The following is a 49,832-nucleotide window of genomic DNA, read 5'->3' as shown; positions in this document are numbered from 1 at the left end:
CAGCAACGCCGCACCGCCATCGACCGTCAGCAGGCTGCCCGCGCCCAGGGCGATGTCGCCAGTGCCGCGCAGGGTCACGCTGCCGCCGTCGAGCCAGGGCGATACCTGCACGGCGTTGACATTGACGCCATCCTGGCGCCGCCCACTGGCATCGACGCGCACGCCTGTGGCGATGTCCAGGCCGACCGGCAACGCCGCATTGCCCACCACCAGTGTCTGCGAGCCGACCTGCAGGTTACCCAGGGTGATGCTGCCACCGTGGCTGGTCAGGTCGGCGTTCACCTTCACCTGCGGTGCCAGCAAGCTCATGCCGGCACCGTCAGCCAAGGCCAGTGCTTGGTCTACCTGGATGCTTTCGTAAGCGGCGACGTGCAGGCCACCGAGGGCAAAGCCCTGCAGCCGCTCGGCATCGAGCAGCAGCAGGCCCTCGCGCTGTGGCGCTACGCCGGTGTCGAGCGCCATCCCGGTCTCGGCGGCGGCCTGGCGGCCGATCACCACGTTCTTCAGGTTGCCCCCGGCAGCGGTCAGGGTGCTGCCGTTGGCCGTCGGCACGTAGTAGCCAACGATCAACTGCGCCCCACGCGCCTGGCTGAATTGCGGCAGGCGGTAGCCATCGACGCTGGCCTTGGGGGCGTCGAGTTGCCGATCACCCTGGAACGTTTCGCCGAGGACCTCGCCGTGCAACTGCGCGTTGGCCGTGCCCACCACCAGCCGCCCGGCGTCGCGCCCGACCGTGTAGCCATTGGCCAGGCGTTCACGCGGGGCGATCAGCGGATTGTAGAAGAATGCGGTCTGCCCCCAGCGCTCGCTGTGGTGCTCGTAGCCCTGATAGACGCCCTGGTACAGCAGATCGCCGGGGGCGCGGTTGATGTCGTACAGGCGCCCGTCGGCGCCCTTGAGCCAGGACATCTTCAGCATGCCGCTCTGCACATCGAGCGTGCCGCCGGAGAGATTGATCAGCGAACCGCGCTCGCTGACCAGATCGCCGCCGCTGAAATTCACCGTGCCGCCCTGGGCCAGCCACTCGCCCAGGCTGTGGCTGCGCGTGCCGAGGTAGCCACCTACTTCGAGCAGGCCACCGCCGGTGTACCAGCGCTCGCCGGCGTAGCCGTTGACCCCGCCCGCCACGTGCACCAGGTCGCGGACATCGATCCACACATCGGTACTTTTCAGCGTACCCACGTCACGGTTACCGGCAGCGTCGCGCAGCTCGTTGCCCTGGATATTGACCTTGACGTTGTTGCTGTCCATCGCCAGCTGCACGCCGACAGCGCCCGCCACGTCCACCACCGCCCCGCTGCGCAGCAGGCTGCGCTGGGCGGCGCTCACGGCCACCTGGCCGCCAGTGGCCAGGGTCAGCGAGCCGTTCTGGAATTCCACCGTGCCGCCGCTGACGATCTCCACCCGCGACAGCGTGCGGTCGTCGGCCACGCCGCTGAGGTTGTCGAACACGCCGGTGCGCTGGTTGACCTGGCCGCCCAGGTCCTTGCGCAGGGCGTCGCGCTGGCTGTCCAGGGCGCTGCCAGCCTCGGCATCGATGACGATGGCGGTGGTGCTGCCCTGGGCCAGGGTGACGCTGCCGCTGGTATCGCTTATCGAATTGAGCAGGTGCACGGTGCCGCGGTTGTCCACCGAGCTGCTGGCCACCGCCACGCCCGCCTGCACGACGCTGTGCCCGGTCAGGGTGATATCGCCCTGGCCGGCCTGGATCAGGCCACTGTTGCGCACCAGGCCGGCACTGCTGCCAGGCTTGAGACGCGTGGCCACCTCGTTGCCGCGGGTGGTGGCGTACGGGTTGCCGACGGTACTGACGCCCTTGCGGATGTAGAAGTTGTCACCTGCGGCCAGGGTCGCCTGGCCCTTGGGGTTGACCAGGGTCCCGGCGTTCTCCACCTCGCTGCCCAGCAACAGGGTATAGCCACCGCCCTGGGTGGAGCCGCTCGGGGCCTTGGTCTGCAGCACCGCGCCTTGCTGCACCAGCACCTTGCCAGCGGCGTCGGTGAAGGTCGGCTGGCTGCCGGCACTGTCGACATACAACCCCCGCTCACGGAACTGCTGGTCGGTGATGTTCGCCGCCGCCGCCACCAGGTTGCGCACGTTGACCTGGCTGCTGCCACTGAAGACGATGCCGTTCTGGTTGACGATCATGACCGTGCCGTCGGCCTTGATCGTGCCCTGGATCTGGCTGGGCGCCACGCTGTTGCCCACGCGGTTGAGCAGTGCCCAGTCGGCGTTCTGCTGGAAGCTCAGCTGGGTATCGCGGCCGACGTTGAAAGTGTCCCAGTTGAGGATGGCCTTGTCGGCGGTCTGGCGGATCGACACCTGGGTGCTGCCACCCTGCTGGCTCTGCACCGGGCCGTCGGCGTTGACGAACAGCGGTTGGCCGTTGGCGTCGAGCATCGGGTTCAGGCCATTGCCGCCCAAACCGTTGTGGATCGTCTGCGACGCGGCCAGGGCCGCCGCCCTGCCTGCCGCCTGGGCGGCCTGCTGGGCGGCGATGGCGCTGACGGTGTTGTTGAGGTTCTGCAACGAGCGCTGCAACTGCGCGTTGGCACGCTGTTGCTGGGCCAGCGGTGGCGGCAGCCCCGGCAGCCGCGCCGCGCCCTGCCCGCCGGCACCGCCTGCCACGGGCGCGTTGCCCTTGGCCGCGAACCAGGCTGAGCTGAACGCCTGGGGCGCTGCCTGCACGCCACTGGCCAGGACCATCAGGGCAATCACCTGGGCCAGNGGCTTGAGCCGCGGCAGCGTGGTGTCGCCCTGTCGGGCGGAACGGGAACGGAGCGAAGCAGCGGTGCCGAGACGCATTGCAATAAGTCCTTTTTCTGGCCAATCGCGAAGTGGGTAGCGCAGCCTGCTGGCTGTATGCGTTAGGCGGTTGCGAAGGCTTCGGACCGAACCTTTGTCACGCAAAGTTCATCCATGCTCAACGGCCCTGAAACGCAAAAGTCGGTAACGGCGCGAGCCGTTACCGACAGGTTGCAGCGACAGCTTGAAGCGAGGCTTACAGCGGACGACCCTGGGCGTTGCAGACGCTGGTGTTGTTCACGCCCAGCGCGCCGGACTGGTTGGCGAACTGCAGGCGCACGGCGTTTTTCCAGGCGTTGTTCAGCGGGATCAGCTTCATCGCGGTGATGGCGGCGTCGTTGTTGGCGGTCAGGCCGTAGTGACGGGTCAGGAAGTCACGCACGCTGGAGCCGTCGGTGGCGTCCTGGTAGCACTGGCCGAAGATCAGGTTGGTGTAGGCAACCATGGCATAGCCGCTGGCCGGGTTTGGCAGGACAGGTGCCCACTTGGTCGGATCGGCACGGTCGGCCGCGTTAGCTGGCGGGGTGACCGACGACAGCGCGGTGACCACGTTGCCTACGGTCGGCAGCAGGCCATTGACGCGTGCGACCTTGGCGTTGTTGGTGGCGTCGACGTCCTCAGGGCCAACGTAGCCGATACCGCCTTCGGTGCTGTTGGCGGCAGTGGCCATGGCCGAGCTGCTGGCCACAGCGGTGAAGGTGGCAGGCTCGGCGCCGACCTGGGCGGTGGTGAAGGTGCTGCTGACACCGAACTGGCTTGGGCAGATGCTGTTCAGGTGGCGGGAGAGGATTTCCGAGGTGCCGCTGCTGCCGCTGCGGTAGAACACCTTGATGTCGGTGGCTGGGTAGTTGCTGTTGATGTCGCTCCACTTGGTGGCGGCGCCGGAGAAGATCGAGCACAGCTGGGCGCTGGTCAGGTTCAGGTCGGTCACGGCGTTGCCGTCGGTGCCGGTCAGTTTGTAGGGCACGGTGACCGAGGTGGCGGCCGATGGGATCTGGATCAGTGGGCCCCACTTGTTGGCGGCGTCATTGCCGGCGCTGTTGTGGGCGGCGTTGTAGGCGCTCAGTTCAGCGACGGACAGTACCGAGTCGCTGCCGGCGAAGTCGACGGTCACGCCGGACTTGTTGATGTCGGCGGCGACGTTGTTGAGGAAGGCCGATTTGCCCTTGCCGCTGCCGACGCCGGTGTAGGTGTCGAAGCCGGCGCCCAGTACGCCCGGGGTGGTGTACAGGCCTTGCGGCAGAGTGGCGCCGCCACCCACGACCGCTGCCATCGATTGAGCCGAAGCCAGTGCGGCAACAGCCATGGAGGCTGCGATCATAGTGCGCTTGAACATGAAGAATCTCCTTTCATCGTGTCGTTACGGTGAGTGTCAACCACGTTTGCATGACGCCTGGGGGCCGGGCCAACCCTCGATCCAGAGGGGCTGGTGGTCGGTCCACGAAAGATACGTTCGCAGCTTGCGGTGACAGGGAAAGGAAAAAATCACGGGAGGTTGGGTGGGGATTTGCTCAGGAGTCGGGAGGGGGTTTCGTGGGTGGCTCGCTGCCATTCAGGTTGCGCGCGGTTCGCCAATATCGGCGCAGGTGGCTGTGGGTGGGGGGGTACCCGTGAATGATCCGGTGCGGGTGTGTGTCTGTGGTATGACATCCACTCCCGTAGACCTTGGGGGGTTCACTCGGGAGGCTGATGCAGTCGACGAATTGAGGTCGAGGTCGAGGTCGAGGTCGAGGTCGAGGTCGAGGTCGAGCATCTAGTGTGTGGGTGTTGGTATTGCGTGAATATCCTTTGGCGATGGAGACGCTGATTCACCTTTCCGCCCTTACGGCGGCCTACTTTTTTCTTGGAAAAAGTAGGCAAAACCGCCTGCTCCCATCATCCGGCCCCTACGCTGCGCTTCGGGGTTCCCTCACTCCGGCCTTGCTCCCGCGTGGACGCACCGAAGGGCCATCCATGGCCCATCGGTGCTCGATGGGCATCCATGCCCATCGCCCCGCTCCGCAAGTCCTCCGTTCGGCCTCCTGAAGTCGCGTTTGGCGGTGACTGGACTATCGCGCGCTTAGAAGCAAGAGCAAGAGCAGATAGTGTTTAACCGTTATTGATATGTTGTTTGTAATGGCCTGTTCGCCGGCAAGCCGGCTCCTACGGACGGGGTGTGCAATTAAAAGTTTGTACACGCGTAGGAGCCGGCTTGCCGGCGAATGCAATTTGATATCCAACACAACAATCAACTAGCGACAGCTGCGCCAACACAGGCGCCGCCCCTAACTTCGCGACTTCAGGAGGCCGATCGGAGGGCTTGCGGAGGGAGGCGACGGGCATGGATGCCCGTCGAGCACCGATGGGCCATGGATGGCCCTTCGGTGCGTACTCCCGGGAGCAAGACCGGAGTGAGGGAACCCCGGAGCGCAGCGCAGGGGCCGTATGAATGGAGCGAGCATTTTTTGGTTACTTTTTGATGCTTCAAAAAGTGACCCGCCGTAAGGGCGGAAAGGTGAATAAGCGTCACCCCCGCACATGGATATGCCAACAATTTTAAAAACCAACCAACCAACCAACCAACTAACTAACCAACTAACTAACCAGCCAGCTGGATCACTGCACCAACTGGTTAATCTCGATAATCGGCAACAACACCGCCATGACGATCAGCAACACCACCGCCCCCATCACCACGATCATCAATGGCTCCAGCAACGCCGTCATCCCCATGGCCCGCCGCTCGATATCCTTGGCCAAACTCTGCGCAGCCCGGTCCAGCATCGGCGGCAGGTTGCCGGTCTTCTCGCCACTGGCAATCAGGTGAATCAGCAACGGCGGGAAGGTCTTCTGCGCAGCCAGCGCCGAAGCCAGCCCAACCCCCTCGCGCACCCGCGCCGTGGCCTGCGCGACGGCCTGGTCCAGGCAGTCGTTGCCCAAGGTCTGCCGCGCAGCTTCAAGCGCCCGCAACAGCGGCACCCCCGCACTACCAAGGATCGCCAGGGTAGACGCGAACCGCGCCGTGTTCAGCCCCAACACGAAACGCCCGAACAACGGCAGGCGCAACAAGCGCCGATGCCAGGCCAGGCGCGCCACCGGCTGGCGCAGGTACATACGCCAGCCCCAGAACCCCGCGGCCAACCCGGCGAAACACAAGCCCCCCCAAGCCCGCACGAAGTCACTGGCATTGAGCATGGCCAAGGTCAGCCCCGGCAGGTCCTGCCGCGCCTGGGTGAAGGCACTGACCACCTGCGGCACCACATAACTGAGCAGGAAAATGACGATACCGATCGACACCAACCCCACCACACCCGGGTAGATGAACGCCGTGAGGATCTTGCCGCGCAAGGTGTTGCGGTCTTCGATGTAGTCAGCCAGGCGCTCCATCACCTGGGCCAGGTCACCCGACTCCTCCCCCGCCGCCACCAGCGCCCGGTAGATCTCGGGGAAGTCCCGTGGCCGCGTGGCCAGGGCATCGGCCAGGCGCATGCCGCTGCGCACATCGCTGCGCACGGCACCGAGCACCTGGGCGATATGCTTGCGTTCGGCCTGCTCCAGGGTCGCGCCCAGGGCCGCCTCCAGCGGCAGGCCGGCGGCGAGCAGGCTGGCCAGCTGGCGGGTGAGCCAGGCCAGGTCGCCATCGTTCAACTTCGCGCCGAACAGCCCAGCGGCCGCCGCCGGGCGCTGCTGCTCCACGCGCAAGGCCACCAGGCCCATGCTGCGCAGCTGCTGCATCACCGCAGCGGGGCTGTCGCCCTCCAGTACACCACTGGCCAGGCGGCCCTGGGCGTCGGCGGCTTCGTAGTGGTAACGGTTCATCAGGCGTCCCGGGTGACACGGAGGATTTCTTCGGTACAGGTACTGCCGCTGTCGACCCAGCGCTGGCCGTCCTCGCGCATGCTCAGCATGCCCGCCAGCCGCGCCTGGGCGCGCAACGCCTGCTCGTCGGCGCCCTGGTGGATCAGGCTGCGAATCGCATCGTCGAGGCAGAACAGCTCATGGATGCCGGTGCGCCCGCTGTAACCACTGTGGTTGCACGCCGCGCAACCCACCGCGCGGTACTGCCCCGGCAATAGCGGATCGGGCTGGCGGCAGTGCACGCACAGGCGCCGCACCAGGCGCTGGGCCAGCACCCCCAGCAGCGCCGAGGCCAGCAGGAACGGCTCGACGCCCATGTCGATCAGGCGGTTGACCGCCGACACCGCGTCGTTGGTGTGCAGCGTGGCCAGCACCAGGTGCCCGGTGAGCGAGGCTTGCACGGCGATCTGCGCGGTTTCCAGGTCGCGGATCTCGCCGATCATGATCACGTCCGGGTCCTGGCGCAGGATCGCCCGCAGGGCCACGGCGAAAGTCATGTCGATGCGCGCGTTGACCTGGATCTGGCTGATGCCCGGCAGGTCGTACTCCACCGGGTCCTCGACGGTGAGGATGTTGCTGACGCTGGCATCCAGCCGCGCCAGGGCGGCGTACAGGCTGGTGGTCTTGCCGCTGCCGGTGGGGCCGGTGACCAGCACGATGCCGTGGGGCTGGCGGATCAGGCCATCGAGGCGGGCCAGCAAGGCCGGAGCCATGCCCAGGGTTTCCAGTTGCAGGCGCCCGGCCTGCTTGTCCAACAGGCGCATCACCACCCGCTCGCCATGCCCGGTGGGCACGGTGGACACGCGGATATCGATCGGCCGGCCGGCCACCCGCAGGGCGATACGGCCGTCCTGGGGCAGGCGTTTTTCGGCGATGTCCAGCTGGGCCATGATCTTGATCCGCGACACCAGCGCCGCGTGCAGGCCCTTGCGCGGCGAGACCACGTCGCGCAGGGTGCCGTCGACCCGGTAGCGCACCACCGAATGGTGCTCGAACGGCTCGATATGGATATCGCTGGCCTCATCCCCGGCCGCCTGGGTCAGCAGCGCGTTGATCATGCGGATCACCGGCGCGCCGTCCTGGGTGTCGAGCAGGTCGGTGACCTCGGGCATGTCTTGCATCAGGCGGTCGAGATCGACCTCGTTTTCTGCAGCGCCCACCACCGCGGCAGCACTGCCGGTTTCGGCGTAGGCGCTGGTGAGCAACCGTTCGAAGGCGTCTTCGCTCAGCTGCACATGGGCCTGTTCGCCGAACTGGCGGCGCACCTCGGCCAACGCCCAGGCGGGGGTCGCGGGGCAACTGTGCAGCAGCACCCCATCAGCCCCGGGCTCGGCCAGCAGCACCAGGCGCTGGGCCCGGGCCCAGGCATATGGCAGGCGGCTCATCGCCTCACCCCGGCCTCGTTGATCGCCGCACGCGGCGTGGCGCCGGGGATGGCCTGCTCGACCGGTGGCAGCAGCGGCATGTCCATGTCCGGCACGGCCCAGTTGCGCTCAGGCTTGAGCTGGCCCTGGGCGCGGCGGATGAAGTCGTAGCGGTTCAGTGTGATACCACGCCCCACCGCTGCGTCACGGACGATGTAGGGGCGCAGGAACACCATCAGGTTGGTCTTGTTGCTCTGGCGCCGCTCGTAGCGGAACAGCGCCCCCACCCCCGGCAGGCTGGACAGCCACGGGATGCCCTCGTTGCTCTGGCTGTAGCCGTCCTGCAGCAGGCCGCCGAGCACCATGATCTGGCCGTCGTCGAGCAGGATGCTGGTGTCGATGGCGCGCTTGTTGGTGACCGTGCCGGCAGCGCTGGAGGCCCGCGCATCGACGCTGCTGACCTCCTGGTAGATGTCCAGCTTGACCGTGCCGCCCTCGGAAATCTGTGGCCGCACATTGAGTTTCAAGCCCACTTCCTCGCGCTGGATGGTCTGGAACGGGTTGTTGCTGTTGCCGCCGCCATCGGTGACGTATTGGCCGCTGACGAAGGGAATGGTCTGGCCGACAAAGATGCTCGCCGCCTCGTTGTCCAGGGTCAGCAGGTTGGGCGTCGACAGCACGTTGCTGCCACCCTTGCTGTTGAGCGCCCGGGCCAGCACCTTGAGGTCGAGCACCTCGCCGATGCCAGGGATCTTCACCGTGCCGTCGACCAACCCCACACTCAGGCCTGGTGGCAAGGCGTCGAGGCTGGTCTTGGCCCCGGGCACCAGGCCCGAACCGCCCAGGTTGGCACCACCGAACACGCCATTGCCGCCGAGGTTGCCGGCCTGCCACTGGATGCCGAACTCGTTGGCGGTGTCCTCGCCCACTTCGACGATCAAACTCTCGATCACCACCTGGGCGCGGCGCTGGTCGAGCAGGTCGATGACCTCGCGCAGGTTGCGGTACAGCGGGTCCGGGGCGGAAATCAGCAAGGTGTTGGTGGTGGCGTCGGCCTGCAGGGTCACCCCACCTGCGGCGAAGGCGGTGTTCTCGTCGCTGGGGGCTTTGCCGTTGCCATAACCGCTGCCATAGCCATTGCTCTGGCTGGCGCCCAGGCCCTGCCCCTGATTGGTCGTGCCGTTGCCGGTGCGCGGAGTCTGGTTGGTGGCGCTGCCGTTGGTGCTGCTGGTAGTGCCGGCCAACATCCCGCCGCCGCTGAGCAGTGCCCGCGCCTGGTCGCCCTGGCCGCTGTCGCTTTCGCCGGTGAGCAGCCCGCGCAGGGTCTGCGCCAGCTTGCCGGCCTGGGCGTTGCGCAGGTACACCACGTGCAGGTTGCTGGGGTTGTTCTGTTCGTTGTCGAGTTTGTAGATCAGCTCACGGGCCAGTTGCGTGCGCTCGGGGCTGGCGGCGCGAATGATCACGCTGTTGGAGCGTGGGTCGCCAATCACGCTGATTTTCTGCGTCGGGTCGTTGCCCTGGCCCTCGAGCAATTCGCCGACCATGGCCGCGATATCACTGGCGATGCCGTTGTGGATCGGCACCACGTCGGTGTCGATGGCGCTGGGCACGTCGATACTGTCGAGCAGCTGCGCCACCCGTTCGAGGTTTTCCGCGTAGTCGGTGACCACCACGGTGTTGTTGCCCGGGTAGGCGGTGATCGGGTTGTTGGCGGCCACCAGCGGGCGCAGCACCGGGATCAGGTTGACGGCGTTCTCGTAGCGCAGGCGGAAGGTGCGGGTGAGCATGCCGTTGCCGGCGTCGCGGTCCGCTGGGTTGATCGCCCCACCGAGCTGCTTGGCGTCCGCCTCGGGCACCACCTGGCTGACCCCGCCCACATCGACCACGCTGAAGCCTTGCATGCGCAGCGCGGACAACAGCATGCCGTAGGCGCGCCGCGCCGGCACCTCGCCTTCGCTGACCAAGGTCAGCTGGCCCTTGACCCGGGGGTCGACCAGGAACTGCCGCCCGGTGGCGCGGGACAGCGCGCGCACCACGGCCTGGATATCGGCGTCGACGAAGTTCAACTGCACGGGCTGGTCGCCCAGGGCGGGGTTGCTCGACGGGTTGCCGGCATGGCTGCTGTGGGGGGTGGCACGGCTAGCCTGGCGGCGCGGTGGCGTGCGCTCATCCTGGGCCTGGGCTTGCAGGCGGTGCCGCTCCAGGGTGGTGTCGCCGGCGTGCACGCTGGCCAGCGGGCGCCCCAGTTCGCTGCTGGCCATGGCAGCGGGCGGGCGCGTTTCATGCTGGCTGCAAGCGCCGAGCGCGAGGGCCAGCGCCACGGCCAGCGGCGCGCGCGGCAAACCCCGGCGCGGCGCCGTGGGCAGTACTGTGCGGGTCATGGGGAATCCTTAGCGTCGAGCGCGTGGTGCAGGCGGAAAGTGCCGGAAAAGGTGGCGGGTGCATCGGGGGTGGCCAGCGGGTCGCGGCGCAGCTGGGCCTCGGCGATGGTCAAGCCTTGGGCGGTCGGTGCCTGGAGCATCCAGGCCAGGGCCGCCTCGGCGGGGGCCTGGCGCCAGGTCAGTTGCCAGCCATCCGCCGCTTCCTGGAGTTGTCCGTGAGCTTGCAGCCCTGCCTGCTCGAGGCTGCGCCGTAGCGCGGCAGCGTTGTGCTCGGGCGCTGCGGCGCGCGGCACCTGGGCCAGCAATTCGTCCAGGGCGCGGGCCTGGCTACGCAACTTGGGGGTTTCGGCCTGCCACTGGGCGATGCGTGCCAGCGGTGGCTCGATGAACGCCAGCCACAGCAAGGTGCTGGCCAGCACCGCCGTCACCAGCCCCAGGGCGCGGCGTTCACGCCCGGCCAGTGCGCGCCAGGCCGCCTGGCCTTGCGCCTGCCATTGCTTGAAAGCGCGGTCAATGCGCATTGGCCAGCTCCTCGCCCGCCGGCTGGGCCAAGGCCCGCAACGTCCAGCGCTGGCCGCGGGCCTGCGCCTCGACACCTTGGTTGCCCAGTGCGGCTTGCCAGCTATCGGCGGGCGCGGGTTGGGCGTCTTCGGCGAGCTCCAGCACCAGGCTGGCATCGTGGTAGTCCAGGCCCTGCACCGCACCGGCCAGGAACGGCATGGCCGCCCCCGCCGCCTGCACCAGGTGTTCGAACCCGCTGCCCTGGCCGGGCTGACCAGCCCCGGCTTGCAATTGCTGGCGCACCTGCTGCAGCGGGTTGATGATCGCCGGCAGCTGCGGGAAGGCCTGGCGCACCTGGGCGTGCATCCGCTGGCGCAACTGCTGGCCTTCGGCGGCCAGTTGGCCGGCGTACAGGTTCAGCCCCGCTACCCAGACGAGAATGGCTATGCCGATGCAGGCCGCCGCCCGCCCCCAACCCGCGGTGCTGGCCGGGCCCTTGTGCAAGCCACCCTGCAAGCCCCAGGCCGGCAGGCTGGCGACCTGTGCCCCGGGCTCGGGCCAGGGATGCACCGCCCGCCAGCGTATGCCTGCCTGCTGCGACCAGGCGCTCAGCGTGTGCAGTGCGGGCTGGCCGATCCAGGCCACTTCGACCTCGCCATCGACCGCCCGTGGGCCGTGGGCAATGTACAGTTGCGCGCTGTCGCCCAGTACCAGGGCCTGGGCCGCGCAGCGCACCGCGTCGCCCAGCCGCGCCACCGGTAACGGCGGCAGCTGGATCGAGGTCTGCACCGCATCCTGTGGGTCGAGCAAGGCAATCAACGCCCGGCCTTTGCCCAGTTTCGCCAGGTCGCCTGGCATGGCCACCCCGCTCGCCTCGACCTGGCCCTGACGGTCAATCAGCAGGTAGTCCACCGTGGCGCTGGTCGCCAGCGCCTGCACCGGCGGCAGTGCCACCCGCAGTTGCCCGCTCATGCGCCCACCCGCGTCCAGATCACCCGCGGCAAGCCGGCCTCACCCACATGCAGCAGCGCCCCTACATGGACCGCACTGGCGGTGGGCAAGGTCTGCCCGTGCAGGCGGAACCAGTCGCTGGTGATGCCGACCTCGACGCTTTCCAGCACCAGGTGCGGCATGTGCAGGCGGTTGACGAAGTCGCCGCGGTTGACGAACCAGTGCCCGCCCTCGCGTTCGGCCACCAGGCCGTGGGCCTTCTGCAGGCTCAGGCCTGGCACCTGGGCGGCGAGTACTTCGGCTGGGGCGGTGTTGCCATTGACCCAGGTGTTGGTCGGCAGCAGGGTCACGAACGGCAGCAGGCGCTGCAGGCTGGCCTCGTCCATACCAGGCACCTCGGCCAGCTGGCGGACATCGCGCAACATCGGTTGGCGTGGCAGCAGCAACTGGGTTTGTGCGCCGGGCGAGGTGCCACGGCCACTGTCGAACGCTTGGTCGGGCGCGACCTGGCTACGCAACGGGTAGCCGTCGATGACCCGCGTCGTGACCGCCGTCGCCAACGCCGGGCGCAACTCCAACAGCTCGAACAACCGCCTCAAGCTGGCTTCTGCTCGGGGGTCGGGTTGATCTTCATACACCAGATTGCGCAGGTTGAACTTGCCTTGCTCGTCTTCCAGCGTGCCTTGAAACTGGCCACCACGCTCGCCCACCGGCAAGGCCCCAAGCGGCTGCGCCCAACGCTGGTCGCGGCGCACCAACGGGTCAGCCTTGCGTTGTTCGGCCAGCAACTGGCGACTCCAGTCCAGGCCCGCCTGCAACACTGCGGCGCCCTCGGCGCGACGTTGCTGGTTCTCCAACTGGCGGGTGAACAGGCTCTGCTGGCTGAGCATGCTGCCAGCCAGCACCGCCACCAGCGCGGCGATCAGCAAGGCGCTGACGATCGCCATGCCACGTTGGCGCGGCTGCGCAATGACCGGGCTCATGCTTTAGAGCTGCCAGGAGCCGATATCGGCATTGACACCATCACCGTCGGCCTGACCATCGGCGCCCAGGGTGAACACGTCAACCTCGCCATTGGCGCCGGGGTTGAGGTACTGGTAGGGCTTGCCCCAGGGGTCGTTGGGCAGGCGCTCCAGGTAGCTGCGCCACGTGCCCGGCTTGGCCTGGGCGGGCTTTTCCACCAGCACCTTGAGGCCGTCGTTCTGGGTGGGGTAGCTGCCATGGTCGAGGCGGTACAGCTTAAGTGCCTGCATCAGCCCGGCAATGTCCTGGCGGGCGGCGGTGGCCCGCGCCTGGTCGGGCCGGTCGAGCACCTTGGGCACCACCATGGCGGCCAGAATCCCGAGGATCACCACCACCACCATGATCTCGATCAGGGTGAAGCCCCCTTGGCGAAGGGGGCGTCCAGGCTGCGGCGGGCGGGCGATCTGCATCTCGGCATTCCTTGCGTGAGTTCGATTCGGCGCCGATGATGGCAAAGGGATATGACCGGGGTATTGAAAATCCTCGGGTGTTCCGGTCGCCGCAACGTCACACCCGGCAGGCAGCATGGGCCCTCGCCCTGCCCCCTTTAGAGCCCCCCATGCAAGCGCGCCGGCAACGTGGTTTCACCCTGATCGAGGTGCTGGTGGCGCTGGCCATCGTCGCCGTGGCCATGGCCGCCGCGGTGCGCGTGGCGGGCCTGATGACCCAGGGCAATGGGCTGCTGCGCGACCGCGCGCTGGCGTTGCTGGCGGCGCAGAACCAGGTGAACGAATTGCGCCTCGGTGGCCCGTTGCAGGCGGGGCTGCGGCGCTTTGCCTGCGATCAGGGGCGGTTGCGGTTGCGTTGTGAGCAGGCCATTGGCAGCGGGCCGCGGGTTGGGTTGTGGCGGGTGCAGGTAAGGGTGTTCGACAGTGGTCGTGATGGGCCTGCGCTGGCGGAGCTGGAAAGCTGGGTGGCGTTGCCGCTTTGAAGCAGTGCTTGCGGGCTTGGGGTCGTGCCTTTCGAGGGGGGCGGAGGGGGCTGCCAGGTGCTCGCCGGTGTTTTTTTAGCGCTCTCAAGATCGAGCGCCGCGCGGGCGGCGCTCGATCTCAAGGGCGCTGCAAAAACATCGGCAAGCACCTGGTGGCCTTCACACGGTCGCCATCAGGCCTTCGAAAGCAATAAACCTCAAGGCCTGACCAACGGCGCCAATTCCAGCGCTGCCGGCAAGCGAGCAATCCCTACCTGGCTGCGCACGCCACCCTGCTGCAAGGTCAAACCCTGCCCATCAATGGCCACCACCGACACCCCACGCGCCAGGACTTCCCCCACCCTGACCGCGCGCGGCACCCCGCCATTGACCGAAAGAATCGCCACCGGCCCGCGCCCGGTATCGAGCACTCCGCTGACCGTGACCTCCACCTGCGCCGGGCGATTGGCAAACCACTGCGCAGCCGCCGGGGCGGCAGTGGCTTGAGCCACGACCGCGACCACTGGCGCCGTCTGCTCGGCCGGTGCCAACAGCCGCGAGGCCCAGAACGCCGCCCCCAGCAAGGCGCCGAGCACCCCGGCGAGCTGAACGATGGAAGGTAGCGCAACGGGTTTGAGTGCAAGTGCCATGGACGAATCTCCCTGTTGTCCGTGGCCCGAGCATAAACCGCACAGTTCACGCTTTTATTTCACACGGTGATCATCTTTACCCGGCACGCTGGGCAGAACCGAAGGAGGCTGCAGCGACATGGAAGGTTACGCTCGTCAACAGGGCTTCACCCTGATCGAACTGATGGTGGTGCTGGTGATCGTCGGCATCGCCAGTGCCGCCATCAGCCTGAGCATCCGCTCCGACCCGGGCAAAGCCCTGCGCGCCGACGCCGAGCGCCTGGCCCAGGTACTGCAGGTCGCCCACAGCGAGGTGCTGGCGGACGGGCGCGGCCTGCGCTGGCAGGCCGACCGCAATGGCTACCGCTTCGTGCGCGGGCACGAAGTGCTGCACGACGACGGCCCGCTGCGGCCGCAGCGCTGGCAGGCAGCACCGGTGAGTGTGCAAGGCTTGCCGGAGCGCGGCCTGGCAATCAGCGCCGAATGGCTGGGCGAGCCGCTGCGCCTGGTGCTCACCAGCGGCGCCCTGACTATCGAGGTGCTGCGCGATGCCGCAGGCCTCGTGCAGGTGCGCCAGCCATGAAGCGCAGGCAATCCGGCGGTTTCACCCTGATTGAAGTGATGGTGGCGATCCTGTTGATGGCGATCGTCAGCCTGGTGGCCTGGCGCGGGCTGGACAGCGTCAGCCGAGCCGACCAGCACCTGAGCGCCAGCACCACACAGACCCGCGCGTTGATGCGGGTGCTGGGGCAACTGGAGCGTGACCTGGCGTTGCGTGCGACGATCGAGCTGGCCGAGCCCGTGCTGCCCGGCAGCGAACCGCCCGTGGACAAACCGCTGTCGGCGCTGAGCCTCAAAGGGGATGCGCGGTCGGGGGCGCAATTGGAGGTGATCCGCACCGGTGCCGATGGTATTGGCTTGCAGCGGGTGCGTTGGTGGTATGAGGGGGGCACGGTGTATCGCGCCAGTGGTGCCGTGCGTTCGCACTTTCCGCTGCCCGCGCCCAAGGGACGGGTGGCGGTGTTGCAGCAGGTCAGTGAATTTGAAATGCGCTATTGGGTGCGGGGCAAGGGCTGGCGGCGGTTGGAGGGCCAGCGGCAGGAGGATCCGCTGGGGGTGGAGTTGGTGCTGGTGCATGAGGGGGCGCTGGGGGCGGAGCGCTATCGGCAGGTGCTGGGGCCTTTTGAATGAGCATGTGTCCGGTCTCTACAACTGAGCATATTGGCCTCCGGATGCATGGCAGGATATTGGGTGAGGGCCACCAGGTGCTTGCCGGTGTTTTTNTAGCGCTCTCAAGATCGAGCGCCGCCCGCGCGGCGCATCGCTGGCAAGCCAGCTCCCACATCTGTTTCGGGCCAATCCATTCTGTGAGGTCTCCACTGTCCGCCTTGGTGAATACCTCAAGTCTGGTGGTGCGGCATCAGCGCCAAAGCAGAAACCGCGTCGTACAAACAAGGCGGACAGTGGAGATGGACCAGGAGTAACTGGCCCGAGACAGATGTGGGAGCTGGCTTGCCAGCGATGCGCCGCGCGGGCGGCGCTCGATCTCAAGAGCGCTGAAGATCAATCGGCAAGCACCTGGTGGCCTCAAAGCGATCCCAAGGCATGCACCACCCCCCTCAACTGATCAACACCACCCCCCCCGGCAACTCGGTACACCTCGCGCCATACGCATCCCGAATCAACCCCGCCACCCCAGGCAACTGCGCCAGGGTGAACCGCGCCTGGACCTTGCGCCGCCCGAGGTTCGGGTTGAGCAGCACCAGCATCCCCGGCCGATAGCGGTTGATCTCGTCGATCACCTGCGCCAGCGGCACATCGCGGAACACCAGCAACTGCTCACGCCAGGCCATGACCTCAAGGGCATCGAACGCCTGCGGCTGCCCCATCTGGCGTAGGTCGTAGACCAGCTGGCGGCCGCTGTCGAGCACCTCGCTACGCCCTTGCCACTGCAGGCGCACCTGCCCGGCCAGGCAACTCAGGCAGACCTTGCCACCCTCCTCGCGCAGGTTGAACCAGGCCAGGTCGGCACTGAGCAACGCGCCGCCGGCCTCGATGCGCATCGGCGCACTGGCCTTGACCTGCAACTCGCCTTCGAGCAGTTGCAGGCCGTCGGCGCTTTGTACGCTGACGCGGGTTTGGGTGTTGAGCTCCAGGTCCAGCCCCGGCGCCACTTGCACATGGCGCTGCTCGCCGACCGCCGTCTGCAAGTCGGCGGCCGAGCCACCCCAAATGCCCCCACGCACCATCACCAACGCGGCCGAGGCGGCAATGGCCCCGCCCAGCAAGGCACGGCGGCCAAAGCGGCGCATCGGCACCACCTGGCTGGCCTGGCGCGCGGCGGGCTCCAGCTGCTGCCACAGGCGGCACGCGGCTTCATAGGCCTCGGCATGGGCCGGGCTCTGCGCGCACCAGACGCGCAAGGCGCGCGCATCGGCCACGGTGGCGCGCCCGGAGGTCAACAGCAACAACCAGTCCTGGGCCTGGCTGTGCAGGCTGGAATCGGGCGAAGGATGGGGTGTCATGGTGTCGACGGCCTGCCGTGAGTTTTCTGCGGTGTATTGATCAAGACGGTTTTCCCGCGCCGGGACCGAACCGCTGGATGACTTTTCTTTCCAAACGGTGGGCGCAATGGGTCAGTGCGGCCTTCAGCTCCTTCTCCACCATGCGCGTGGAAATGCCGAAGCGCTCGGCGATTTCCAGGTGCGGCGCCTCCTCCAGGCGGGCGGCGATAAAGATCCGCCGCCGCCGACTGGGCAACTCGTAGAGCGCGCCGAGCAACGACTGCAGCTCTTTCTGGCCACCCACGATGCGTGCCGGGTCCTGGTCCTCGCTCACCTGCAGCAAGGCGTCGATCTCCTCGCCGGTGAGCAACCGGGCATCGGCTGCGCGGCGATCGGCGGCAATGTTCAGGGCCATGCGGTACAGGTAGGCGTCGGGCTTGTGCAGCACGGGCGTGGTGTCCATGCGGTCGACGCGCAGGTAGGTTTCATGCAGCACGTCGTTGGCCAGGTCCTCGGACCCCAACCGCCTGCGCAGGCGCAGCCTGAGCGCGTCGTAGGAGTTCAGGAACAGCCTGGCCAGGGCGGTATCGCGTGGTGTGCTCATACCGCCGGGGCTCCTTGCGTGGTCATACAATCGCTATCCATTGTCGATTCCATGGGGCGTAACAACAGCGTCACCGGCTGCGCCAGGGCGCCCGGTGGCTGGCGTGCCAGGCGCAACGCCCGCAGCGCTTCGATCACGGCGCTGTCGCGCCGGGTTTCTCCGGTACTGGCCAGCAGGCGCGTCTGCACCACCACGCCTTGCGGGTCGATCCATACTTGCAACGCTGCACGGTAGCCGCCCGGCCGCGTCAGCGGTGAACGGCACAGCGCGCGCTGCACCGCCTGCTGGATGGCCAGCGCATAGCTGCCCGCCGCAGGTGTCGCAGATGCCGGCCGGCCCTGCTGGCGCACAGGCAGGCGCATGGGCCGCACAGTGAACGCCTGCGCCGCGCTGTAGTGCGCTTGCAGGCCGGTCCCTTCGAGCAACCGGTGCAAACCGGCACGGGCCGTGAAGCGCCCGTGCAGGGGCATGGAGCGGCGCTTCGCAGTCAGCTCGCGGTCAACCAGCACCGCCATCGCGCTTTGCTGGCTGAAGGCTTGCAACGCCTGGTCCAGAGGCTGTGCGGGCACCGAGAAGTCGATCGGGCTGGCCGCCTGCGCCCAGCCGCTCAACGCATGGACGAGCAGCATAACGATGCAGGCAAGGCTCTGGCGCAACCCGAGGTCTCCCCGAAAAACGTCATCCTCGCCGCTGCACATGAATCTGGTATGACAGCCATTGGCCATCAAAGCTTCACCCAAGGCCATAGGCCACGAAGCTAGACTGAGGGCTCACTCCCGCGGAGAACCGCCATGAACCTGATGCCGCTGCTGCTTGGCGGGCTGTTGCTCGCCGGCACGGTCCAGGCCGAGGACAAGGCCTGCGTCGACGTGCAGGTCGGCCAGGCCCGCGCGCTGGCCTATGACTGCCTGACCCGCCAGTTGCAGAACAGCGACGGGCAGAAAGCCGCGCAAGCCAACCGCAAGGCGCAGCAGTTCGACGTGACGCGCCAGCCGCCCAACCGGCTGGGGCTGTTCAACCAGTCGGCGACCAGTGTGCGCATGGGCAATACCTTTGGCACTTCCGCCCTGCCCCAGCGCCCTGGTACACCGTGAGGGCCGACACTCGAGGTTACCCGGCCGAAGTGCTTGTACACAGCGCATCAGCCAGGCATCAGGTGGTATCTAGGAGGGTCGCTGTCCACCAAAGTCCTGCGTCTGATCAGGCGTGTCCTTCTGGGCCGACGCCTGACCCTGGGACAGGTCGACATAGTGCTGCCTGAGGCGGTCACGCAACAGCGGTGCAATGCCGTCGTGGTCGATTGCCAGAACATAAAGGTACTTAGGCAGTTTACCGCTGTCGCCATCACCCAGAATGCGCAGGGCATCCTGCGCATCATCGAAGTGCTCGCCGATTCCGGATTGCGCATCGCACACGCCGAATGTGAAGAAGCTTGCCCAATCCCAGCCGGTCAGCCGCACATCCATCTCCAGGCTCTTGGCCGCAGGGTCACGCCTACTTTTCTCGACCAGCTCACACAAGGCCTTGGCGCAGGCAACGGTAGGCACGGTGGGTGTCAGGCCGGGGGTCTGGTGATAGAACAGGTAGTAACCGGCCGCGGGCCGCCGGGCCAGCTTGGACAACTGACCTTTCTCGCTACCGATATTCGCCCGCCCCTGATGCGCTCGCTTGGCTTGCAGCAAGAGCACCTTCTGGCATTTCAGAGCTCCGATATCCAGCGCCACGATGATGCCGATATCGGCGCCAAGCCGACTTTCTTCTTCCGTGTTGGACAGCTGCAATGTTCCTACGTATGACTCGCCCTGCGGGTAACCGAAGCCAGGGAAACAAGGTGTCGCCCATCGGCCCAGCCAGTGTTCGACCATCTGGCTGAAACGTCCGTTGAGCGGGTCTTCGTGTGAATCTGCCTGGTACAGGTAGTCCGCCATTTCCTGTTCGCACTGGAGCATTGCCCAGTAGATCACCCAGAGCGCGTCGACCTTGAATTCACGAGGTGACTGGGTCAGCTGTGTCAGCATTTCCCACTTGTCGCACGCAAGTGCACATTGCTGTATCTGCGCATCGAACCTGGTCGACATGCTGCCAACTGCCAGCTGTGCCGACGCCTCCGCTATCGTCGGCAACTGGCCGGTAGCAGGAATACCGTGATGAGTGGCGTAAAAATGTTCGCGCAACTGGCGGGCTTGGGATGCCAGCTCAGCATAGAATTCATCGTCCGGCTTACGCTGAAAGAGCAACGAGTTCACCCATTCGCTCGCGGCCGGGTACGCCTCTTGCTCCACCAATGATCTTATTTCTTGCAGCCTTGGCCGGAACGAGCTGTCCAACCAGCCATGAGCGTCCAAGGCAGCAAAAGCCGGTTGCAACGCTTGCTGCAACCCCTCAATCTCGCGCTGCGTGCCTTGCAAGGTAGTTTTCTGCTCCCGTAACCCCGGCAGCCTGGCACTTTGTACATCCACCTTTGCGTTATAGCGGGCGACATACTCATTACGTTGGCGTTGCACATCCGGCGCATCGATGCGTGCAGTCTCTTTGTCGAGCAGTGCCTGCGCCGTATTCAGGTGCTCGCGAGCAGCACGTCGCTTTGCGCGTTTGAACCAGCTCTCACTCGCCGTCTCCTGCACGCTCAATTGCGCTTGCTCCAGCGCTAAGGATGCGGCTTCGAGCGCTTTCTCGCGTAGCCTTGCAGCAGACAACTTCTGCAAAGCCTTGATGCGCTCGATGTCGCTGTCCAACTGTTCAATCTGGCTTTCAATGCTGGCTGTCGCGTGCTTGAGACTGGACTTGATGAGCACATCATCACGGGGGGGTGATGGCGGTGGGGAAAACTGCATCGGGTCATCCTGACGACATTGGAAGAAGCGACCGATGATCCGCGTATGGCAATCTGATTGCAAACCAGAGCCGCGCGCGGGTTGCGCCTGCTAGCCCCACCCATCCCGGCGCATGGTCGCCCGTACCAGACGCTGCTGCTCCTGCTCAAGCTCGTGCAGGCTGTCGCGCACCCCATGGACATGCTCGCGCGCCGCGCGCTGGGCCTGCTCTGGCAACTGCTCCATCACCGCCTGGTACAAGCGCGCGTGCTGGCGATCGATCTGGCGCTTCTGCGCCGGCCGGCAATAGAGGTTGTTGACCGAGGCGAACACCGTGCTGAGCATGAGGTCGCTCAACGATTGCAGGGTGTGCACCAACACGGGGTTGTGCGAGGCCTCGCTGATGGCGCGGTGGAAGTCATGGTCGCGGCGGGCGTGCTCGCGTGGATCGAGGCTGTCGCCGGCGGCATGGGCGGCGAGCATGTCTTCGTAGCGGCGGCGGATCAGCAGGCGGTCGACGTCGGTGGCACGCAGCGCAGCAAGGCGCGCCGACTCGGCTTCAAGCAGGGCGCGCACTTCGAGCAAATCGAACAGCGTGCGCGGCTGCGTACCGAACAGATGCAACAAAGGGCTGGCACCACCCCGCCCGGTGAGGTCGGCCACGAATGAGCCACGCCCCTGTTCGGTGTCGATGATGCCGCGCCCGCGCAGGATGCGCAGGCCCTCGCGCAGCGCCGAGCGCGAACAGCCGAGCTTGTCCACCAGGCGCCGCTCCGAGGGCAGCGCCTGCCCGACTTTCAATACCCCATCGACGATCAGTTTCTCGACCCGTTCAGCCACCTGGTCGGCCACCTTGGCCTTGCCTGCCACGCCCATTACTCACCCCTCAACTGGTAGGACCACTGCTTGCGTCATCCGGCTACAGCAGGCAACCCCTGCGCAAGACACTGGGATCAGCGTAGCCACTGTCAACCAAAGTGGTAGGACCAGTTGGCATCGTGCTCGACGAATTCGCCACTGGGGCGCAGGCTGGCCAAGTGGCTGAATCACCGAACAACAACAAGAAACCGCCGAGTGAGCCCCATGAACATCCTCTACGACGAACGCGTCGATGGCCCGCAACCCGTGGTCGACAAGCCCGCGCTGCTGGCGGCACTGCGCGGCGCCCTGCCCGACCTCGCCATCCTCCACCGCGAGGAAGACCTCAAGCCCTATGAATGCGACGGCCTGTCGGCCTACCGCACATTGCCGCTGCTGGTGGTGCTGCCCGAACGCCTGGAGCAGGTGCAAGTGCTGCTGCGCCTGTGCCACCAGCGCGGCGTGCCCGTGGTGGCGCGTGGCGCCGGTACGGGCTTGTCCGGCGGCGCCTTGCCGCTGAGCCAGGGCATCCTGCTGGTGATGGCGCGCTTCAACCGCATCCTCGAAGTCAACCCACAGGGGCGCTTCGCCCGTGTGCAACCGGGGGTGCGCAACCTGGCGATCTCCCAGGCGGCGGCGCCATTCGGGCTGTACTACGCACCCGACCCGTCGTCGCAGATCGCCTGCTCCATCGGCGGCAATGTCGCCGAGAACGCCGGTGGCGTGCACTGCCTGAAGTACGGCCTGACCGTGCACAACCTGCTCAAGGTCGAGATCCTCACCGTCGAAGGCGAGCGCCTGGTGCTGGGCAGCGATGCCCTGGACAGTCCCGGCTTCGACCTGCTGGCGTTGTTCACCGGCTCCGAGGGCCTGCTGGGGATCGTCACCGAAGTGACCGTCAAGCTGCTGCCCAAGCCCCAGGTGGCACGGGTGCTGCTGGCCAGCTTCGCCAGCGTCGAGGATGCCGGCCGCGCGGTGGCCGGGATCATCGCCGCCGGCATCATCCCCGGGGGCCTGGAGATGATGGACAACCTGGCGATCCGCGCCGCCGAGGATTTCATCCACGCCGGCTACCCGGTGGACGCGGCGGCGATCCTGTTGTGCGAGCTGGACGGTGTGGAGGCCGACGTGCAGGACGACTGCGCGCAAGTGGAAGCGGTGCTCAGGGCGGCCGGTGCCAGCGAAGTGCGCCTGGCCTGCGACGAGGCCGAGCGCGTGCGCTTCTGGGCCGGGCGCAAGAACGCCTTCCCGGCGGTGGGGCGCATTTCGCCGGACTATTACTGCATGGACGGCACCATCCCCCGCCGCCAGCTGCCGCAGGTGCTCAAGGGCATAAGCGAGCTGGCCGAACAGTACGGGCTGCGGGTGGCCAATGTGTTCCATGCCGGCGACGGCAACATGCACCCGCTGATTCTGTTCGACGCCAACCTGCCGGGCGAGCTGGACCGGGCCGAGGCCCTCGGCGGCAAGATCCTCGAACTGTGCGTGGCGGTGGGCGGCAGCATTACCGGCGAGCACGGCGTGGGCCGCGAGAAGATCAACCAGATGTGCGCCCAGTTCAACGCCGACGAGATCACCCTGTTCCATGCCGTGAAGGCCGCCTTCGACCCGCAGGGTTTGCTCAACCCGGGCAAGAACATCCCCACCCTGCACCGCTGCGCCGAGTTCGGTGCGCTGCACGTGCATCACGGGCAACTGCCATTCCCCGAGCTGGAGCGTTTCTGATGGCGGACTTGAGCCAGGACCTGCTGGAACAGGTCAACCAGGCACTGAACCTCGACACACCGCTGCGTATCCAGGGCGGCAACAGCAAATCGATGCTTGGGCGCCCGGTCGCCGGCGAGGTGGTCGATACCCGTGGCCACGCCGGCATCGTCAGCTACGACCCGACCGAACTGGTGCTCACCGCCCGCGCCGGCACACCGCTGCTGGCGATCGAGGCGGCGCTGCACGAGGCCGGGCAGATGCTGGCCTGCGAGCCGCCGCACCTGGGCCCTGGGGCCACGCTTGGCGGCATGGTCGCGGCGGGGTTGTCCGGGCCGCGCCGGCCTTGGGCCGGGTCGGTGCGCGACTTCGTGCTGGGCACCCGGCTGATCACCGGCCACGGCAAGCTGCTGCGCTTTGGCGGCGAAGTGATGAAGAACGTCGCCGGCTACGATGTGTCGCGGCTGATGGCCGGCAGTTTCGGATGCCTCGGGTTGATCACCGAAGTGTCACTGAAGGTGCTGCCACGGCCGCGCCAATGCCTGAGCCTGAGGCTGGAGATGGACATCCGGCAAGCCTTGGCCGCACTGACCGAATGGGGCCAGCAACCGCTGCCGATCAGCGCTGCCTGCCATGACGGCGAGGCACTGCACCTGCGTCTGGAAGGCGGCGAAGGTTCGGTGCGTTCGGCCCGTGAGCGGCTGGGCGGCGACACGGTCGATAGCCGTTTCTGGAGCGACCTGCGCGAGCAGCGCCTGGGCTTCTTCGATGACCCGGCGCCGCTGTGGCGGCTATCGCTGCCCACGGCCAGCGCTGCGCTCGAGCTGCCGGGACGGCAGCTGATCGACTGGGGTGGCGCACAGCGCTGGCTCAAGTCCAATGCACCGGCGCAGGTCATTCGCGAGCAGGTGGCGAACGTTGGCGGCCACGCCACCGCCTACGCGCCCGGTGACGACAGCAGCGCCCCGCTACCGGCGGCGCTGCTGCGCTACCACCAGGCGCTAAAACGGCAACTCGACCCCCAGGGTATCTTCAACCCTGGCCGTCTTTACCCGGACTTGTGAGGCCCCGCCATGCAAACCCACCTGAGCGAAGCCGCCAAACGCCTGGCCCGTGCCGAAGAGGCCGAAAGCATCCTGCGTTCCTGCGTGCACTGCGGGTTCTGCACCGCCACCTGCCCCACCTACCAGTTGCTCGGCGACGAGCTGGACGGCCCGCGGGGGCGCATCTACCTGATCAAGCAGGTGCTCGAAGGCGAACCGGTGACTGCCAGCACCCAACTGCACCTGGACCGCTGCCTGAGTTGCCGCAACTGCGAAACCACCTGCCCGTCGGGGGTGAAGTACCACGACCTGCTCGATATTGGCCGCGCGGTGGTCGAGCAACAGGTGCCACGCCCGCTGGGGCAGCGGCTGCTGCGTGATGGGCTGCGCGCGGTGGTGCCGCGCCCGGCCTTGTTCAAGGCCTTGGCGGGTACCGGCCAGGCATTGAGACCGCTGTTACCCAGCAGCCTGAAGGCCAAGTTGCCTGCCCAAGTGACAGCCCCCGGTCAACGCCCCACGCCCCGCCACAGCCGCCGTGTGCTGCTGCTCGAAGGCTGCGTGCAACAGGCGTTGTCGCCCAATACCAATGCCGCCGCCGCGCGGCTGCTCGACCGCCTGGGCATCAGCGTCGAGCCGATCCGCGAAGCGGGTTGTTGCGGCGCCGTGGACTATCACCTGGATGCCCAGGCGCAAGGTCTGCAACGGGCGCGGCGCAACATCGATGCCTGGTGGCCGGCCATCGAGGCCGGTGCCGAGGCCATCGTACAGACTGCCAGCGGTTGCGGCGCGTTCGTGCGCGACTATGGGCATCTGCTGGAGCACGATCCGCACTATGCGGCCAAGGCGGCCCGGGTCAGCGCGCTATCGCGCGATCTGGTGCAGGTGTTGCTGGCCGAACCGTTGGAGCACCTGGACGGGTGTACTGCACAGCGCCTGGCCTTCCACTGCCCCTGCACCTTGCAGCACGCGCTCAAGCTCGGTGGTGCGGTGGAAGGCCTGCTGACCCGCCTGGGCTTTCACCTCACCGCCGTACCCGACGGCCACTTGTGCTGCGGCTCGGCGGGCACCTATTCGCTGACCCAGCCGGAACTGTCGCGCCAATTGCGCGACAACCGGCTCGATGCCCTGGAAAGCGCAAAACCTGAGATCATCGCCACCGCCAATATCGGCTGCCAGCTCCACCTCGGTGGTGCCGGGCGCACACCGGTACGGCACTGGATTGAAATCGTCGAAGCAGCACTGGAGGCGGACCATGCATAGCAAATCTGTACTTGGGCAGGTGAACACGGCGGGGGGGTTGGGGTTTTGATCGAGTGAAGGTCAACAGGTGCTTGCCGGGATTTTTGCAGCGCTCTCAAGATCGAGCGCCGCCCGCGCGGCGCATCGCTGGCAAGCCAGCTCCCACATCTGTTTCGGGCCAGTTACTCCTGGTCCATCTCCACTGTGCGCCTTGGTGCATGTCTTAAGTCATGTGGTGCGGCGGTAGCGTCCACGCNGAAACCGCGTCGTACCAACAAGGCGTACAGCCGCGGCGGCGCTGGCATAACTGGCCCGAAACAGATGTGGGAGCTGGCTTGCCAGCGATGCGCCGCGCGGGCGGCGCTCGATCTCAAGGGCGCTGAAAATCTTCAGCCAGGCACCTAGGCGCCCCGGCGCCACTCTGCTGACTCACCCCGCCAGCAAACTCCGATCAAACACAAACGCCCGCGCCTCACGCGGCGTATGCCGGTACAACTGTTGCGGCCGGCCCAACCTGGGCTGGTGCTTCTCGCCGGTATCCTCCACCCACCCCTCGCCCTTCATGCGCTCCAAACGCTTGCGCACCGAGGTGCCATTGACCGCCTGCCCCAGGCACGCCTGCATCGCCGCCAAGGCGTCGAGCACGGTGAACCGCTCCGGCACCAGGTACAGCGGCAGGTTGGTGTATACGCTCTTGGCCGCCAGGCGCTCGACAGCACGTTCAACCAGCAGCCCGTGGTCGAACGGCAGCAACACCCTGCGACTCAACAAACTGTCCAGGTCATGAAAGGCCAGGTGCTCACCCTCGACGTCGACATCGGGATCGAGCAAGGCCAGGTAATAGGTACTCAACGACCAGCCCCGCGGATCGCGGAAGGCATTGCCCTCGGTCCCCACCTGCTCCAGGTGCCGCGGCTGCACCCGGGCCTTTTCGGCCAGGGCGCGCTCGGCGGCGGCGTCGAGGCTGTTGTCCGGGGTGCGGCCATTGACGATCACACCCGGCAAGGCCCACTGGCCGGCATGGGGTTCGCGCTCGCGCTGGTGCAACAGCACCTCCAGGCGCTGGCTGTGGGGCGACAGGCGCAGGGCGACGATGTCCACGCTGGCCAAGACTTCTGCTGTGCTCACTTGCTGACTCCGTGCTCTAACCTGCGCATATTCCACCAGGGCGAATAAATCGATCAAGCGCTAAATCGAGTTTGAAAATGAACTTGACACACTTAATGCACCAGGTGAAATATATTCGTATTCCAGCCAAGGAGCCTGCCCTGATGAAAATCGCCAGTTTCGATGTCGACGCGCAAAACGGTTTCACCTGCCGCGCGCCCCAGGAGCTGCCGGTGCCGGGTGGTGAGCAGATCGTCGCCGCGCTCAACGCCATGGCCCGCCGCGCCGACCTGCGCCTGGGCAGCAAGGACGCCCACCCGGCCAACGCCGCCTGGGTGGTTGCCGAACACAGCCAGATGCTGCGACCGCTGCCGTTGGAAAACGCCGACCTGACCTGGGTCAGCCACTGCGTGCCCGGCACCCCTGGTTTCGAGCTGCTGCCCGGCCTGCCCGCCCCCATCGCCTACGACTATTTCATCTGGAAAGGCGTCGAACCCGACCTGCACCCCTACGGCGCCTGCTACCACGACCTGGCCGAACGCCGCTCCACCGGCGTCATCGAGTACCTCAAGGTGCAACAGGTGCACGCAATCATCGTCGGTGGCCTGGCCCTGGACTACTGCGTACGCACCACCGCCCTGCAACTGCGCCGCGCCGGGTTCGAGGTGCTGCTGTACCTGCCGGCCTGCCGTGCGCTGACTGGCGAAGGCGCCGATGCCGCCTGCACCGCGATGGCCGCCGCCGGCATTCAGCTGTGCCAGGACGAACAGGCGCTGGACGCCACACTCAAGGAGCTTTGCCCATGACCGACAGCGTATTCGGCCCACGGATCGTACAGAACCTGCTGGACACCGACTTCTACAAAATCACCATGATGCAGGCGGTGCTGCACAACTACCCCAACGCTGAGGTGGAGTGGGAGTTCCGCTGCCGCAACGATGAGGACCTGGCACCCTACCTGGCCGAGATTCGCTACCAGGTCGAGCAGTTGGCCGATGTGTCGGTGACCCTCGACCAGTTGGCCTACCTGGAAAAGATCCCGTTCATCAAGCCGGACTTCATCCGTTTCCTCAGCCTGTTCCGCTTCAACCTGCGCTACGTGCAGGTCGGCCTGGACGATGCCGGCCAGCTGGCGATCCGCATCCGTGGCCCCTGGCTGCATGTGATCCTGTTCGAGATCCCGCTGCTGGCGATCATCAGCGAGGTGCGCAACCGCTACCGCTATCGCGAAGTGGTGATCGAACAGGTGGGCGAACGCCTGTACCAGAAGCTCGACTGGCTCAAGGCCGAGGCCAGCGTGGACGAGCTGGCCGGCCTGCAGCTGGCTGACTTCGGCACCCGTCGACGCTTTTCATACCGGGTGCAGGAAGAGGTGGTGCATATCCTCAAGCGCGACTTCCCCGGGCGCTTCGTCGGCACCAGCAACGTGCACCTGGCCCGGGAATATGAACTCAAGCCGATCGGCACCATGGCCCACGAGTGGTTCATGGCCCACCAGCAGCTTGGCCCGCGCCTGGTCGACAGCCAGGCCGCCGCGCTGGAATGCTGGGTACGCGAGTACCGGGGGTTGCTGGGCATCGCCCTGACCGACTGCATCGGCATGGACGCCTTCACCCGCGACTTCGATCTGTACTTTGCCAAGCTGTTCGACGGTTTGCGCCACGATTCCGGGGACCCGCTGGAGTGGGCGCAAAAGGCCATCACCCACTATGAACGGCTGGGGATCGACCCGCGGGGCAAGACCTTGATTTTCTCCGACGGGCTGGATTTCCCCAAGATGCTGGAGTTGTACCGCGCCCTGCACGGGCGGATCCACGTGAGTTTCGGCATCGGCACGAACCTGACCTGCGACATCCCTGGGGTCACGCCGATGAACATGGTGATCAAGATGACCGCCTGCAACGGCGCGCCGGTGGCCAAGATCAGCGACAGCCCAGGCAAGACCCAGTGCCGGGACGAGAACTTCGTGGCGTACCTGCGGCATGTGTTCAAGGTGCAGTAACGCCGGGGCTGCTGCGCAGCCCTTTCGCCGGCAAGCCGGCTCCCACCCCGACCGCGTTGACCTCATGTCATGCTCTATCCCTGTGGGAGCTGGCTTGCCAGCGATGAGGCCAGCACAGGCAACACAAGACAGTGGTGCCTATAGGCGCTGACTTGCCAGCGCAGCAGCCCCCAAGGTTTTTCACCCGCCCCCTCGTTACCCCGCACATTTGCTTGTATGGTGTTGTCCAAGAAGGATGTTTTACCCGCACAGGAACGACTTACATGCCCCAACGCAATGTCATCAACGCCTCCGTCAGCCCCAAAGGCAGCCTGGAGACCCTGTCGCAACGTGAAGTGCAGCAACTGAGCGAAGTCGGTACCGGCAGCCTCTACACCCTGTTCCGCCAGTGCGCCCTGGCCATCCTCAACACCGGCGCCCATGTCGACAATGCCAAGACCATCCTCGAGGCCTACCGTGACTTCGAGGTGCGTATCCACCAGCAGGACCGCGGCGTGCGCCTCGAGCTGCTCAACGCCCCGGCCGATGCCTTCGTCGATGGCGAAATGATCGCCAGCACCCGGGAAATGCTGTTCAGCGCCCTGCGCGACATCGTCTACACCGAAAGCGAGCTGGCCAGCCAGCGCATCGACCTGGAAAGCTCGCAAGGCATCACCGACTACGTCTTCCACCTGCTGCGCAACGCCCGCACTCTGCGCCCAGGCGTCGAACCGAAAATGGTCGTGTGCTGGGGCGGTCACTCGATCAGCAGCGAGGAATACCAGTACACCAAGAAGGTCGGCCACGAGCTGGGCCTGCGCAAGCTGGACGTCTGCACCGGCTGCGGCCCGGGGGTGATGAAAGGCCCGATGAAGGGCGCGACCATCGCCCATGCCAAGCAGCGCATGCACGGCAGCCGCTACCTGGGCCTGACCGAGCCCGGCATCATCGCCGCCGAGGCACCCAACCCGATCGTCAACGAGCTGGTGATCCTGCCGGACATCGAGAAGCGCCTGGAAGCCTTCGTCCGCGTCGGCCACGGCATCATCATCTTCCCCGGCGGCGCCGGCACCGCCGAGGAGTTCCTCTACCTGCTCGGCATCCTCATGCACCCGGACAACCAGGACCTGCCCTTCCCGGTCATCCTCACCGGGCCGCGCAGCGCCGAGCCATTCCTGCAACAGCTGCACGCCTTCGTCGGTGCAACCCTTGGTCAGGAGGCCCAGCGCCACTACCAGATCATCATCGACGACCCGGCCGAAGTGGCCCGGCACATGGTCGAGGGGCTCAAGGCGGTCAAGCAGTTCCGCCGCGAGCGCAACGATGCGTTCCACTTCAACTGGCTGCTGAAGATCGCCGAGGGCTTCCAGCACCCGTTCGACCCGACCCACGAGAACATGGCCAACCTGGCCCTGCACCGTGACCTGCCGCCCCACGAGCTGGCCGCCAACCTGCGCCGGGCGTTCTCCGGCATCGTTGCCGGCAACGTCAAGGACAAGGGCATCCGCCTGATCGAGGAGCACGGGCCGTACCAGATCCGCGGCGATGCGGCGATCCTCGACCCGCTGGGGCGCCTGCTGCAGGCCTTCGTCGATCAGCACCGGATGAAGCTGCCGGGCGGCGCTGCCTACGTACCCTGCTACCAGGTGGTCACCTGAAACCTGCGGGGCCGTGCAAACGGCCCCACTGCTTTTCGGCCGGGTTCCCTGGCCGCAGATGAATTTTTCTTAAATCGCCGTTTGTCTATTCTTTGGCACAATCAGTTATCCCCCATTGCGCCCAGGAACCCGCATGCCACGCGTACTGACCATTGAAGACGATGCCGTCACCGGCCAGGAAATCGTCGCCGAACTCACCAGCCACGGCCTCGACGTGGACTGGGCCGACAATGGCCGCGAAGGCCTGGCCAAGGCCATCGCCGGGGGTTACGACCTGATCACCCTGGACCGCATGCTCCCGGAAGTGGATGGCCTGACCATCGTCACCACCCTGCGCAACCTGAAAATCGCCACGCCCATCCTGATGATCAGCGCCCTGTCCGACGTCGACGAACGGGTACGCGGCTTGCGCGCCGGTGGCGACGACTACCTGACCAAACCGTTCGCCTCCGACGAGATGGCCGCCCGCGTCGAAGTGCTGCTGCGCCGCAACAGCACGCCCATGACCCAGACCCGCCTGCAGGTCGCGGACCTTGAGCTGGACCTGATCAGCCACGAGGCCCGCCGGGGCGAGCAGGCGCTGAACCTGCTGCCCACCGAATACAAGCTGCTGGAATACCTGATGCGCCACTCCGGCCAGGTGATCACCCGGATGATGATCTTCGAGGAAGTCTGGGGCTATCACTTCGACCCCGGCACCAACCTGATCGACGTGCACATCGGCCGCCTGCGCAAGAAGATCGACTCGCCCGGCCAGACCCCGCTGATCCGTACCGTGCGGGGCTCCGGCTATGCCATTGCCGAACCCGTCTAAGGGCTGGAGCTCATCGACCAGTCGCCTGCTGGCGCTGTACAGCTTCCTCTTCGTGGCCTGGAGCAGCATCCTCATGGGGGTGCTGTACTTCGAGGTCTCCAGCTACCTGAACAAGCTCACCCGCCACTCGATGATGCAGCGGCAACACCTGTTCGCCCACATGAGCGGCAAACAGCTGGATGACGCGCTGATCGCCAGCCAAGCCTTCGAAGAACGCAGCTTCGACGCCTACGGCCTGTTCGACCCGCAACTCAACCCCATTGGTGGGAGCATCCGCAGCATCCCGCCGGAGCTGGGCCTGGACGGCAAGATCCATGAGCTCAAGCGCTGCCTCGACGCCGACGACCCACACCTGCCGCGCGACAGCTGCGACGCAGTGGCGATCAAGGTGCAGGATGGCCGCTGGCTGGTGCTGGTACGTGACAACGGTTCGCTGTTCGTGGTCACCCGGATCATCCTGCATGCGCTGCTGTGGGGCATCTCGCTGACCCTGATCCCTGGTTTTGCCGGCTGGTACCTGCTGCGCCGCCGCCCACTCAAGCGCATCCGTGCGATCCAGGCCCAGGCCGACCTGATCGTGGCCGGCGACCTCACCCACCGCCTGCCGCTGTCCGCCCGCCGCGACGAACTGGACATGCTCGCCGCCATCGTCAACGCCATGCTCGACCGCATCGAACGGCTGATGCATGAAGTGAAAGGCGTGTGCGACAACATCGCCCACGACCTGCGCACCCCGCTGACCCGCCTGCGCGCCCAGCTCTATCGCATCCGCCAGCAGAGCGGCGCCGGTTCGCCCGAAGGCGAGGCCCTGGACCAGGCGATTGGCGAGACCGACACCCTGATGGCGCGTTTTCGCGGGCTGCTGCGTATCAGCGAACTGGAAGACCGCCAGCGCCGTGCTGGGTTCGTGCAGCTCGACCCGCATGCGCTGTTGGTGGAGTTGCATGATTTCTACCTGCCGCTGGCCGAGGACGGTGGAATCCGTTTGAGCCTCGAGCAGCCTGCCCAACTGGCGGCACTGCATGGCGATCGGGAGCTGTTGTTCGAGGCCCTGGCCAACCTGGTGGGCAATGCCATCAAGTTCACCCCCGAGGGCGGTCAGGTGCGAATTGCCGCGAGCCAGGACGAGCGCGGCGTGCAGATTGCCGTCGAGGACAGCGGCCCGGGGATTCCCGCTGACGAGCGCGAAGCGGTGCTCAAGCGTTTCTACCGCAGCGAGGAAGGTCATCGCCATGCCGGCTTTGGTCTGGGCCTGTCGATTGTCGCGGCGATTGTCGATTTGCACGGGTTCGGCCTGCAGGTGGATGCCAGCCCGTTGGGTGGTGCCAGGCTGGTGCTACATTGCCCGCTGGCTGGGCCTTTGTAGGAGCGGCCTTGTGTCGCGAACGGGCTGCGAAGCGGCCCCGGCAATTTATGCGTCGCCGCCACATCCCAGGGGCCGCTTTGCGGCCCTTTCGCGACACAAGGCCGCTCCTACATAGACCGCGCCCCTGCCCGCACCCGGCGAAACACCTGCCCCACCAGCAACAGGTTCACCAGCGCCAGGGCAATCAGGCTATACAACACCCCATACGCCCCAAGGTGTTCAAACAGGTAGCCACCCACCAACGGCGTAAGCGCCTGCCCAATCAACGCCGGCCGCGACATGCGCCCCATCAGCAGCACGTATTGCGCGGGCGGCAACATCGCCAGCGGCAACAAGCCGCGCACGATGGCCCGCAAGCCATTGCCACAACCGAACACCAGCAGCCCGATCGCCGTCGCCGCCGTGGCGAACGTCACCAGCAGCAACCCCACCAGCACCAGGCTGGTCCAGGCCAACGCAGTCCAGACCGGATGGCGCTTGCCGACCAGGATCTGCAGCACCCGCGAGGCCACCTGGCTCGGCCCGAGCATCGCTGCCAGGCCGATGGCAGCCGCCAAGGAATGGCCCATGCCCTGCAATACCGAAACCAGCTGCACGGCAATCGCCGTCATGATGATCGCGCCGATGGCGAAGATCGTCGTCAGCAGCAGGTACAAGCGCCGATCGATGCCCTCGCCCACCTCGCCAGCCTGCGCCTTGCGCCCGGCCAGCTGGCCACCGGGCGGCAACACCTTCCAATACAGCGGCGCCACCACCAGCAACAGCACCACGGCATACAACACGCAGGCCTGGCGCCAACCCAGCTGTTCGATCAGCAGCGCCACGGTGGGCCAGGACAGCGTCGAGGCGAAGCCTGCGATCAGCGTCACCCCGGTGATTGCCCGCCCTGCGCCTTCGGCGTACAGCGCGCCGAGCGTGGCGAACAGCGCCTCGTATAACCCCATGGCCATGCCCACGCCGATGATTGCCCAAGCCAGCAGGAACAGCGCCAGGCTGTGGCTGGCGGCCATCAGCAGCAACCCAAGCGCCACTACCGCGCCACTGGCGGCTAGCTGCGGACGGCCGCCATAACGGGCGATCAGCCGGCTGGACAACGGTGCCAGCAACGCCGAAACCAGCAGGCTCAGGGACAGCGCGCCATACACCCATTGGCTGGGCCAGCCGGTATCGCGGCTGATCGGCGCGGCCATCACCGCCATCAGGAAAAACGAGCCGCCCCAGACCAGGATCTGCAACACGCCGAGCCAGACGATGGACAGGTTTGAGGGAATGCGAACAGTGGAATCCACTACAGGGCCTTGTTGAACAGGGTTGGAAGAATTCACGACGGCGTTGCCTGCATCGCCGGCATCAAGGCTTGCATTTCTCCTGTAGGAGCGGCCTTGTGTCGCGAAAGGGCCGCAGAGCGGCCCCGGCGATCTTGGGCGTACTCGAGATCCTGGGGGCGCTGCGCACCCCGTTCCGACCGGTCCGGCGCCCCGGCAAGGCCGCTCCTACAGAAAACATACCGGCGAGTGCGGTGCCAGACGGCGCCGCAAGCAATCATGCCCCATATCGATACTGACGACCGTCATATCATTGCCCGTGATAATAACCTTCGCTGCGTTCGATTCGTGCCTCTCGCGCAAGACACTCACACTCCGCCCACTACTAATATTCTGGCGGAGTACTCCATGGATCACTCATTCAAACCCTTGCGCTTCCCCCTCGCTGCCCTGGCAGTGGTGGTGCTCAGCGCTTGCGGTCGCAGCCCCGACGCCGTGCAGGCCCCCGCCGCGCCCAAGGTCAGTGTCGCCAAGGTCATCGAACAGCCAATTAACGAATGGGACGAGTTCACCGGCCGCCTGGAAGCGCCGGAAACCGTCGAGGTACGCCCACGGGTCTCTGGCCAGATCGACCTGGTGGCCTTCACCGAAGGCGCCCAGGTAAAGAAAGGCGACCTGCTGTTCCAGATCGACCCACGCCCGTTCCAGGCTGAAGTGCGCCGCCTCGAAGCCCAGGTGCAGCAGGCCAAGGCCACCGCCATCCGCAGCGCCAACGAAGCCCGCCGCGGCGAGCGCCTGCGTGACAGCAACGCGATCTCCGCCGAGCTGGCCGAGTCGCGCACCAGCGCCGCCGCCGAAGCCCGCGCCGGGGTCGACGCGATCCAGGCACAACTGGACCTCGCCCGCCTGAACCTGAGCTTCACCCGTGTCACCGCGCCCATCAGCGGCCGAGTCAGCCGCGCCCAGTTCACCGCCGGCAACATCGTCAGCGCCGACGTCACCCCGCTGACCAGCGTGGTCTCCACCGACAAGGTGTACGCCTACTTCGACGCCGACGAGCGCGTGTACCTCAAGTACACCCAGCTGGCGCGCGACGGCCAGCGCGGCCAAAGCACCCCGGTCTATCTCGGCCTGACCAACGAAACCGGCAACCCGCACCTGGGCCAGATGAACTTCGTCGACAACCAGGTCAACCCGCGCACCGGCACCATCCGTGGCCGCGCCGTGTTCGACAACCGCGACGGCCAGTTCACCCCCGGTCTGTATGCGCGCCTGAAGCTGGTCGGCAGCGCCCAGTACGACGCCGTGCTGATCAACGACGAAGCGGTGGGTACCGACCTTGGCAAGAAGTTCGTGCTGGTCATGGACAAGGACAACAAGGCCGCCTACCGCGCCGTGGAACTGGGGCCCAAGCTCGAAGGCCTGCGCATCGTGCGCAGCGGCCTGGGCAAGGACGACCGCATCGTGGTCAAGGGCCTGCAGCGTGTACGCCCTGGCTCGCCAGTAACGCCTGAAGAAACCCAGATGGCCAGCGAACAGACCCTCGCCGCCCTCGCCCAGCAGCGCCAGGCCCTCGAAGCCAGCAACCCGGCGCCGAAGGTAGCGGGTGCCAACGTCAAAGTCGCCAGCGCCCAAGCGCCACGCGGTTAAGGGACAACACCGATGAACTTCTCGAAATTCTTCATTACCCGGCCGATCTTCGCCGCGGTGCTGTCGCTGGTGCTGCTGATCGCGGGTTCGATCTCGCTGTTCCAGCTGCCGATCAGCGAATACCCCGAAGTGGTACCGCCCACCGTGGTGGTGCGCGCCAACTTCCCCGGCGCCAACCCCAAGGTGATCGGCGAAACCGTCGCTGCGCCGCTGGAGCAGGCCATCACCGGTGTCGAGAACATGCTGTACATGTCCTCGCAGTCCACCGCCGACGGCAAGCTCACCCTGACCATCACCTTCGCCCTGGGCACCGACCTGGACAACGCCCAGGTGCAGGTGCAGAACCGCGTGACCCGCACCCAGCCTAAGCTGCCGGAGGAAGTGACGCGGATCGGTATCACCGTCGACAAGGCTTCGCCCGACCTGACCATGGTCGTGCACTTGACCTCGCCGGATAACCGCTACGACATGCTCTACCTGTCCAACTACGCCATCCTCAACATCAAGGACGAGCTGGCGCGCCTCGGTGGTGTGGGTGACGTGCAGTTGTTCGGCATGGGCGACTACTCGCTGCGGGTATGGCTCGACCCGAACAAGACCGCTTCGCGCAACCTGACCGCCAGCGATGTGGTGGCGGCCATCCGCGAGCAGAACCGCCAGGTTGCCGCCGGCCAGCTGGGCGCCCCGCCCGCCCCCGGCTCCACCAGCTTCCAGCTGTCGATCAACACCCAGGGCCGCCTGGTCAACGAGGAAGAGTTCGAGAACATCATCATCCGTGCCGGTGCCAACGGCGAAATCACCCGCCTGAAAGATATCGCCCGGGTCGAGCTCGGCTCCAGCCAGTACGCCCTGCGCTCGCTGCTGAACAACCAGCCGGCGGTGGCCATCCCGATCTTCCAGCGCCCAGGCTCCAATGCCATCGAGATCTCCGACGAAGTGCGGGCGAAGATGGCCGAGCTGAAGAAAGACTTCCCCGAAGGCATGGACTACAGCATCGTCTATGACCCCACCGTGTTCGTCCGTGGCTCCATCGAAGCAGTGGTGCACACCCTGTTCGAAGCGCTGATCCTGGTGGTACTGGTCGTCATCCTGTTCCTGCAGACCTGGCGTGCCTCGATCATCCCGCTGCTGGCTGTGCCGGTGTCGCTGATCGGTACCTTCGCGGTGATGCACCTGTTCGGCTTCTCGCTCAACGCGCTATCGCTGTTCGGGCTGGTGCTGGCCATCGGTATCGTGGTGGACGACGCCATCGTGGTGGTGGAGAACGTCGAGCGGAACATCGGGCTGGGCCTCAAACCACTCGAGGCCACGCAAAAGGCCATGAGCGAAGTGACCGGGCCGATCATTGCCACGGCGCTGGTGCTGTGCGCGGTGTTCGTGCCGGCGGCGTTCATCTCGGGCCTTACTGGGCAGTTCTACAAGCAGTTCGCCCTGACCATCGCCATCTCCACCGTGATCTCGGCGTTCAACTCGCTGACCCTGTCGCCGGCCCTGGCCGCGGTGCTGCTCAAAGATCACCATGCGCCGAAAGACCGTTTCTCGCGGTTCCTGGAAAAACTGCTGGGCAGCTGGCTGTTCGCCCCGTTCAACCGCTTCTTCGACCGCGCCAGCCACGGCTACGTCGGTGGCGTGCGCCGGGTCATCCGCTCCAGCGGCATCGCCCTGTTCGTCTACGCAGGCTTGATGGGCCTGACCTACCTGGGCTTCTCGACCACCCCGACCGGTTTCGTCCCGGCCCAGGACAAGCAGTACCTGGTGGCCTTCGCCCAGTTGCCGGACGCGGCCAGCCTCGACCGCACCGAGGCGGTGATCAAGCGCATGAGCGAGATCGCCCTCAAGCAGCCAGGTGTTGCCGACTCGGTGGCCTTCCCGGGCCTGTCGATCAACGGTTTCACCAACAGCCCCAACAGCGGCATCGTGTTCACCCCGCTCAAGCCGTTTGACGAGCGCAAGGACCCGAGCCAGTCGGCGGCAGCCATCGCGGCAGCCTTGAACGCCCAGTTCGCCGATATCCAGGACGCCTACATCGCGATCTTCCCGCCACCGCCGGTACAGGGCCTTGGCACCATCGGCGGCTTCCGCCTGCAGATCGAGGACCGCGGCAACCTGGGCTATGAAGCGCTGTACAAAGAGACCCAGAACATCATCGCCAAGAGCCACAACGTGCCGGAGCTGGCGGGCCTGTTCACCAGCTACCAGGTCAACGTGCCCCAGGTCGATGCCGCCATCGACCGGGAAAAGGCCAAGACCCACGGCGTGGCGATCAACGACATCTTCGACACCCTGCAGGTGTACCTGGGCTCGCTGTACACCAACGACTTCAACCGCTTTGGCCGCACCTACCAGGTCAACGTCCAGGCCGAGCAGCAGTTCCGCCTCGACGCCGAGCAGATCGGCCAGTTGAAGGTGCGCAACAACCTGGGCGAGATGATCCCGCTGGCGACCTTCCTCAAGGTAAGCGACACCTCCGGGCCTGACCGGGTGATGCACTACAACGGTTTCATCACCGCCGAGATCAACGGTGCCGCAGCCCCTGGCTACAGCTCCGGCCAGGCCGAGGCTGCGATCGAGAAGCTGCTCAAAGAAGAGCTGCCCAACGGCATGACCTTCGAGTGGACCGACCTGACCTACCAGCAGATCCTCTCGGGCAACACCGCGCTGTTCGTGTTCCCGCTGTGCGTGCTGCTGGCGTTCCTGGTGCTCGCCGCCCAGTACGAAAGCTGGAGCCTGCCGCTGGCGGTGATCCTGATCGTACCAATGACCCTGCTGTCGGCCATCACCGGGGTGATCGTCTCCGGTGGCGACAACAACATCTTCACCCAGATCGGGTTGATCGTACTGGTGGGCCTGGCGTGCAAGAACGCGATCCTGATCGTCGAGTTCGCCAAGGATGAACAGGCCAAGGGCCTCGACCCGCTGGCCGCGGTGTTGGAAGCCTGCCGCCTGCGCCTGCGGCCGATCCTGATGACCTCGATCGCCTTCATCATGGGTGTGGTGCCGCTGGTATTCAGCTCCGGTGCCGGTTCCGAGATGCGTCACGCCATGGGTGTGGCGGTGTTCTCGGGGATGATCGGGGTGACCGTGTTCGGCCTGTTCCTGACCCCGGTGTTCTTCTTCCTGATCCGCCGCTTTGTCGAGCGCCGCCAGGCCCGCAAGGCCGAACGCGCACTGCCGCTGGAGAACCATGCATGAACCTGCTCAAACCCCTGACCCCGAGCCTGTTGGCGCTGGCCCTGGCGGCCTGCGCCGTAGGCCCGGACTACCAGGCCCCGGCAACCGAACCGGCCAAGCTCGACAGCGGCCTTGAAGCCAAGGCCTTCGACCGCAGCCGCTTCGAGAGCGTGTGGTGGAAGCAGTTCGACGACCCGGTGCTGAACCAGCTGGTGCAAGCTTCGTTGGACGGCAACCGTGACCTGCGCATCGCCTTCGCCCGGCTGAAGGCGGCGCGGGCGATCCGCGACGATGTGTCCAACGACCAACTGCCGGTGGTCACCAGCCGTGCCAGCAGCGACCTGGGCAAGGGCCAGATCCCCGGCCAGACCGAGCGCCGGGTCAACAGCGAGCGCTACGACCTGGGCCTGGACATGGCCTGGGAGCTCGACCTGTTCGGCCGCATCCAGCGCCAGATCGAGGCCAGCGATGCGCAGGCTGCAGCCGCCGAGGCCGACCTGCAACAGTTGCAGGTGAGCCTGATCGCCGAACTGGTGGACGCCTACGGGCAACTGCGCGGCGCCCAGCTGCGCGAGAAGATCGCCCTGGCCAACCTGAAGACCCAGCAGGAGTCGCGGGACATCACCGTGACCCTGCGCGACACCGGGGTCGGCAACGAGCTCGATGTGGTGCGCGCCGATGCCCGCCTGGCCGGCGTCGAGGCCACCGTGCCGCAGTTGCAGGCCGTGCAGGTGCGGGCGAAGAACCGCATCGCCACCCTGCTCGGCCAGCGGCCGGACGCGATGAGCGTGGACCTATCGCCCAAGGCCCTGCCGGCCATCGCCAAGGCCCTGCCGGTGGGCGACCCCGGCGAACTGCTGCGCCGCCGCCCGGACATCCGCAGCGCCGAACGCCAGCTGGCCGCCGCCACCGCCAATGTCGGCGTGGCCACCGCCGACCTGTTCCCACGGGTGAGCCTCAGCGGCTTCCTCGGCTTTACCGCCGCGCGCGGCTCGCAGATCGGTTCGGCAGCCTCCAACGCCTGGGCGCTGGGCCCGAGCATCACCTGGGCGGCGTTCGACCTGGGCAGCGTGCGGGCCCGCCTGCGCGGCGCCAAGGCCGATGCCGACGGCGCGCTGGCCAGCTATGAGCAGCAGGTGCTGCTGGCGCTGGAAGAATCGGCCAATGCCTTCAGCGACTACGGCAAGCGCCAGCAGCGCCTGCTGGCCTTGATGCGCCAGAGCGATGCCAGCCGCAAGGCCGCCGAATTGGCCTCGGTGCGCTATCGCGAAGGGACCGTGGATTACCTGGTGCTGCTCGATGCCGAGCGCGAGCGCTTGAGCGCCGAGGATGCCCAGGCACAGGGCGAGGTCGAGTTGTACAGCGGCATCGTGGCGATCTACAAGGCCCTGGGTGGAGGCTGGCAGCCGGAAGTGGTGGCCAGCACGCGCTGAGTGCCGTTTTGAATTGAAAGCTCCTTTGGTTGGATCCTCCCCCAACCGTTTGCCCCGATGGCCTTGGTTATCGGGGCTTTTTTGTGGGGGCTCGGATGGCCAACAGATGCCTGTCGGAAGATTGGGTGAGGGCCACCAGGTGCTTGCCGATCGATCTACAGCGCCCATGAAATCGAGCGCCGCCAGCTCCCACATCTGTTTCGGGCCAGTTATGCCAGTGGCATCTTCACTGTCCGCCTTGTGGGTACGGCGCGTTATCGAGGCGAGCATTGCCGCCGCCCCGCAGGACTTGAGGCAGGCACCAAGGCGGGCCCGGGAGATCTCTCAGACATAACTGGCCCGAAACAGATGTGGGAGCTGGCTTGCCAGCGATGCGCCGCGCGGGCGGCGCTCGATCTCAAGGACGCTGCAAAAACACCGGCTAGCACCTGGTAACCCGCATGCGCTCCCAAGACAGGCCCCAGCACCGCGCAAACAGTTGGCTACAGTACTTCATGTCTCGGCGCCCGCTCCTTCACAGGCGCTACCCACCCATGGACTGGAGAATCCACAATGCCGGCTTGCCCCATCCCCACTGACGAAGCGCTGCGCCAGCGTACCCTCGAGGACATGAACCTGCTCGATACCCCGGCCGAGCATTACCTCGATACCCTGGTGCNGCTTGCCAGCGATGCGCCGCGCGGGCGGCGCTCGATCTCAAGGACGCTGCAAAAACACCGGCTAGCACCTGGTAACCCGCATGCGCTCCCAAGACAGGCCCCAGCACCGCGCAAACAGTTGGCTACAGTACTTCATGTCTCGGCGCCCGCTCCTTCACAGGCGCTACCCACCCATGGACTGGAGAATCCACAATGCCGGCTTGCCCCATCCCCACTGACGAAGCGCTGCGCCAGCGTACCCTCGAGGACATGAACCTGCTCGATACCCCGGCCGAGCATTACCTCGATACCCTGGTGCGGCTCACCCAGGAGCTGGCGCAAGTGGACACCGTGCTGATCAGCCTGATCGACCAGGACCGCCAGTGGTTCAAGGCCAGGATCGGGCTGGACGCCAGCGAGACGCCGCGCAGCATTTCCTTCTGCGGCTACGCCATCCTCGGCGACGACACCTTTCTGGTACCGGATGCCGAGCACGATCCGCGTTTCGCCGACAATCCCCTGGTACTCGACGAGCCGCATATTCGCTTCTACGCCGGGCACCCGCTGCGCGCCGGCAATGGCAAGGCCATCGGTACGCTGTGCATGTTCGGCCCGCGCCCGCGGCTGCTGAGCCAGGCCGAACAAACCAACTTCAGGGACCTGGCCACGCTCGCGGAGGGTTATCTGCAACTGCGCAGCCTGATCACGCGTAACCGTGACCTGCGGCAGCAGATGGACCGCGAGCAGCGCAAGGCGTTGCTCGATCCCTTGACCCAGCTGTGGAACCGGGGTGCGTTGACGGCCTTCCAGGCGCATGAGCAGCGTCTGGCGATGGAGAATGGCCTGCAACTGGGGGCGCTCTTCGCCGACCTCGATCACTTCAAGGCGGTCAACGACAACCATGGCCACGCTGCCGGCGACCAGGTGCTCTGCGAGTGCGCCCGTCGCCTGCGCGCAGCGCTGCGCCCCGACGACCTGCTGGTGCGCCAGGGCGGTGAAGAGTTTGTCGCCCTGCTCCGGGTCAAGGACGACGAAGAGCTGAAGCGGATAGCGCAGCGGGTACGGCAACTGATCGCCGGCACTCCATTGCAACTGCCCAGCGGGCCGCTGGGCGTTACGCTCAGCATCGGCTGCACCCTGCTCAGCGCAGGCGAACAGATCGACGCAGCACTGGCGCGCGCTGACAGCGCGCTTTATGCCGCCAAGCAAGGTGGGCGCGACCAGGTTGTCTACGTGCCGCCGGGCTCCTGAGAGCGGCAGGCATGGCACGACAGCGACATTGGCGCACAGGCAGGTATTTCAAGCGCCTAGAATCCTGCTGTGGAGCAGGTTTATCGGGACGCCGAACCGCGGCTAAGACGGCAACGCGGTGCATGGCACCGGCTTCGCCGGTGGGGCGCGCCCATACAAGCCTGCACTGCCGGACGCTCTGTTTCTGACAGTAAATTGATGGTCGCGAGTGACCGCTATCGACCCAACCCGGACGTTCATCTGGGGCTCAGGCCAAAGGTGCACCAATCAGCAGGATTGTTGTGCCATGGGTGGCGGTAGCTGGCCAAGTACCGAACCGCAGTCTGACCTGGGAACAGATCAGACCTTCGACAAATGTGAAGAGGACTATCGGCCATCCGAAGTCGGTCAGCACGTAAGCGAGGTAGCCATGACAAGCGCAGAAGGCACAAGCGCTGCACAACGCCGCTCGTTGAGCGCTGGTGTGGCGTTCTAGCTGGCCTTGCAGCATGCCTCGAAAAAGCACCTCTTCGAGCGCATTGCCGGCGAAGGCAAAAAGGGCGAAACACAGCATCCACAGCAGGGACGCCTCTCCCACTGCCAGGTAGGATCTTATTGGCAGACCGATGAGCAGCCCTGCGGCTATGCCCATGGTAATTCCCGTCGTGCGATTACCCTTGAATCCAACCACCCGTTGCCAACACATAGGCAGAAATTGCGCGAGCATGGCAATCATTGCTGCTGAGCCTATTCCAAGGAACGCCAATACCCAGGGATTCGCGTGAAAGCGCAGGGGCGGCTCCCCGCCAACGACCCACAATTGGCAAGGGGTCATCATGTCCCGCATGCAAACGAAGGCGAAGATCAGGATGAGTATGCGCACAGTGATTTGGGTGCGAGGAGTACTGCAAAGCCAGACGCCAAACAGTCCTATTATCGGAGTGATACGCCACAGATAGCCCAGTAGTACGGGCAGCGCTTCGAATGCCATATCATCGTCCATGAGGTTGAGGCGGCGGCTAGTCTAGGCTCTGTCTGAAATCAAAAAGGTTGACAGAGACTTTTCTATAACCCGTTTCAGAGCTCGCAGTACACAAGGCATTAGCTCCGAAACGGGTGTGATGAGGTTACTTAGGGTCTATGCGATAGACGCTCAGTGGTCGCTCGACCTTTGGTGCGCCATTGTTGAACAAGCCTACTCGATCAACTTGTGCTGCCGGCAAGTACAATCTGCCCTGGTTGTCGAACGCGGGTGCATCTACCCAGTGCAGGCGAGAGTCCTTGGCAATGGTCTGAATGGTGCCGTCAGTGGCGATTCGCTTGACGCTATCTTCAGCTAGGTCGCTGAAGTAGAAATTGCCCTTGCTGTCCATGACAGTTCCACCGACCGGCGGCAGATCTCGCCAAAACTCGACATGCTTGATGAGCTCAACTTCAGGCAGGTTGGCATCATCCAGCCAGCGCGTTTCAATCTTGTGCCAAGGGCCTTCCAACGGTGCGAAGTAGAGCCATTTCCCGTCTGGGGATACCTCCAGGGGATCGGAATGCACTCTCAATGCTGCCCCATCTGGCGCTCTGACTACCTTGCCGCTCAGGATAATGTCGCGGTTCTTGGGCGCGCGTACCGCAGGACTGGTCGTTAAAACGCGCCGGGCTGTGTTGGTTTCGAAGTCCAAGACAACGATGCCAGGAACGCCAGCGTCTGTCAGGTAGGCATGCTTGCCATTGAGACGGATATCGTCAATGTAGCTATGTTCTTGAGCGATGGTGCTGTCGAATGGGATGACCTTGATCACTTCGCCGCTTTTTAGGTCAACGACCACGACCTTTGCACCACCTGGAATGACCTTACCGCCGAAGTCGGTTACGCCTGCATCGACAATCCACAGCCGGCTGTTGTCATCGACCCGCATAGCATTGACATTGACGAAGCGCTGTTCGGCTGGAATGGTCTCGTCATTGCTATTCCATCGCTCATTTGGAAAGGGATGGGGCTGGCCAGCTTGGTCTAGCTTGGATACCGATGGCCCCGCCGAGCCAGTCCATTTCGGGCCCGATACGTACAGGCTTCCGGTGCTGTCCACGGCCACCGCATTCCATACAGCATTTGCCGATTGGGCTACCACGTGAAGGGTTGGCGGCACCTGGGCGTGAGCCACACCGATAAAGCCTGCCATCAGAGCTGTTAGTACAAATCGTTTAGGGAAGGTCATTACAAGTTCCTGTATGAAGGGCTGGGCAATGATCATTTTTCCCATTACGCTGAAAAACCTCGCCATCACGTAAAGACTTTCGTCAAAGTGAAGAAAATCATACGAATCGATGACCTGCAGGTCTTCGTATCGACGGCTGCTGCGGGTAGTTTCTCCGCCGCGGCGCGCTTGCTCGACATCTCGCCCGCCTTGGCGAGCGGTGCCATTCAGCGGCTGGAAAGCAACTTGGGCGCGAGATTGTTTGTTCGCTCAACGCGTCGGTTGAGATTATCCGATGATGGCGAGCGCTATTTGCCGCACGCGCGGCAAGCCTTGGAAGCACTTGATAATGGCGAGGTTGCGCTAACCCAGGGCCGTGACGAGATCGCTGGCACTATTCGCTTATCGATGCCATCTGATATCGGCAGGAATGTGTTGCTCCCATGGCTTGATGAGTTTCAGCAAACGCATCCTTTGGTACGCCTGCAATTGCGGGTTAGTGATCAGGTGGCCGATTTGGTGGGGGAACATCTGGACGCTAGTATCAGGTATGGACAGTTGAGTGACTCGGGCCTGGTGTCCTTGGCACTCGCACCGATGAACCGCAGAACAGTCTGCGCCTCGCCGGCGTATCTAGCACGTCATGGCATGCCGGAATCTCCTGAGGCGTTGAGCGGGCATAACTGCCTGAGATATGTGATGGGCGAGCAAACTTACGAGCGTTGGAGCTTCAATTTCCCACAGGGAGTGCGGACGGTTCAGGTGACAGGTGATCGAATCAGCGATGATGCCGATATTGTTCGACGTTGGGCTGTTGCCGGATTGGGGATCGTTTACAAGTCCAAGCTCGATGTAGCTGAGGACCTTCGCAGCGGCCGCCTGGTAGAGTTATTCCCGGAAAGCTATGGGCAGCCGGCACCGCTTCAGCTGGTGTGCGCCCATCGCACATCGCTCACGCCGGCCATCCAATCGCTTAGAGCCTTTCTAGCAAAGCGTTTCGAAAGCTAGTCGGGGCTCAGTGGCGGGGCACGGCGCCCCGCTAATGCGTCACGCTTGCGCCGGTGCCCGTCTGGGCCGATCGACAAGATATCCGGGCAAAGGACTCGCGAATCCTCAATCACGGTATGCAAAGTGCCATCGGCAATCCGTTTGTACCTGAGCCCGTGGCGGTATCGGCCATGGCCAGTGCACTGAGCGAGACCGCGACAGCCAGGCCAGTGGTTTGGAAGAAAACTTTCATCTCCTTGCCCTTGAGCGTATCAGCGGGTTAGAAGCCTTCGAGAACGATCTTGCCTTTGGCTTTACCGCTCTCGATCAGAGCGTGGGCGCGCTTAAGGTTATCTGAGCCGATTTTGCCGAAGTGTTTCCCAACGGTGGTCTGGATGACGCCGTTATCGACCAGTTCGGAAATTCTGTTCAGCAACTCGTGCTGTTTTATCATGTCTGCGGTTTGATACAGAGAACGCGTAAACATCAGTTCCCAATGCAGCGAAAGCGATTTGCGCTTGAGTGGCATGATGTCCAGTTGTACAGGGTCATCAATCAGCGCCAATTTGCCTTGTGGGCGAAGCACTTCTACGATCTGGGGCAAGTAGATTTCTGTATGGGTCAGGCTGATAACATAGTCGACCGGGTCAAGTTTCAGGTTTTCGAGCTGCAGCGGGATCGAGGCGGAGTGATCAATCACATGGTGGGCGCCCAACTCTTGTACCCAAGACTGAGTCTCTGGCCGCGACGCTGTACCGATGACGGTGAGTTGGGTTAGTTTGCGGGCCAGCTGGACCAGGATCGAGCCAACCCCACCACCGGCGCCGATGACTAGCAGGTTTTGTCCTTTACCACCGTTTTCCTGAACGCCCAGTCGATCAAACAACAGCTCCCAGGCAGTAATGGAGGTCAGCGGCAAGGCTGCGGCACTGGCATTGTCCAGGCTACGTGGCTTATGGCCGACGATGCGCTCATCCACCAAGTGAAATTCGCTGTAGCTACCAGGGCGATCGATCGCGCCGGCGTAAAATACTTCTTCGCCAACTTTGAACAATGAAACGTCGCTGCCCACTTCACGGACGATACCCACGGTATCCCAACCCAGCACTTGGATCTCTTGGCTAGTACTGCGGGCTCGCACCTTCGTATCTACCGGGTTCACCGCAATCGCCTTCACTTCGACAAGCAGATCTCGAGCGCCTGGCGTGGGCTTGGGCAGGTCCATTTCGAACAGGGAACGAGCGTTTTGGATTGGCAAACCAGCTTCTTGGAAAACTACGGCTTTCATGTGAGGTTGTCCTTTACAGGTCAGAGAGTGATGTCAGGCTAACTCCCTTCGTGAGCCTCAAAAACTAGCTAACCCGAGGAAGACTTTCGCCGTTTCGCTGAAGGTTGAGGTGCAATCGTCTGAGCATCTGATCGAATGTTCCGCGGTTTCGCCAGACTCGGAAGCGGTGATAGACCGTCGCCCAAGACCCGAAACGCTCGGGCATATCTCGCCAGGCTGCTCCTGAGCAAAGTACCCAGAGCACACCATCGAGCATCAAGCGATCACTGCTGCGGGGCCTGCCCCTGACGTGGGCTGCCGTAAAGAGATCGGCGACCACTGCCCACGCTTTATCCGAGAGTTCATAACGCTTTGCCATCACAGAATTCCTTTCCGTAGATGATCGGCGACTGTACAAAACTCAGGCCGCTCCAGGACTACATTTCAGTTTCTTGGGATTTCAGACAGAGCCTAGTCACTGACGAAGACTTGCGGCACACCGTGAAGATCCGGGCTGTTATCAACGAGATTGTCGAGGCGTTTGCCAGCGCCGCAGAATGACGGGTTTGAGATGAGGAGATGATTTGCTGACCACATTCCAATGTCCGCAATGGGTCGAAAGCGGTCAATCTCGAGTGGGCCCTATCGACCTATAGCAAATCGCCGTGGCTGGTTAACAAAAGCAGCCAAGGTTGGCTTGGGCTTTGCCTGTACTCGCCCAGGCCTATAAGCTGCAACCTTTAGTCCCGATTACCCATCGCAAGAGGCAAACCTTTGTCTACAGATCCACTATGTCTTGTTTTTGTACCGGCGCTTGTATCCCTGCTCAAGGCGGCGGAGGATCGCAAAGGCTCACCGCTCAGCGAAGATGAGGTGCTCGAGATTCGAGATAATGCAACCGCGATAGCAGTGCCCTTCAGCGCTGGCCTGGCGTTGGAAAAAGAGCGGGGTTGTCAAGACATCGCCCCAGAAGAGTGCTGGGAGCAATGGCAGCAAGTACGCTCATCCCTCTGAGCAACCATTGCTCAGGCAACCGTTCGGTTCCGGAGAATGGCTTGGCCTTGCTTGCGCACCGTCTGCAATCGGTCGAAAGCCACCGACCTACGCTGCCAAGCCTCGCAACATCCTTAAATCCCCTTTATCCTGTGCCCGACTCGTATTACCGCGGCTGCTGAACCCGGTACTCACGAGGAAACCCACATGCAAAGAACCCGAGCCTGGAGACGCCAGCAGGCCCGTAACCACGGCAAGACTAAGGCCACACAACCCGTTGTGTTCAAGCCGGAAAAGAACTGGAAGTTGCTGTACAGGCGTGCCGACAAGCTGAAGCGGGCACGCCAGCTCGGCATGAGCTACCCCGTTCGCTCCACCCGCCAATGGCTGGATCAAGGATGACCAACCTTCTGTTCATTTGCAGCCGCAACCAATGGCGCAGCCCCACTGCGGAAAACCTGTGGCGACGCCGCGCAGGCTTTGAAGCCCGCTCGGCAGGCACCAGCCCGAATGCACGCAGGCCCGTCGGCCCGGCGGATATCCGCTGGGCCGATGTCATATTCGTCATGGAGCGCAAGCACTGGCAGCGGCTTCAGGCGGAGTATTCACGCCTGCTTGAACACAAGCGGATGCACGTCCTGGATATTCCAGACAACTACCGCTACATGGACCCCGAATTGATCGCCATCCTGGAAGACACCGTGACGGCCTGCCTCGAGGGCTAGCGACGCGGTGGATGGCACGGGCTACGCCCGTGTTCGCGGGCAAGTCGCAGCGGCGAACCGCCGCTCCCACAGAGCGCGCGGCGCGCTCGTGAAACCCGTTATCTTTCGTCTACTCGGGGTCGGAAGCCGTCAGCCGCAACCACCTGTTTGCGGCCCATTGCTGCCGTTCACGAGAACCACGAAAATCTGCCTTCGCTTGATGAGGTGAAGCATGGCGACCATAGCAATATCAGAGCACGCCGACTGGAAACTTTTCGAGAGCGTGGCGCAGAAGCTTGAGCGTGGGCTGGGCGGTTATTGGAAGGAAAAATTAGACGGACTGGATCAGCGCTACTGGGACCTGATGGTGGGTGAGCAGACGCTCACCCTGCACCTTGAGCACTATCTGGGCATTTCCGTATGTGTGCCTGATAACGCCGATGAGATGGCTCAACGAGTACGTGCGTTGGTTGAATAGCGTGACGCTTCACTTTTCAAGCCCCTTGCTCCCGAAGTGGCCGCCATTGGCAGCAGTTGATTTGTGCGAGCGGGTTTGCCCGCGAAGCAAGCGACGCGGTGGATGGCACGGGCTGCGCCCGTGTTCGCGGGCAAGCCCGCTCCTACAGGGATCGCCATGCACCCTCCTGTGGGAGCAATTGTCTTGCACAGGTTTCTGTAGGAGCGGCCTTGTGTCGCGAAAGGGGTGCGCAGCGCCCCCTGGTTCTCGAGTGCGCCCAAGATCGCAGGGGCCGCTGCGCGGCCCATTCGCGACACAAGGCCGCTCCTACAGGGGGACGTGCTTGCCGGCATCACCCGCTCACAGCGCCTTCATTTCCGCAATATCACGCATCACCTGATCGGCTGAATGATCGAACATCGCCTGCTCCTGGGCATCCAGCGGCAGCTCGATCACCCGCTCGATCCCTCCCCCAGCCAGCACGCAGGGCACCCCCATGGCGATATCCTTGCGGCCATACTCTCCATCGAGAATCGCCACCGTCGGCAAGATACGGTTTCGCCCATTGGCGATGGCATCGACCATCTGGGCGATGGCCACGCCAGGTGCATCGCAGGCGCTGCCCAGCTTCTTCAAGCCCAGGATTTCGCCACCGCCCTGGCGGGTGCGCTGCACGATCCGCTCGATCTGCTCGGTGGACAGGAAGTGGGCCAAGGGCACCGAGCCGACCGCACAGTAGCGCATCAGCGGCACCATGCTGTCGCCATGGCCGCCCAGCACCAGCGCCGTGATATCGCGCGCGGAAAACCCGGTCTGCTCGGCGATGAAACACTTCATGCGCGCGGTATCCAGCACCCCGGCCTGCCCGAACACCTTGTCGCGCCCCAGGCCGCTGACCGACCAGGCCCGATAGGTCAGCACATCCACCGGGTTCGACACCACCAACAGCGTCGCTGTCGGGGCATGGCGACGGATATCCGCGAGGATGCTGTCGAGAATGGGCAGGTTGATGCTCAATACATCCTGCCGGGACTGGCCCGGCTTGCGTGGCACGCCTGCGGTGATCACCACCAGCTCCGAGCCTTGCAGCATCTGCGCATCGGACCCGCCAATGACCCGGGTATCGGACCCCGACTCGACGGCGGCCTGCCACACATCCAGCGCCTTGCCCTGGGCCAGCTCGCCCTGCACATCGATCAGCATCAGCTCGCGGCACAACTCTTCGCGGGCGATGACCTGGGCCGCCGCCTCGCCCACCATGCCCGCACCTACAATCGAAAGCTTGTTCATCGACACCTCCCGGGGCGTGCGTAACCCGCAACACGCCCGCCTGTAGAGAGCAGTATCAACCCCTGACGCCAAAAGGCCATTGGCAGGTGCGCGCAAGCGGTGCCGTTCGTCGATGGGGTCGAGGCCCCCTGGTTTGCTGGCGCCCCTTCGGTCAGACAGTCATGGCAGATCGCCTTGTGGGGGCTATCGTTGCTTGGCTGGGCAACGACGACCAACCGAGGGCGGGGCCATGAACACCACTGATCTACTTGAACAGTTGCTGCGGGCCGGGCAAGGCGCCCGCGGGCAACAAGGCGGCGACACTTCATCGCAAGGCGGCATGGGCGGTTTGGGTGGTTTGCTTGGCGGCCTGCTCGGCGGTGGCAGCACAGGGGCTGGCGGTGGCGGCCTGGGTGATTTGCTGGGTGGCCTGCTGGGCGGTGCGGGTGGCAGCGCTGGCGGTTATAGCCAAGGGCGCTCCAGC

The 49,832-nt window shown here is 64.9% G+C and carries 43 protein-coding genes and 2 pseudogenes (1 of these 45 only partly in view); 23 read left to right on the top strand and 22 right to left on the bottom strand.

Going from position 1 to position 49,832, the window contains the following annotated elements; translation table 11 throughout:
* The 9 genes from IX761_RS21970 to gspG form a co-directional block, all read right to left on the bottom strand.
* Positions 1-2,805: filamentous hemagglutinin N-terminal domain-containing protein (locus IX761_RS21970; RefSeq protein ID WP_194791608.1), on the bottom strand; the 2,805-nt coding region annotated here is incomplete at its 3' end.
* Positions 2,806-3,001: 196 nt separating this feature from the next.
* A complete protein-coding gene (locus tag IX761_RS21965; RefSeq protein ID WP_194791607.1) occupies positions 3,002-4,141 on the bottom strand; it encodes a substrate-binding domain-containing protein in 1,140 nt (379 codons plus the stop codon).
* 1,259 nt (positions 4,142-5,400) lie between these two features.
* The gene (gspF, locus tag IX761_RS21960) at positions 5,401-6,603 is read right to left on the bottom strand and encodes a type II secretion system inner membrane protein GspF (RefSeq protein WP_194791606.1); all 1,203 of its coding nucleotides are present in this window, start codon (positions 6,601-6,603) and stop codon (positions 5,401-5,403) included.
* Positions 6,603-8,027, bottom strand: coding sequence for a type II secretion system ATPase GspE (gene gspE, locus IX761_RS21955; RefSeq protein ID WP_194791605.1), 1,425 nt, complete (start codon positions 8,025-8,027; stop codon positions 6,603-6,605). Before gspE ends, gspF begins: the two co-directional genes overlap by 1 nt.
* Entirely contained in the window at positions 8,024-10,387 is a 2,364-nt protein-coding gene (gene gspD / locus IX761_RS21950; protein ID WP_194791604.1) for a type II secretion system secretin GspD, read from the bottom strand. Before gspD ends, gspE begins: the two co-directional genes overlap by 4 nt.
* Entirely contained in the window at positions 10,384-10,908 is a 525-nt protein-coding gene (gene gspM / locus IX761_RS21945; protein WP_194791603.1) for a type II secretion system protein GspM, read from the bottom strand. The genes gspD and gspM overlap by 4 nt, the downstream gene beginning before the upstream one ends.
* Positions 10,898-11,860 (bottom strand): type II secretion system protein GspL, encoded by a 963-nt coding sequence (gene gspL / locus IX761_RS21940; RefSeq protein WP_194791602.1) that lies wholly within the window; start codon positions 11,858-11,860, stop codon positions 10,898-10,900. Before gspL ends, gspM begins: the two co-directional genes overlap by 11 nt.
* Positions 11,857-12,822 (bottom strand): type II secretion system minor pseudopilin GspK, encoded by a 966-nt coding sequence (gene gspK, locus IX761_RS21935; RefSeq protein WP_228533838.1) that lies wholly within the window; start codon positions 12,820-12,822, stop codon positions 11,857-11,859. Before gspK ends, gspL begins: the two co-directional genes overlap by 4 nt.
* A gap of 3 nt (positions 12,823-12,825) precedes the next feature.
* A complete protein-coding gene (gene gspG, locus IX761_RS21930) occupies positions 12,826-13,272 on the bottom strand; it encodes a type II secretion system major pseudopilin GspG (RefSeq protein WP_194791601.1) in 447 nt (148 codons plus the stop codon).
* 149 nt (positions 13,273-13,421) lie between these two features.
* Here gspG and gspI point away from each other — a divergent pair, with 149 nt between their 5' ends.
* Complete coding sequence (gspI, locus tag IX761_RS21925) at positions 13,422-13,793, top strand: type II secretion system minor pseudopilin GspI (protein WP_194791600.1); 372 nt, start codon at positions 13,422-13,424, stop codon at positions 13,791-13,793.
* Between the two features lie 197 nt (positions 13,794-13,990).
* Here the strand turns inward: gspI and IX761_RS21920 are convergent, their stop codons facing one another.
* Positions 13,991-14,422 (bottom strand): general secretion pathway protein GspC, encoded by a 432-nt coding sequence (locus IX761_RS21920; RefSeq protein ID WP_194791599.1) that lies wholly within the window; start codon positions 14,420-14,422, stop codon positions 13,991-13,993.
* Positions 14,423-14,540: 118 nt separating this feature from the next.
* On the opposite strand from IX761_RS21920, the gene IX761_RS21915 reads away from it, so the two are divergent.
* Complete coding sequence (locus IX761_RS21915) at positions 14,541-14,984, top strand: prepilin-type N-terminal cleavage/methylation domain-containing protein (protein WP_194791598.1); 444 nt, start codon at positions 14,541-14,543, stop codon at positions 14,982-14,984.
* Positions 14,981-15,592: a PulJ/GspJ family protein gene (locus tag IX761_RS21910; RefSeq protein ID WP_194791597.1), complete on the top strand. Its 612-nt coding sequence runs from the start codon at positions 14,981-14,983 to the stop codon at positions 15,590-15,592. The genes IX761_RS21915 and IX761_RS21910 overlap by 4 nt, the downstream gene beginning before the upstream one ends.
* Positions 15,593-16,020: 428 nt before the next feature.
* On the opposite strand, the gene IX761_RS21905 is transcribed toward IX761_RS21910, so the two are convergent.
* The 3 genes from IX761_RS21905 to IX761_RS21895 are packed head-to-tail and all read right to left on the bottom strand — an operon-like array spanning position 16,021 to position 18,165.
* Positions 16,021-16,926, bottom strand: coding sequence for a FecR family protein (locus IX761_RS21905; protein WP_194791596.1), 906 nt, complete (start codon positions 16,924-16,926; stop codon positions 16,021-16,023).
* A 40-nt stretch (positions 16,927-16,966) separates the two neighbouring features.
* On the bottom strand, positions 16,967-17,509 hold the full coding sequence (locus tag IX761_RS21900) for a sigma-70 family RNA polymerase sigma factor (RefSeq protein ID WP_194791595.1): 543 nt from the start codon (positions 17,507-17,509) through the stop codon (positions 16,967-16,969).
* On the bottom strand, positions 17,506-18,165 hold the full coding sequence (locus tag IX761_RS21895) for a secretin and TonB N-terminal domain-containing protein (protein ID WP_228533836.1): 660 nt from the start codon (positions 18,163-18,165) through the stop codon (positions 17,506-17,508). Before IX761_RS21895 ends, IX761_RS21900 begins: the two co-directional genes overlap by 4 nt.
* A 135-nt stretch (positions 18,166-18,300) precedes the next feature.
* Between IX761_RS21895 and IX761_RS21890 the strand changes: the two genes are divergently transcribed.
* A complete protein-coding gene (locus IX761_RS21890) occupies positions 18,301-18,603 on the top strand; it encodes a hypothetical protein (protein ID WP_194791594.1) in 303 nt (100 codons plus the stop codon).
* 69 nt (positions 18,604-18,672) lie between these two features.
* On the opposite strand, the gene IX761_RS21885 is transcribed toward IX761_RS21890, so the two are convergent.
* Positions 18,673-20,343, bottom strand: a complete 1,671-nt coding sequence (locus IX761_RS21885) for a hypothetical protein (RefSeq protein WP_194791593.1) — start codon at positions 20,341-20,343, stop codon at positions 18,673-18,675.
* Positions 20,344-20,433: 90 nt separating this feature from the next.
* On the bottom strand, positions 20,434-21,198 hold the full coding sequence (gene glcC / locus IX761_RS21880) for a transcriptional regulator GlcC (protein WP_194791592.1): 765 nt from the start codon (positions 21,196-21,198) through the stop codon (positions 20,434-20,436).
* 207 nt (positions 21,199-21,405) lie between these two features.
* Between glcC and glcD the strand changes: the two genes are divergently transcribed.
* The 3 genes from glcD to glcF are packed head-to-tail and all read left to right on the top strand — an operon-like array spanning position 21,406 to position 25,187.
* On the top strand, positions 21,406-22,905 hold the full coding sequence (gene glcD / locus IX761_RS21875; protein WP_194791591.1) for a glycolate oxidase subunit GlcD: 1,500 nt from the start codon (positions 21,406-21,408) through the stop codon (positions 22,903-22,905).
* Complete coding sequence (gene glcE / locus IX761_RS21870; protein WP_194791590.1) at positions 22,905-23,948, top strand: glycolate oxidase subunit GlcE; 1,044 nt, start codon at positions 22,905-22,907, stop codon at positions 23,946-23,948. The genes glcD and glcE overlap by 1 nt, the downstream gene beginning before the upstream one ends.
* Before the next feature lie 9 nt (positions 23,949-23,957).
* Positions 23,958-25,187 (top strand): glycolate oxidase subunit GlcF, encoded by a 1,230-nt coding sequence (gene glcF, locus IX761_RS21865; RefSeq protein WP_194791589.1) that lies wholly within the window; start codon positions 23,958-23,960, stop codon positions 25,185-25,187.
* A gap of 408 nt (positions 25,188-25,595) precedes the next feature.
* Here glcF and IX761_RS21860 read toward each other — a convergent pair whose 3' ends face one another.
* Entirely contained in the window at positions 25,596-26,294 is a 699-nt protein-coding gene (locus IX761_RS21860; RefSeq protein WP_194791588.1) for an NUDIX hydrolase, read from the bottom strand.
* Between the two features lie 143 nt (positions 26,295-26,437).
* Between IX761_RS21860 and IX761_RS21855 the strand changes: the two genes are divergently transcribed.
* From IX761_RS21855 to IX761_RS21835, 5 genes are all read left to right on the top strand, one after another.
* On the top strand, positions 26,438-27,079 hold the full coding sequence (locus IX761_RS21855; protein WP_194791587.1) for a nicotinamidase: 642 nt from the start codon (positions 26,438-26,440) through the stop codon (positions 27,077-27,079).
* A complete protein-coding gene (gene pncB, locus IX761_RS21850) occupies positions 27,076-28,275 on the top strand; it encodes a nicotinate phosphoribosyltransferase (protein WP_194791586.1) in 1,200 nt (399 codons plus the stop codon). Before IX761_RS21855 ends, pncB begins: the two co-directional genes overlap by 4 nt.
* A gap of 263 nt (positions 28,276-28,538) precedes the next feature.
* Positions 28,539-29,912, top strand: a complete 1,374-nt coding sequence (ppnN, locus tag IX761_RS21845) for a nucleotide 5'-monophosphate nucleosidase PpnN (RefSeq protein ID WP_194791585.1) — start codon at positions 28,539-28,541, stop codon at positions 29,910-29,912.
* A gap of 133 nt (positions 29,913-30,045) precedes the next feature.
* A complete protein-coding gene (locus tag IX761_RS21840) occupies positions 30,046-30,726 on the top strand; it encodes a response regulator transcription factor (RefSeq protein ID WP_194791584.1) in 681 nt (226 codons plus the stop codon).
* Positions 30,704-32,092, top strand: coding sequence for a sensor histidine kinase (locus IX761_RS21835; protein ID WP_194791583.1), 1,389 nt, complete (start codon positions 30,704-30,706; stop codon positions 32,090-32,092). Before IX761_RS21840 ends, IX761_RS21835 begins: the two co-directional genes overlap by 23 nt.
* A 107-nt stretch (positions 32,093-32,199) precedes the next feature.
* On the opposite strand, the gene IX761_RS21830 is transcribed toward IX761_RS21835, so the two are convergent.
* Positions 32,200-33,330: an MFS transporter gene (locus IX761_RS21830; protein ID WP_194791612.1), complete on the bottom strand. Its 1,131-nt coding sequence runs from the start codon at positions 33,328-33,330 to the stop codon at positions 32,200-32,202.
* 435 nt (positions 33,331-33,765) lie between these two features.
* Between IX761_RS21830 and mexE the strand changes: the two genes are divergently transcribed.
* The 5 genes and pseudogenes from mexE (at position 33,766) to IX761_RS21810 (ending at position 41,500) form a co-directional block, all read left to right on the top strand.
* Positions 33,766-35,007 carry a multidrug efflux RND transporter periplasmic adaptor subunit MexE gene (gene mexE / locus IX761_RS21825; RefSeq protein ID WP_194791582.1) on the top strand — a complete coding sequence of 414 codons (1,242 nt, stop codon included), beginning with the start codon at positions 33,766-33,768 and terminating at the stop codon, positions 35,005-35,007.
* 12 nt (positions 35,008-35,019) lie between these two features.
* On the top strand, positions 35,020-38,199 hold the full coding sequence (locus IX761_RS21820; RefSeq protein WP_194791581.1) for an efflux RND transporter permease subunit: 3,180 nt from the start codon (positions 35,020-35,022) through the stop codon (positions 38,197-38,199).
* A complete protein-coding gene (locus IX761_RS21815) occupies positions 38,196-39,611 on the top strand; it encodes an efflux transporter outer membrane subunit (RefSeq protein WP_194791580.1) in 1,416 nt (471 codons plus the stop codon). The genes IX761_RS21820 and IX761_RS21815 overlap by 4 nt, the downstream gene beginning before the upstream one ends.
* A 552-nt stretch (positions 39,612-40,163) precedes the next feature.
* A pseudogene (locus tag IX761_RS27220) lies at positions 40,164-40,283 on the top strand (GGDEF domain-containing protein); the annotation flags it as partial.
* A gap of 179 nt (positions 40,284-40,462) precedes the next feature.
* Complete coding sequence (locus IX761_RS21810; RefSeq protein WP_194791579.1) at positions 40,463-41,500, top strand: sensor domain-containing diguanylate cyclase; 1,038 nt, start codon at positions 40,463-40,465, stop codon at positions 41,498-41,500.
* Between the two features lie 247 nt (positions 41,501-41,747).
* Here the strand turns inward: IX761_RS21810 and IX761_RS21805 are convergent, their stop codons facing one another.
* Together IX761_RS21805 and IX761_RS21800 are read right to left on the bottom strand one after the other, a co-directional pair.
* Positions 41,748-42,470: a CPBP family intramembrane glutamic endopeptidase gene (locus tag IX761_RS21805; RefSeq protein WP_194791578.1), complete on the bottom strand. Its 723-nt coding sequence runs from the start codon at positions 42,468-42,470 to the stop codon at positions 41,748-41,750.
* Between the two features lie 136 nt (positions 42,471-42,606).
* Positions 42,607-43,692: an L-dopachrome tautomerase-related protein gene (locus tag IX761_RS21800; RefSeq protein ID WP_194791577.1), complete on the bottom strand. Its 1,086-nt coding sequence runs from the start codon at positions 43,690-43,692 to the stop codon at positions 42,607-42,609.
* 96 nt (positions 43,693-43,788) lie between these two features.
* Between IX761_RS21800 and IX761_RS21795 the strand changes: the two genes are divergently transcribed.
* Entirely contained in the window at positions 43,789-44,679 is an 891-nt protein-coding gene (locus IX761_RS21795; protein ID WP_194791611.1) for a LysR family transcriptional regulator, read from the top strand.
* A 259-nt stretch (positions 44,680-44,938) separates the two neighbouring features.
* Here the strand turns inward: IX761_RS21795 and IX761_RS21790 are convergent, their stop codons facing one another.
* Entirely contained in the window at positions 44,939-45,946 is a 1,008-nt protein-coding gene (locus IX761_RS21790; protein ID WP_194791576.1) for a zinc-binding alcohol dehydrogenase family protein, read from the bottom strand.
* Between the two features lie 88 nt (positions 45,947-46,034).
* Positions 46,035-46,304: pseudogene (locus IX761_RS21785) on the bottom strand (transposase); the annotation flags it as partial.
* Positions 46,305-46,699: 395 nt separating this feature from the next.
* Here IX761_RS21785 and IX761_RS27215 point away from each other — a divergent pair.
* From IX761_RS27215 to IX761_RS21770, 4 genes are all read left to right on the top strand, one after another.
* On the top strand, positions 46,700-46,939 hold the full coding sequence (locus tag IX761_RS27215) for a hypothetical protein (protein WP_228533834.1): 240 nt from the start codon (positions 46,700-46,702) through the stop codon (positions 46,937-46,939).
* 186 nt (positions 46,940-47,125) lie between these two features.
* The gene (locus tag IX761_RS21780; protein WP_194791575.1) at positions 47,126-47,320 is read left to right on the top strand and encodes a hypothetical protein; all 195 of its coding nucleotides are present in this window, start codon (positions 47,126-47,128) and stop codon (positions 47,318-47,320) included.
* Positions 47,317-47,643, top strand: a complete 327-nt coding sequence (locus tag IX761_RS21775; protein ID WP_194791574.1) for a low molecular weight protein tyrosine phosphatase family protein — start codon at positions 47,317-47,319, stop codon at positions 47,641-47,643. Before IX761_RS21780 ends, IX761_RS21775 begins: the two co-directional genes overlap by 4 nt.
* A 211-nt stretch (positions 47,644-47,854) precedes the next feature.
* Positions 47,855-48,100, top strand: a complete 246-nt coding sequence (locus tag IX761_RS21770) for a DUF3630 family protein (protein WP_194791573.1) — start codon at positions 47,855-47,857, stop codon at positions 48,098-48,100.
* A 339-nt stretch (positions 48,101-48,439) separates the two neighbouring features.
* On the opposite strand, the gene IX761_RS21765 is transcribed toward IX761_RS21770, so the two are convergent.
* Positions 48,440-49,369: a malate dehydrogenase gene (locus IX761_RS21765; protein ID WP_194791572.1), complete on the bottom strand. Its 930-nt coding sequence runs from the start codon at positions 49,367-49,369 to the stop codon at positions 48,440-48,442.
* 229 nt (positions 49,370-49,598) lie between these two features.
* Here IX761_RS21765 and IX761_RS21760 point away from each other — a divergent pair, with 229 nt between their 5' ends.
* A protein-coding gene (locus IX761_RS21760; RefSeq protein WP_194791571.1) for a tellurite resistance TerB family protein crosses the window boundary here: on the top strand, positions 49,599-49,832 show its 5' end (the start). It continues 486 nt past the right edge of the window; the window shows 234 of its 720 coding nt (coding positions 1-234); its start codon is at positions 49,599-49,601; its stop codon lies off the right edge, out of view.

It is taken from the genome of Pseudomonas sp. UFMG81, from assembly GCF_015354575.1.
Taxonomy (GTDB): domain Bacteria; phylum Pseudomonadota; class Gammaproteobacteria; order Pseudomonadales; family Pseudomonadaceae; genus Aquipseudomonas.
This window is presented reverse-complemented; position numbering and strand designations above follow the sequence as displayed.

What these genes read in the sequence shown, in the direction of transcription:
- IX761_RS21965 (WP_194791607.1), bottom strand. Translation starts at nt 4,141, where the DNA reads ATGTTCAAGCGCACTATGATCGCAGCCTCCATGGCTGTTGCCGCACTG.
- gspF (WP_194791606.1), bottom strand. Translation starts at nt 6,603, where the DNA reads ATGAACCGTTACCACTACGAAGCCGCCGACGCCCAGGGCCGCCTGGCC.
- gspE (WP_194791605.1), bottom strand. Translation starts at nt 8,027, where the DNA reads ATGAGCCGCCTGCCATATGCCTGGGCCCGGGCCCAGCGCCTGGTGCTG.
- gspD (WP_194791604.1), bottom strand. Translation starts at nt 10,387, where the DNA reads ATGACCCGCACAGTACTGCCCACGGCGCCGCGCCGGGGTTTGCCGCGC.
- gspM (WP_194791603.1), bottom strand. Translation starts at nt 10,908, where the DNA reads ATGCGCATTGACCGCGCTTTCAAGCAATGGCAGGCGCAAGGCCAGGCG.
- gspL (WP_194791602.1), bottom strand. Translation starts at nt 11,860, where the DNA reads ATGAGCGGGCAACTGCGGGTGGCACTGCCGCCGGTGCAGGCGCTGGCG.
- gspK (WP_228533838.1), bottom strand. Translation starts at nt 12,822, where the DNA reads ATGAGCCCGGTCATTGCGCAGCCGCGCCAACGTGGCATGGCGATCGTC.
- gspG (WP_194791601.1), bottom strand. Translation starts at nt 13,272, where the DNA reads ATGCAGATCGCCCGCCCGCCGCAGCCTGGACGCCCCCTTCGCCAAGGG.
- gspI (WP_194791600.1), top strand. Translation starts at nt 13,422, where the DNA reads ATGCAAGCGCGCCGGCAACGTGGTTTCACCCTGATCGAGGTGCTGGTG.
- IX761_RS21920 (WP_194791599.1), bottom strand. Translation starts at nt 14,422, where the DNA reads ATGGCACTTGCACTCAAACCCGTTGCGCTACCTTCCATCGTTCAGCTC.
- IX761_RS21915 (WP_194791598.1), top strand. Translation starts at nt 14,541, where the DNA reads ATGGAAGGTTACGCTCGTCAACAGGGCTTCACCCTGATCGAACTGATG.
- IX761_RS21910 (WP_194791597.1), top strand. Translation starts at nt 14,981, where the DNA reads ATGAAGCGCAGGCAATCCGGCGGTTTCACCCTGATTGAAGTGATGGTG.
- IX761_RS21905 (WP_194791596.1), bottom strand. Translation starts at nt 16,926, where the DNA reads ATGACACCCCATCCTTCGCCCGATTCCAGCCTGCACAGCCAGGCCCAG.
- IX761_RS21900 (WP_194791595.1), bottom strand. Translation starts at nt 17,509, where the DNA reads ATGAGCACACCACGCGATACCGCCCTGGCCAGGCTGTTCCTGAACTCC.
- IX761_RS21890 (WP_194791594.1), top strand. Translation starts at nt 18,301, where the DNA reads ATGAACCTGATGCCGCTGCTGCTTGGCGGGCTGTTGCTCGCCGGCACG.
- IX761_RS21885 (WP_194791593.1), bottom strand. Translation starts at nt 20,343, where the DNA reads ATGCAGTTTTCCCCACCGCCATCACCCCCCCGTGATGATGTGCTCATC.
- glcC (WP_194791592.1), bottom strand. Translation starts at nt 21,198, where the DNA reads ATGGGCGTGGCAGGCAAGGCCAAGGTGGCCGACCAGGTGGCTGAACGG.
- glcD (WP_194791591.1), top strand. Translation starts at nt 21,406, where the DNA reads ATGAACATCCTCTACGACGAACGCGTCGATGGCCCGCAACCCGTGGTC.
- glcE (WP_194791590.1), top strand. Translation starts at nt 22,905, where the DNA reads ATGGCGGACTTGAGCCAGGACCTGCTGGAACAGGTCAACCAGGCACTG.
- glcF (WP_194791589.1), top strand. Translation starts at nt 23,958, where the DNA reads ATGCAAACCCACCTGAGCGAAGCCGCCAAACGCCTGGCCCGTGCCGAA.
- IX761_RS21855 (WP_194791587.1), top strand. Translation starts at nt 26,438, where the DNA reads ATGAAAATCGCCAGTTTCGATGTCGACGCGCAAAACGGTTTCACCTGC.
- pncB (WP_194791586.1), top strand. Translation starts at nt 27,076, where the DNA reads ATGACCGACAGCGTATTCGGCCCACGGATCGTACAGAACCTGCTGGAC.
- ppnN (WP_194791585.1), top strand. Translation starts at nt 28,539, where the DNA reads ATGCCCCAACGCAATGTCATCAACGCCTCCGTCAGCCCCAAAGGCAGC.
- IX761_RS21840 (WP_194791584.1), top strand. Translation starts at nt 30,046, where the DNA reads ATGCCACGCGTACTGACCATTGAAGACGATGCCGTCACCGGCCAGGAA.
- IX761_RS21835 (WP_194791583.1), top strand. Translation starts at nt 30,704, where the DNA reads ATGCCATTGCCGAACCCGTCTAAGGGCTGGAGCTCATCGACCAGTCGC.
- mexE (WP_194791582.1), top strand. Translation starts at nt 33,766, where the DNA reads ATGGATCACTCATTCAAACCCTTGCGCTTCCCCCTCGCTGCCCTGGCA.
- IX761_RS21820 (WP_194791581.1), top strand. Translation starts at nt 35,020, where the DNA reads ATGAACTTCTCGAAATTCTTCATTACCCGGCCGATCTTCGCCGCGGTG.
- IX761_RS21815 (WP_194791580.1), top strand. Translation starts at nt 38,196, where the DNA reads ATGAACCTGCTCAAACCCCTGACCCCGAGCCTGTTGGCGCTGGCCCTG.
- IX761_RS21810 (WP_194791579.1), top strand. Translation starts at nt 40,463, where the DNA reads ATGCCGGCTTGCCCCATCCCCACTGACGAAGCGCTGCGCCAGCGTACC.
- IX761_RS21805 (WP_194791578.1), bottom strand. Translation starts at nt 42,470, where the DNA reads ATGGCATTCGAAGCGCTGCCCGTACTACTGGGCTATCTGTGGCGTATC.
- IX761_RS21800 (WP_194791577.1), bottom strand. Translation starts at nt 43,692, where the DNA reads ATGACCTTCCCTAAACGATTTGTACTAACAGCTCTGATGGCAGGCTTT.
- IX761_RS21790 (WP_194791576.1), bottom strand. Translation starts at nt 45,946, where the DNA reads ATGAAAGCCGTAGTTTTCCAAGAAGCTGGTTTGCCAATCCAAAACGCT.
- IX761_RS21780 (WP_194791575.1), top strand. Translation starts at nt 47,126, where the DNA reads ATGCAAAGAACCCGAGCCTGGAGACGCCAGCAGGCCCGTAACCACGGC.
- IX761_RS21775 (WP_194791574.1), top strand. Translation starts at nt 47,317, where the DNA reads ATGACCAACCTTCTGTTCATTTGCAGCCGCAACCAATGGCGCAGCCCC.
- IX761_RS21770 (WP_194791573.1), top strand. Translation starts at nt 47,855, where the DNA reads ATGGCGACCATAGCAATATCAGAGCACGCCGACTGGAAACTTTTCGAG.
- IX761_RS21765 (WP_194791572.1), bottom strand. Translation starts at nt 49,369, where the DNA reads ATGAACAAGCTTTCGATTGTAGGTGCGGGCATGGTGGGCGAGGCGGCG.